The sequence below is a fragment of the Falsiroseomonas sp. genome (assembly GCF_051860665.1).
Classification (GTDB): Bacteria; Pseudomonadota; Alphaproteobacteria; order Acetobacterales; family Acetobacteraceae; genus Falsiroseomonas.
In genome coordinates this window covers 1-41,471 of the sequence record NZ_JBHYDM010000040.1, presented here as the reverse complement: position 1 = coordinate 41,471, position 41,471 = coordinate 1, and the positions used below count along the sequence as shown (strand labels likewise).

At 71.2% G+C, this 41,471-nt stretch carries 41 protein-coding genes and 1 rRNA gene; 28 read left to right on the top strand and 14 right to left on the bottom strand.

Going from position 1 to position 41,471, the window contains the following annotated elements:
- Nucleotides 1–40 precede the first annotated feature (40 nt).
- The 4 genes from ACTIF1_RS24165 to ACTIF1_RS24150 all read right to left on the bottom strand — a co-directional run bounded on the left by ACTIF1_RS24165 (nt 41) and on the right by ACTIF1_RS24150 (nt 3,286).
- Nucleotides 41–535, bottom strand: coding sequence for an RES family NAD+ phosphorylase (locus ACTIF1_RS24165; RefSeq protein WP_439599014.1), 495 nt, complete (start codon nt 533–535; stop codon nt 41–43).
- Nucleotides 536–538: 3 nt separating this feature from the next.
- On the bottom strand, nt 539–1,069 hold the full coding sequence (locus ACTIF1_RS24160; protein ID WP_439599013.1) for an antitoxin Xre/MbcA/ParS toxin-binding domain-containing protein: 531 nt from the start codon (nt 1,067–1,069) through the stop codon (nt 539–541).
- A gap of 69 nt (nt 1,070–1,138) precedes the next feature.
- Nucleotides 1,139–2,404, bottom strand: coding sequence for a DNA polymerase IV (locus tag ACTIF1_RS24155; RefSeq protein WP_439599012.1), 1,266 nt, complete (start codon nt 2,402–2,404; stop codon nt 1,139–1,141).
- 6 nt (nt 2,405–2,410) lie between these two features.
- A complete protein-coding gene (locus ACTIF1_RS24150) occupies nt 2,411–3,286 on the bottom strand; it encodes an ROK family protein (RefSeq protein WP_439599011.1) in 876 nt (291 codons plus the stop codon).
- Nucleotides 3,287–3,367: 81 nt separating this feature from the next.
- Here ACTIF1_RS24150 and ACTIF1_RS24145 point away from each other — a divergent pair, with 81 nt between their 5' ends.
- The 6 genes from ACTIF1_RS24145 (at nt 3,368) to ACTIF1_RS24120 (ending at nt 8,481) form a co-directional block, all read left to right on the top strand.
- Complete coding sequence (locus ACTIF1_RS24145) at nt 3,368–3,625, top strand: sulfurtransferase TusA family protein (protein ID WP_439599010.1); 258 nt, start codon at nt 3,368–3,370, stop codon at nt 3,623–3,625.
- A complete protein-coding gene (locus ACTIF1_RS24140) occupies nt 3,625–4,554 on the top strand; it encodes a histone deacetylase family protein (RefSeq protein ID WP_439599009.1) in 930 nt (309 codons plus the stop codon). The genes ACTIF1_RS24145 and ACTIF1_RS24140 overlap by 1 nt, the downstream gene beginning before the upstream one ends.
- A gap of 61 nt (nt 4,555–4,615) precedes the next feature.
- Nucleotides 4,616–4,867 carry an exodeoxyribonuclease VII small subunit gene (locus ACTIF1_RS24135; protein WP_439599008.1) on the top strand — a complete coding sequence of 84 codons (252 nt, stop codon included), beginning with the start codon at nt 4,616–4,618 and terminating at the stop codon, nt 4,865–4,867.
- Nucleotides 4,867–5,778, top strand: coding sequence for a polyprenyl synthetase family protein (locus tag ACTIF1_RS24130; RefSeq protein ID WP_439599007.1), 912 nt, complete (start codon nt 4,867–4,869; stop codon nt 5,776–5,778). Before ACTIF1_RS24135 ends, ACTIF1_RS24130 begins: the two co-directional genes overlap by 1 nt.
- A 5-nt stretch (nt 5,779–5,783) precedes the next feature.
- A complete protein-coding gene (gene dxs / locus ACTIF1_RS24125; protein ID WP_439599006.1) occupies nt 5,784–7,706 on the top strand; it encodes a 1-deoxy-D-xylulose-5-phosphate synthase in 1,923 nt (640 codons plus the stop codon).
- Nucleotides 7,707–7,734: 28 nt separating this feature from the next.
- A complete protein-coding gene (locus tag ACTIF1_RS24120) occupies nt 7,735–8,481 on the top strand; it encodes a TlyA family RNA methyltransferase (RefSeq protein WP_439599005.1) in 747 nt (248 codons plus the stop codon).
- 18 nt (nt 8,482–8,499) lie between these two features.
- On the opposite strand, the gene ACTIF1_RS24115 is transcribed toward ACTIF1_RS24120, so the two are convergent.
- The 5 genes from ACTIF1_RS24115 to ACTIF1_RS24095 all read right to left on the bottom strand — a co-directional run bounded on the left by ACTIF1_RS24115 (nt 8,500) and on the right by ACTIF1_RS24095 (nt 12,933).
- Nucleotides 8,500–8,652 (bottom strand): peptide chain release factor 1, encoded by a 153-nt coding sequence (locus ACTIF1_RS24115; protein ID WP_439599004.1) that lies wholly within the window; start codon nt 8,650–8,652, stop codon nt 8,500–8,502.
- A gap of 164 nt (nt 8,653–8,816) precedes the next feature.
- Nucleotides 8,817–9,560 (bottom strand): ATP-binding cassette domain-containing protein, encoded by a 744-nt coding sequence (locus tag ACTIF1_RS24110; RefSeq protein WP_439599003.1) that lies wholly within the window; start codon nt 9,558–9,560, stop codon nt 8,817–8,819.
- Between the two features lies 1 nt (nt 9,561).
- Nucleotides 9,562–10,509, bottom strand: coding sequence for a sugar ABC transporter substrate-binding protein (locus ACTIF1_RS24105; protein ID WP_439599002.1), 948 nt, complete (start codon nt 10,507–10,509; stop codon nt 9,562–9,564).
- Nucleotides 10,510–10,511: 2 nt separating this feature from the next.
- Nucleotides 10,512–11,477: an ABC transporter permease gene (locus ACTIF1_RS24100; protein WP_439599001.1), complete on the bottom strand. Its 966-nt coding sequence runs from the start codon at nt 11,475–11,477 to the stop codon at nt 10,512–10,514.
- Nucleotides 11,478–11,523: 46 nt separating this feature from the next.
- Nucleotides 11,524–12,933 carry a xylulokinase gene (locus ACTIF1_RS24095; RefSeq protein ID WP_439599000.1) on the bottom strand — a complete coding sequence of 470 codons (1,410 nt, stop codon included), beginning with the start codon at nt 12,931–12,933 and terminating at the stop codon, nt 11,524–11,526.
- 100 nt (nt 12,934–13,033) lie between these two features.
- Here ACTIF1_RS24095 and ACTIF1_RS24090 point away from each other — a divergent pair, with 100 nt between their 5' ends.
- The 9 genes from ACTIF1_RS24090 (at nt 13,034) to ACTIF1_RS24050 (ending at nt 24,180) form a co-directional block, all read left to right on the top strand.
- A complete protein-coding gene (locus tag ACTIF1_RS24090; protein WP_439598999.1) occupies nt 13,034–14,473 on the top strand; it encodes an NAD(P)-binding domain-containing protein in 1,440 nt (479 codons plus the stop codon).
- Nucleotides 14,460–15,056, top strand: coding sequence for a 2-hydroxychromene-2-carboxylate isomerase (locus ACTIF1_RS24085; RefSeq protein ID WP_439598998.1), 597 nt, complete (start codon nt 14,460–14,462; stop codon nt 15,054–15,056). The genes ACTIF1_RS24090 and ACTIF1_RS24085 overlap by 14 nt, the downstream gene beginning before the upstream one ends.
- Nucleotides 15,053–16,081 carry a membrane dipeptidase gene (locus ACTIF1_RS24080; protein WP_439598997.1) on the top strand — a complete coding sequence of 343 codons (1,029 nt, stop codon included), beginning with the start codon at nt 15,053–15,055 and terminating at the stop codon, nt 16,079–16,081. The genes ACTIF1_RS24085 and ACTIF1_RS24080 overlap by 4 nt, the downstream gene beginning before the upstream one ends.
- The gene (locus ACTIF1_RS24075; RefSeq protein ID WP_439598996.1) at nt 16,074–16,856 is read left to right on the top strand and encodes an enoyl-CoA hydratase/isomerase family protein; all 783 of its coding nucleotides are present in this window, start codon (nt 16,074–16,076) and stop codon (nt 16,854–16,856) included. The genes ACTIF1_RS24080 and ACTIF1_RS24075 overlap by 8 nt, the downstream gene beginning before the upstream one ends.
- A 29-nt stretch (nt 16,857–16,885) precedes the next feature.
- Nucleotides 16,886–18,442, top strand: a complete 1,557-nt coding sequence (locus ACTIF1_RS24070) for an ABC transporter substrate-binding protein (protein ID WP_439598995.1) — start codon at nt 16,886–16,888, stop codon at nt 18,440–18,442.
- On the top strand, nt 18,442–20,268 hold the full coding sequence (locus tag ACTIF1_RS24065; RefSeq protein ID WP_439598994.1) for a CocE/NonD family hydrolase: 1,827 nt from the start codon (nt 18,442–18,444) through the stop codon (nt 20,266–20,268). Before ACTIF1_RS24070 ends, ACTIF1_RS24065 begins: the two co-directional genes overlap by 1 nt.
- Nucleotides 20,269–20,357: 89 nt before the next feature.
- Entirely contained in the window at nt 20,358–21,950 is a 1,593-nt protein-coding gene (locus ACTIF1_RS24060; protein WP_439598993.1) for an ABC transporter substrate-binding protein, read from the top strand.
- A 146-nt stretch (nt 21,951–22,096) separates the two neighbouring features.
- Nucleotides 22,097–23,629 carry a phage tail sheath family protein gene (locus ACTIF1_RS24055; RefSeq protein ID WP_439598992.1) on the top strand — a complete coding sequence of 511 codons (1,533 nt, stop codon included), beginning with the start codon at nt 22,097–22,099 and terminating at the stop codon, nt 23,627–23,629.
- A 101-nt stretch (nt 23,630–23,730) separates the two neighbouring features.
- Complete coding sequence (locus ACTIF1_RS24050; protein ID WP_439598991.1) at nt 23,731–24,180, top strand: Pvc16 family protein; 450 nt, start codon at nt 23,731–23,733, stop codon at nt 24,178–24,180.
- A 1-nt stretch (nt 24,181) separates the two neighbouring features.
- Here the strand turns inward: ACTIF1_RS24050 and ACTIF1_RS24045 are convergent, their stop codons facing one another.
- On the bottom strand, nt 24,182–24,859 hold the full coding sequence (locus ACTIF1_RS24045) for an orotate phosphoribosyltransferase (RefSeq protein ID WP_439598990.1): 678 nt from the start codon (nt 24,857–24,859) through the stop codon (nt 24,182–24,184).
- Nucleotides 24,856–26,133, bottom strand: a complete 1,278-nt coding sequence (locus ACTIF1_RS24040; protein ID WP_439598989.1) for a Zn-dependent hydrolase — start codon at nt 26,131–26,133, stop codon at nt 24,856–24,858. Before ACTIF1_RS24040 ends, ACTIF1_RS24045 begins: the two co-directional genes overlap by 4 nt.
- A 116-nt stretch (nt 26,134–26,249) precedes the next feature.
- Between ACTIF1_RS24040 and ACTIF1_RS24035 the strand changes: the two genes are divergently transcribed.
- From ACTIF1_RS24035 to ACTIF1_RS23985, 11 genes are all read left to right on the top strand, one after another.
- Nucleotides 26,250–27,275, top strand: a complete 1,026-nt coding sequence (locus ACTIF1_RS24035; RefSeq protein WP_439598988.1) for a hypothetical protein — start codon at nt 26,250–26,252, stop codon at nt 27,273–27,275.
- A gap of 7 nt (nt 27,276–27,282) precedes the next feature.
- Nucleotides 27,283–28,083, top strand: a complete 801-nt coding sequence (locus ACTIF1_RS24030; protein WP_439598987.1) for a dihydroorotate dehydrogenase electron transfer subunit — start codon at nt 27,283–27,285, stop codon at nt 28,081–28,083.
- A 2-nt stretch (nt 28,084–28,085) separates the two neighbouring features.
- Nucleotides 28,086–29,006 (top strand): dihydroorotate dehydrogenase, encoded by a 921-nt coding sequence (locus ACTIF1_RS24025; protein WP_439598986.1) that lies wholly within the window; start codon nt 28,086–28,088, stop codon nt 29,004–29,006.
- On the top strand, nt 29,006–29,323 hold the full coding sequence (locus ACTIF1_RS24020) for a non-heme iron oxygenase ferredoxin subunit (RefSeq protein ID WP_439598985.1): 318 nt from the start codon (nt 29,006–29,008) through the stop codon (nt 29,321–29,323). The genes ACTIF1_RS24025 and ACTIF1_RS24020 overlap by 1 nt, the downstream gene beginning before the upstream one ends.
- 1 nt (nt 29,324) lies before the next feature.
- Nucleotides 29,325–30,245: a LysR family transcriptional regulator gene (locus tag ACTIF1_RS24015; protein ID WP_439598984.1), complete on the top strand. Its 921-nt coding sequence runs from the start codon at nt 29,325–29,327 to the stop codon at nt 30,243–30,245.
- A 206-nt stretch (nt 30,246–30,451) separates the two neighbouring features.
- Nucleotides 30,452–31,168, top strand: a complete 717-nt coding sequence (locus ACTIF1_RS24010) for a PIG-L deacetylase family protein (RefSeq protein ID WP_439598983.1) — start codon at nt 30,452–30,454, stop codon at nt 31,166–31,168.
- 2 nt (nt 31,169–31,170) lie between these two features.
- On the top strand, nt 31,171–32,379 hold the full coding sequence (locus ACTIF1_RS24005) for a CaiB/BaiF CoA transferase family protein (protein ID WP_439598982.1): 1,209 nt from the start codon (nt 31,171–31,173) through the stop codon (nt 32,377–32,379).
- Nucleotides 32,376–33,356, top strand: a complete 981-nt coding sequence (locus ACTIF1_RS24000; RefSeq protein ID WP_439598981.1) for a Bug family tripartite tricarboxylate transporter substrate binding protein — start codon at nt 32,376–32,378, stop codon at nt 33,354–33,356. The genes ACTIF1_RS24005 and ACTIF1_RS24000 overlap by 4 nt, the downstream gene beginning before the upstream one ends.
- Nucleotides 33,357–33,366: 10 nt before the next feature.
- The gene (locus ACTIF1_RS23995) at nt 33,367–34,341 is read left to right on the top strand and encodes a Bug family tripartite tricarboxylate transporter substrate binding protein (RefSeq protein ID WP_439598980.1); all 975 of its coding nucleotides are present in this window, start codon (nt 33,367–33,369) and stop codon (nt 34,339–34,341) included.
- A complete protein-coding gene (locus ACTIF1_RS23990) occupies nt 34,338–35,216 on the top strand; it encodes an amidohydrolase family protein (RefSeq protein ID WP_439598979.1) in 879 nt (292 codons plus the stop codon). Before ACTIF1_RS23995 ends, ACTIF1_RS23990 begins: the two co-directional genes overlap by 4 nt.
- Before the next feature lie 57 nt (nt 35,217–35,273).
- Nucleotides 35,274–35,876, top strand: a complete 603-nt coding sequence (locus tag ACTIF1_RS23985) for a septal ring lytic transglycosylase RlpA family protein (protein WP_439598978.1) — start codon at nt 35,274–35,276, stop codon at nt 35,874–35,876.
- A gap of 2 nt (nt 35,877–35,878) precedes the next feature.
- Here the strand turns inward: ACTIF1_RS23985 and ACTIF1_RS23980 are convergent, their stop codons facing one another.
- Together ACTIF1_RS23980 and ACTIF1_RS23975 are read right to left on the bottom strand one after the other, a co-directional pair.
- Nucleotides 35,879–36,844 carry a collagen-binding domain-containing protein gene (locus tag ACTIF1_RS23980; protein ID WP_439598977.1) on the bottom strand — a complete coding sequence of 322 codons (966 nt, stop codon included), beginning with the start codon at nt 36,842–36,844 and terminating at the stop codon, nt 35,879–35,881.
- A gap of 307 nt (nt 36,845–37,151) precedes the next feature.
- A complete protein-coding gene (locus ACTIF1_RS23975) occupies nt 37,152–37,670 on the bottom strand; it encodes a TspO/MBR family protein (protein ID WP_439598976.1) in 519 nt (172 codons plus the stop codon).
- 163 nt (nt 37,671–37,833) lie between these two features.
- Between ACTIF1_RS23975 and ACTIF1_RS23970 the strand changes: the two genes are divergently transcribed.
- Complete coding sequence (locus ACTIF1_RS23970; protein WP_439598975.1) at nt 37,834–39,519, top strand: Na/Pi cotransporter family protein; 1,686 nt, start codon at nt 37,834–37,836, stop codon at nt 39,517–39,519.
- 3 nt (nt 39,520–39,522) lie between these two features.
- Here the strand turns inward: ACTIF1_RS23970 and ACTIF1_RS23965 are convergent, their stop codons facing one another.
- A complete protein-coding gene (locus ACTIF1_RS23965) occupies nt 39,523–40,695 on the bottom strand; it encodes a M23 family metallopeptidase (RefSeq protein ID WP_439598974.1) in 1,173 nt (390 codons plus the stop codon).
- A gap of 595 nt (nt 40,696–41,290) precedes the next feature.
- Between ACTIF1_RS23965 and ACTIF1_RS23960 the strand changes: the two genes are divergently transcribed.
- Nucleotides 41,291–41,471, top strand: a 16S ribosomal RNA gene (locus tag ACTIF1_RS23960); the annotation flags it as partial.

Here is a 41,471-nt window from a genome sequence, read left to right as displayed (position 1 = left end):
CCGCTTCCCCGCAGCCGAGTGCGCCAACTACCTCGCCAACTCAGGATATCCACGCCTGATGTGAAAATGCTCTAGCTATGATGCGAAAAATGCGCGGATCCATAACCAACCCCTGCTCCTCTTCCACTCGGATGCGTGCCGCATCCGGATGCACCGGGTTCACCACCACATTCTCATCCCGCCCACCCGTGACCACGGAGGGCACAATCAGCAGCGCCGACCGTCCCTCTCGCAGCCAAGCCCCGCCGAAAGCCTGCGCCACCGAGGTATCGAACGGATTATCCCACCCAGGATGCCGCCCCGGCTCGAACCGCTCCCGCGAAACCTCCTCTGGCACCTCGGCCTCCACATACCGCGCCGCGCTCGGCGGTGATTTCCGGTTGGCGTGGACCAGCACCTCCAACAGACACAGCGCAAAGCTCGTCCCGGTGTAGATCGCGGCCAGGCCGGGCGGATTCCAGCGTTGCCCGAACAGCCGCGCCCCCTCGCCGGACCAGATCGGGTGCGGCCCGGTCACGATGCGCCACAGGCGCATAGGCTAAAGCGCCAGCCCGTATTCCAGCGCGTTCAGCACCGCCTCCGTTCGCCGCGTGCCGAGGTCCGTGCGCGCGGCATCCACCGGGCTGCGCCCCTCCAGCGCCGGATGGGGCGTGGTCATGAAATCCCGCGCCTCGGCCTCCGTCCCCAGGGCGCGGCGCGCATGTACGAACAGCCGGGCCACGCGCTCCGTCCGCTCGCTTTCCTGCGGCGAAAGCTGCGTGGCGCGGCGGTCGAGGGTCGTCTTCGGCACCACGCCGAATTCCAGGCTGGTGGCGCGGGCCTTGTCGCCGCCGGCCAGGGTCTCCGCCACATGCCGCAGCGCCTGCCGCGGCAGCCCGCGCGCCACCGCCTTCTCGATCAGCGCGGCGGAGGGTGAGGGCGCGCGATCCCGCTCCGCCCCCGCCTGCACCACCCGCAGGGTCTCCTCGCCCAGGCGGATGACGAAGTCGCCCCGCCCCGCCGGCGCCTCCCGCCGGAAGGCGATCCCCAGGATCTCGGCCACCGCCTTGGCGTCGTAATTGGCGAGCATGTGCCTGGGCCTCCGTCCAACTGGACCAAAATGGGCGCCCAACTGGTCGAAGGCAAGGAAATCCGCCGCTCAGCCTGGCCGCGGCTTTCCGGAAAGCCCCCGCCCGCTCACCAGCGCCCCCTCCCCGAACCGCGCCCTCACTTTTTGCACCGCCGCCCACCTCTCCGCCCGCCGCACCGAATCCGGATCCGCCAGATCCGGCAAATCCGCCTGGTCCCCCGGCGCCAGCGGCTGCGACCCCACGCCGATCAAGCGAAACGCCGTCCCCGTCGCCTCCTTCGCCAACATCGGCTGCGCCGCCCGGAACAGCATCTCGGGCAGTTTCGTGGGCCGCCCCAGCCGCACCGTCCGCGTGCGGCTTTCGAAATTCGCCGTCTTCAGCTTCAGCACCACCCCCGCCGCCGCCAGCCCCTTTTCGGACAGCCGCCGCCCCAGCTTCTCGCACAGCCGCCACAGCGGCACTTCCAGCTCCGCCAGGCTCCGCAGGTCGGTGTCGAAGGTCGTCTCCGCCGAGATGCTCTTGGTCTCCCGCGCCGGGTCGACCCGGCGCGAATCCTCGCCGCGGGCGCGGGCCACCAGGCCGGGGCCCTCCTCGCCGAAGCGGCGCGCCGCCTCCCGCGCCTCCAGCCCCGCCAGCTGGCCGAGCCGGGTGAAGCCGGCCGCGCCCAGCTTCTTGGCGAAGGCCGGGCCGATGCCGGGCAGCAGGGTCACGGGCTGCTGGGCCAGCCAGTCGGCGGCCTCGGCGCCAAACACGCCAAAGCCGCGCGGCTTGTCCCGCTCCGCCGCCAGCTTGGCCAGCAGCCGGTTGGGCGCCAGGCCGATGGAGACGGTGATGCCGAGCTGCCGTTCCACCGCCCCGGCGAAGCGCGCCAGCACCACGGCCGGCGGGGCGCGGTGCAGCGCCTCGGTGCCCGAGAGGTCCAGCACCGCCTCGTCGATCGACAGCGGCTGCACCAGGGGCGTCAGCGCCTCCATCATCTCCCGCATCGCGCGGGCGACGGCGACGTATTTGGCCATGTCCGGCTTGATGACGACGGCGTCGGGGCAGGCGGCGAGGGCCTTGAACATCGGCATGGCGCTGCGCACGCCGCGGGTGCGGGCCAGGTAGCAGGCGGCCGAGACCACGCCGCGCCGCCCGCCGCCGACGATCACGGGGCGGGCGAGCAGCTCGGGGCGGTCGCGCTTCTCGATGCTGGCGTAGAAGGCGTCGCAATCGATATGGGCGATGGTCAGCGCGAACAGCGCCTCATGCCGGACGATGCGCCGGCCGCCGCAGGCATGGCAGCTCGGCCCCGGCGGGTCGCGCGCCAGGCAGTCACGGCAGAGCGCGGGCATCCGCGGTCACCACAGCCGCGCGGCGCCGAGCACGCCGGAACTGTCGCCGTGCCGGGCCTGGAGGATGGGCGTGGTGCAGGTGTCGGAGAAGACGTGGCGCGGGATCAGCCGGGGCAGCGCCTCATACAGATGCGCCATATTGGACAGGCCGCCGCCGAGCACGATCACCTCCGGGTCCAGCAGGTTGATGACGCCGGCCAGCGCCCGGGCCAGCCGCTCCACATGCCGGTCCAGCGCCGCCTGGGCGCGCACCTCGCCGGCGGCGGCGCGGGCGGGCAGGGTCGAGGCATCGCGCGCCTCGGGACCGTCCGCGTCCCGTGCCAGGGCCGGGCCGCACAGAAAGGTCTCGATGCAGCCGTGCTGGCCGCACCAGCAGGCGGGGCCGGGGAATTCGGAGGGGGTCATCCAGGGCAGGGGGGTATGGCCCCATTCGCCGGCGACGCGGTTGCGCCCCTCCACCAGGCGCCCGTTCACCACCAGCCCGCCGCCCACGCCGGTGCCCAAAATGACGGCGAAGCCGGAGCCGGGATGGTCGTGGAATTCGCTCATCGCCAGGCAATTGGCGTCGTTGGACAGGCGCACCGGGCGGCCGAGCCGGGCCGAGAGGTCATGGCCCAGGGGGCGGCCGTTCAGGAAGGTGGAATTGGCGCCGCGGATCAGGCCGGTGGCCGGGCTTTCGCTGCCCGGGATGCCGCAGCCGACGCGCGCGGCCTCGCCGATTTCGGCCTCGGCGGCTTCCACCATGGCGCCGATCTGCTCGACGGTGGCTTCGTAGGTGGCGGGGGTGGGCAGGCGGCGGCGGAGCCGCAGGGTGCCGCCGGGGTCCAGCGCCGCCACCTCCGTCTTGGTGCCGCCGAGATCGATGCCGATGCGCCAGGTCATGCCCGCAAGGTGGCGCCCGGCGGGGCGCCCCGCAAGCGGCGGCGCTTGCCCTTTCGGCGCCGGGGTGGTGGACTCGGGCGCATGAGCGAGACGCTGCTGGATGTCCAAGGCCTGACCTGCCCGCTGCCGGTGCTGAAGGCGAACAAGGCCCTGCGCGGCCTGCCGGCCGGCGCGCGGCTGGTGGTGCTGGCGACGGACCCGGCCAGCGTGAAGGACTTTCGGGCCTATGCGGCGGAGACCGGGCACGCGCTGGTCGGATTCTCGGAGGAGAAGGGCCTGTTCCGCTTCACGCTGCGCAAGCGCGAAGACCGGCCTGAGGCGCCTGAGGGGCTGGGATAATGAGCGTGCTGCTCTTCACCCACCTGGCCTGCCTGCGCCACGACCCGGGCGAGGGCCATCCGGAATGCCCGGACCGGCTGCGCGCCGTGCTGCGGGCGCTGGATGCCGGCGAATTCCTCGAACTGATCCGCGCCGAGGCGCCTCTGGCCACCGAGGAACAGCTGCGGCGCGTGCATCCGGCGGCCTATGTGGAGGCCATCCTCGGCATCCGCCCGGAGGGTGAGGAGCGTGTCGCGCTGGATGGCGATACGCTGATGAGCGCCGGCAGCGCCGAGGCCGCGCTGCGCGCCGCCGGCGCCGCCGTGGCGGGGGTGGATGCCGTCTGCCGCGGGGAGGTGCGCCGCGTCTTCTGCGCCACCCGCCCCCCCGGCCACCATGCCGAGCCCAACCGCCCCATGGGTTTCTGCCTGTTTGCCAATGCGGCGGTGGCGGCGCGGCATGCCCAGGCGGTGCACGGCCTGACGCGCATCGCGGTGGTGGATTTCGACGTGCACCATGGCAACGGCACCCAGGCCTGCTTCGAGGCCGAGGCCAGCCTCTTCTACGCCAGCAGCCACCAATGGCCGCTCTATCCCGGCACCGGCGATTCGCAGGAAACCGGCGTCGGCAATATCTTCAACGCCAAGCTGCCCCCCGGCGCCGATGGCGCCGCCTTCCGCGCGGCCTGGGAGCGGGAGCTGCTGCCGGCGCTCGATAGCTTCGCGCCGGAATTGATCCTGGTGTCAGCCGGCTTTGACGCCCATGCGCAGGACCCGCTGGCCCAGCTCCGGGTGCGTGAGGCGGATTTCGCCTGGCTGACGGCGGAACTTTGCGCCCTGGCGGATCGTCATTGCGGCGGCAGGCTGGTGAGCCTGCTAGAAGGCGGCTACGACCTGGAGGCGCTTGCACTCTCCACGGCCGCCCATGTCCGCACCCTGATGCGGGCCTGACGCACCCTTGGCGGAGGCGGCGGCCGCCTCATCTTTTTCCTTCCCATGGATGACAAGACTGATGTCAACTCAGCCTGACACGGCAAGGCCCGTCGCCTCCCTCTCCTTCGAGGATGCGCTGACGGAGCTGGAGGGGATCGTGAAGGACCTGGAATCGGGCAAGGGTCGGCTGGAGGAAGCCGTGGCGGCCTATGAACGCGGCGCCGCCCTGCGCCGGCACTGCGAGGCCAAGCTGGCCGAGGCCGAGGCCAAGGTTCAGGCCATCGTCGAATCCAGCCCCGGCACCGCCGGCAGCCTGCGCGATATGGCCTGATGCCGGACAGCGCGCCCCTCTCGCCCCTGCAGGCCGCCCTGGCCCAGGCCGCCGCCGAGATCGATACCGCCCTCGACCAGATCCTGCCGCCGGCGGAAGGGCCGGAGGCACCTCTGCTGGCCGCCATGCGCTATGCCGTGATCGGTGGCGGCAAGCGGCTGCGCGGCTTCCTGGTGCTGGAAGGGGCGCGGCAATTCGGCGTCTCCCGCCAGGCGGCGCTGCGCGTCGCCGCCTCCATCGAGATGCTGCACGCCTATTCCCTGGTGCATGACGACCTGCCGGCCATGGACGACGACGACCTGCGCCGCGGCAAGCCCACGCTGCACAAGGCCTTCGACGAGGCCACCGCGATCATCGCCGGCGATGCCCTGCAGACCATGGCCTTCGGCGTGCTGGCGGAGGAGGAAACCCATGCCGACCCCGCCGTGCGGGTGGAGCTGGTGCGCTGCCTGGCCCGCTCCGCCGGGGCGCGGGGCATGTGCGGCGGGCAGATGCTGGACATGCTGGCCGAGGCCGCGGCCGAGCCGCTGGACGAGGTGCAGGTCGGCCGGCTGCAGCTGCTGAAGACCGGCCGGCTGATCGAATTCTCGGCCGAGGCCGGCGCCATCCTCGGCAAGGCCCCGTCCGCCCAGCGCAATGCCCTGGCGGCCTATGGGCGGGATATCGGCGCCGCCTTCCAGATCGCGGATGATCTATTGGACGCGACCGCCAGCGCGGCGGAAACCGGCAAGCGCACCGGCAAGGACGCGGCCGCCGGCAAGGCCACGCTGCTCGGCCTGCTGGGGCTGGAGCGGGCCCGCATGCAGGCGGAACGGCTGGTGGCCCAGGCGCAGGACCATCTGAACAGTTTCGGCGAAGGCGCCGAACTGCTGCGCGACCTGGCCACCTACACCATCGAGAGGAAGAGCTGACAACCATGGCGCCCCCCGTGACTCCCCTGCTCGATCGGGTCCGTGTTCCGGCCGATCTCCGCAACTTCTCGGGGGAGCAGCTGAAGCAGCTGGCGCAGGAGCTGCGGGCGGAGACGATCGATGCCGTCAGTCAGACCGGCGGGCATCTCGGCGCCTCGCTCGGCGTGGTGGAGCTGACTGTCGCGGTGCATGCGGTCTTCGAGACGCCGCGTGACCGGCTGATCTGGGACGTCGGCCACCAGGCCTATCCGCACAAGATCCTGACCGGCCGGCGCGAGCGCATCCGCACCCTACGGCAGGAAGGCGGGCTTTCGGGATTCACCCGGCGGGCGGAGAGTGACTACGACCCCTTCGGCGCGGCGCATTCCTCCACCTCCATCTCCGCCGGCCTCGGCATGGCCATGGCCCGCGACCTGAAGGGCGACGACCGGCATGTCATCGCCGTGATCGGCGATGGCTCCATGTCCGCCGGCATGGCCTATGAGGCGATGAACAATGCCGGCGCGACCCGCGCCCGGCTGATCGTCATCCTGAACGACAACGACATGTCGATCGCGCCCCCGGTGGGCGCCATGTCCGCCTATCTGTCGCGGCTGATCTCCTCCCGCCCCTTCCTGTCGCTGCGCGACGTGATGGGGCGCCTCGCCAAGCGCTTCCCGCGCCCGATCGAGCGCACGGCGCGGCGGGCGGAGGAATTCGCCCGTGGCCTGCTGACCGGCGGCACGCTGTTCGAGGAGCTGGGCTTCTACTACGTCGGCCCGATCGACGGCCACGACCTGGACCACCTGCTGCCCGTGCTGCGCAACCTGCGCGATGCGGAGGAGGACCAGCCGATCCTGCTGCATGTCGTGACGCAGAAGGGCAAGGGCTATGCCCCCGCCGAGGCCAGCGCCGACAAGTATCACGGCGTCCAGAAGTTCAACGTCATCACCGGCGAGCAGGCCAAGGCCCCCCCCGGCCCCCCCAGCTACACCAAGGTTTTTTCGAATGCCCTGATCGCGGAGGCGGAGGTGGATGAGCGCATCGTCTCCATCAATGCTGCGATGCCGGCCGGCACCGGGCTCGACGCCTTCGCGAAGAAATTCCCGAAGCGCTGCTTCGACGTGGGCATCGCGGAACAGCACGCCGTCACCTGCGCGGCCGGCATGGCGACGGAGGGGCTGAAGCCCTTCGTGGCGATCTATTCCACCTTCCTGCAGCGCGCCTATGACCAGGTGGTGCATGACGTGGCGCTGCAATCCCTGCCGGTGCGCTTCGCCATGGACCGCGCCGGATTGGTGGGGGCAGACGGTGCGACCCATGCCGGCAGCTTCGACATCGCCTATCTCGGCTGCCTGCCGAACATGGTGCTGATGGCCGCCGCCGACGAAGTCGAGCTGATGCACATGGTGGCCACCGCCGCGCAGATCGACGACCGTCCCAGCGCCTTCCGCTATCCGCGCGGCGAGGGCCTCGGCCTGGCGCTGCCTTCGCGCGGCACGCCGCTCGAGATCGGGCGGGGCCGGGTGCTGCGGGAAGGCACGGCCGTGGCCATCCTGTCCTATGGCACCCGCCTGGCCGAATGCCTGAAGGCGGCGGAGGAGCTGGCGGCGCAGGGCCTGTCCTGCACCGTCGCCGATGCCCGCTTCGCCAAGCCGCTGGACACCGCGCTGGTGGAGCGCCTGGCGAAGAACCATGAGGTGATGATCACCATCGAGGAAGGCTCGGTCGGCGGCTTCGGCAGCCTCGTCGCGCATCACCTGGCCTGGAAGGGACTGCTGGACGGGCAGACGAAGTTCCGCCCGATGGTGCTGCCCGATACCTTCATCGACCATGCCGCGCCGAAGGTGCAGTACGATCAGGCCGGGCTCAATGCGCGGCATATCGTGGCGACGGCGCGGGCGGCGCTCGGCATGGCGGAGGCCAAGGCCCAGCCGGCGCGCGCCTGATGCACGACCAGCCACGGCCTGCCGCCTGATGGGGGCCACTCCGAAGCAGCGGGCGGACCAGGCGCTGGTGGATCGCGGCCTGGTGGAAAGCCGCAGCCGCGCCCAGGCGCTGATCCTGGCCGGCAAGGTCTTTTCAGGCGAGGCTCGGGTCACCAAGGCCGGCGACCCGATCAAGGAGGGCCAGCCGCTGGAAGTGCGCGGCCAGGATCATCCCTGGGTCTCCCGCGGCGGGGTGAAGCTGGCGCATGCGCTGGCGCATTTCGGGCTGGATTGCGCGGGCCTGACCGCGCTGGATGTCGGCGCTTCCACCGGCGGTTTCTCGGACGTGCTGCTGCATCATGGCGCGGCCCGGGTCTATGCCGTGGATGTCGGCCATGGACAGCTGGCCTGGAAGCTGCGGAACGACCCGCGCGTGGTGGTGATGGAGCGGACCAATGCCCGCTACCTGGACGCCACCATGATCCCGGAGCCGCCGGACGCGGTGGTCTGCGACGCCAGCTTCATCGGCCTGCGCACGGTGCTGCCCTCCGCCCTGGGCCTGGTCAGACCCGGCGGCTGGGCCGTGGCACTCATAAAACCGCAATTCGAGGTGGGGCCCGCGGTGGCCAAGGGCGGCGTGGTGCGCGATGCGCGGGTGCATGACAGCGTCTGCGCCGGCATCCGCCACTGGTGGGGCGAATTGCCCGGCTGGCGCGTACTGGGGGTGGAGGCGAGCCCGCTGCTGGGCCCGGAGGGCAACCGCGAATTCCTGATCGCGGCGCGTCGCGAGGGTTGAGCGCGCTGCGCCCTGGCGTCAGGCCGCGCGGGGCGCCTGGGTGGTCGGCATGGTCTGCCGGCGGATCTCCGCCAGCAGGGACCAGACCTTGTGCGGATCCATCCGGGTCTCCGGGTCGTTCAGCAGGCGGTCCAGCTCGGCGATCTTGAGATCGATTTCACGATCGGTCATTGGGGCATTCCTGCACAGGGCCACGGCCTATCGCACCGCAGCATCTTGGCAGGAACGTGCAGCAGCAGCCCGCGGTTGCGTAGCAAAACCGTATCACATTCCCGCGATATCCGTCCCGAAGCGTAACAAGTCGCTCTGGGTGAGACAAGCCGGCCGGGAATCCCTCAGGCCGCGCCCCGGATGATGATCTGGGCCAGCTCCTCCGCGCGCAGCGACCCGTCCGGCAGGGCGACGGGCCTGTCCGCCACCTTGCGGCCGCCCTTCAGCACGACAACCCGCTGCGCCACCGCTACCACATCGCCCATGGCGTGGCTGACCAGGATCACGGTGCGGCCTTCCGCATGCAGCCGGCGGATCAGGTCCAGCACCTGGGCCGTCTCCTTCACGCCGAGCGCCGCGGTGGGCTCGTCCATGATGATGATGCGGGCGTCCCAGCGCAGGGCCCGGCAGATGGCGACTGCCTGGCGCTGGCCGCCGGAGAGGCGCTCCACCGGCGTGTCCATGTCCTCGATGGTCACCGCCAGGCGGGCTAGGTAGCCCCGGCTGGCCTCCGCCATGCGCCGCTTGTCGAGCAGGCGGAAGGGCGGGCGGGTAAGCTCGGACCCCAAAAAGACGTTCTGCCAGATGGACAGGCGCGGCGCGACGGCGAGGTCCTGGTAGATGGTGGCCACCCCGCGGCGCAGCGCATCCTGCGGCCCCCGGAACTGCGTCGCGTCGCCATCCAGCGCCATGGTCCCCTCGGTAGGGAGTTGTGCGCCCGCCAAAATCTTCACCAGGCTGGACTTGCCGGCGCCGTTGTCGCCGCAGAGCGCCAGCACCTCCCCCTCTGTCACATCGAGGTCGATGCCGGCCAGGGCCTGCACCGCGCCGTAGCGCATGCCGATGCCGCGGAGGGAGAGCAGCGCCATCTCAGAGGAACTGGCGGACGTTGTTGCCATCCACCAGCACCGAATCGAGGAAGAGGTAGGGGCCGGAGGCCATCACGCCCTTCGGTTCGTTCTTGAGGACGATGCGGTCCACCGCCTCCACCGCCTTGTTGCCCATCTCCTCGAAGGGGATGGTGACGGTGGCCATCAGCGTGCTCGCCGGGTCCGCGATGCGGCGATAGGTCTCGGCGCCGCCATCGATCGAGACGAACTTGATGTCGCCCTTCTTCACGCCGCGGGCCTGCAGCAGGTCGTCGATGACGAAGGCCTGGCCGTCGAAGCTGGCCCAGATGCCCTGGGTATTCGCGGCGTGGCGCAGCAGCAGGCCGGAAAAACCCTGGCGGACGTCATCGCGCCAGGAGGCGGTGCGCGCCATGGTATGGGTGCCGAGCACGCGCACGCCGGTATTCTCGGACAGCACGGCATCCAGCACCTTGCCGCGGATGCGGGTGCCGACATTGCCCTCGAAACGCTGGGTCAGGATGGCGCCCTGGTAGCCGAGCTCGCCCAGCAGCCAGAGCGCGGCATCGGCGCCGACCTTGTATTCGTTCACCTGGATATCGAAGACCGTGTGCGGGGAGGCGCCGGCCATGATGGTGATGACCGGGATGCCCGCCGCCTTGGCGCGCTGGAACTGCGCCTCCGCCTCCACCGGCTTGCCCATGGCGACGATGATGGCCTTGGGGCGGCGCTGGATCAGCGTGTCGAGCTGCTCGGCATGGCGCGGCAGGGCGCCCTCGCTGTTCAGCACCGTGGCGGTCCAGCCCTTGGCGCGGGCGGCCGCGGCGGCGGCATTGGCGGCGCGGGCGTGGGTCTCGCTGCTCATCTGGAAGCCGACGATGGCGATGTCCGTGCCGGCCTGGGCGAGCGCGGGTGCCGCCAGCAGCGTGGCGCCGGCGAGCAGGACGCCGCGGCGTGTGGTGTCGATCATGGTCATGTCCCTGCCCGAAAGTTCAGCTTCTTCACGAAGGGCGCGCGGCCCATGCCGGCGGCCGAGAGGGCCACGGAGCCCAGGATGATCGCGCCCAGAACGATGTCCTGCCAGTAGTATTCGGCCCCCAGCAGCACGAGCCCATTGCCCAGTACCTTGAGCGTCAGCGCCGCAAAGAGCGTGCCCGGGATATTCGGCCGCCCCGGCTCGAACATGCACATGCCGAGCAGCACCGCGGCGATGGCGTAGAGGAAATGATCGTTCGCCATGCCCGGCGCGGCGGAGGAGAGCGAGGAGGCGAGCAGCACCGCCGTCAGCCCCGCGCAGGCGCCGGCCAAGGTCAGCGCGAGGCGCTTCATCGAAAGCGTCCGGATGCCGGCGAGCCGTGCCGCCTCATCGGCCTCGCCGGTTGCCACCAGATGCGCGCCGAGGCGGGTCCATTTCACCAGCACCCAGGCGGCGAGCCCGACGCCGCCGAGCCACCAGACCAGGTTGGGCAGGCCGAGCCAGCTGCCGCGCGCCAGGCCGGTGAAGCTGGCGGGCCAGCGGCCGACGAAGGCGACGCCCTGGGTCAGCATGAAGCCCAGACCCTTGGCGATGGCCGCGGTGCCGAGCGTCGCGATCAGCGATGGCACCCGCAGCACCGTGACCGCGATGCCATTGGCCGCGCCGCAGGCGGTGCCCACGGCCAGTCCGGCGCAGATGGCGATCCAGGGCGCGTGCCCGCCATGCACCAGCGCGCCGGTGACCACTGCCGCCAGCGAGGCGACCTCGGCCACGGACAGGTCGATCTCGGCGGTGACCAGCGCCAGGGTGAAGCCAATGGCCAGAATGCCGAGGAAGGCGGTTTCCTTGAAGACCACGGCCATATTGCCGGCCGTCAGGAACACCGGCGAGGCCAGGGCGAAGCCGCAGAACAGCGCGATACCGGCCAGCGCCGCCCCATAGCGTGTCAGAAAGCCCGTCATCCCGCCCCCACGATCCGGCGTCATCCTCGGCGGCGGGCCGCGCGCGTCAAGCCAGGGCGCGCGAGATGGGCGCGACGGCGGCCTCGGCGGCCTGGAAGATCGCGTGCAGCCGCGTCGCCTCCGCATGCCGCGCCGCGTCGGGCAGGATGCGCGCGGCGGGGCGGGCGAGCTGGTCCTGCATCGCCGCAAGCCCCGTCCCCTCCAGCGCGGCAAAGGCGACGATGGCGCAGCCGAGCAGGCCGGGCTCCGGCGTGGCGGGCAGCAGCACGGGCCGGCCGAGGACATCCGCGCGCAGCTGCGCCCAGCCCGGCGTGGCGCCGCCGCCGCCGAGATGCAGCGCGACCGCCTGGCGTCCCGCGGTGGCCTCCGCGCGGTCCAGCACCGTGCGGTTGTTGAAGGCGATGCCCTGCATGACCGCGCGGGCCATGTCGGCGGCCGTATGGTCGCGGCGCAGTCCCAGGAATGCGCCGCGGAGGTCCGGGTCCCAATGCGGCACGCGTTCGCCGGCGAGCGTCGGCAGGAAGAGCAGCGGGATGGGGCTTTGGGGCGGCGGGTCGCCACGTCCCACATCGATGCCGAGGCCCGCCAGCCACACCAGCGCATCGGCGCCGTGCTGGCTGGGGCCGCCGATCTGGAACAGCCCGTCCCAGTCCACCGTCAGCAGGCCGGGGGCCGTGGCGGGGCTGTGGTGCAGCAGGCCCAGCACCTCCGTGGTGCCGGAGATGCAATAGGCATGGCCACCCCTTAGCGCGCCGAGGCCGGCGACGGCGGCCCAGGTGTCGTTCGCCATGGATAGCACCGGCACCGGGCCGAGACCCTCGATCGCACCGGGCTGCACCGGGCCCAGGATCTCGGTCGGCCGCAGAAGCTCGGGCAGCAGCGGTTTCGGCAGAAGATCCGCGCTGGCCGCCAGCCGCGCCGATGAGACGCGGTCGGAGGCCATGCGCCCGGTCAGCCGCAAATTGAGAAAATCCTTGGGCTCCAGCACGGCGACGCTGCGGGCCAGGGCGGCGGGGTCCTGCTCTGCCAGCCAGGCGAGGCGGGCCAGAGGGTGGAAGGCGTTCACCTGCGGGCGCTCGGGATGCGCCTCCGGCAGGCGGTCCAGAAGCGTGGGCACCGCGGCCGCGGCGCGCGCATCGGTGAAGAGCAGGGCCGGGCGGGTGGGGCGGCCCTCGGCATCGACCAGCACCAGGGACCGGGTGAAGGCGCTGACCGCCACCGCCGCGATTCTTCCGAACGCCGCCGGATGTTCCCGCCGCAGTGCCGCGGCAGCGGTTCGAAAAGCGTCCCACCAGGCCTCGGCATCCGCCTCCACGCCCAGGCTGTGGCGCGTGCTGTGCAGGGCACGGATCGCGCCGTCGCGGCCCAGAAGCGCGACGCGCAGGCTGGAGCCGCCGAGATCGACGGCGAGGATGCAGGTTACGGCGAGGATGCAGGTTTTCGCGGGATCGGGCATGGCGGCGGACCATCCGCCGCGCCGCCACGCCCGGCAAGCCACCCCCGGTCTTGTTGCCCCGGTCTTGTTGCACTGCAACCCGCGGCCCTACTCTCGGCCGATGCCCGACCCGACTCCCATCGGGCTGGCCGCGCTGGAAGCGCAGCTGGCCCGCGACCTCGCCTTGCTGAACCTGCCACCCAAACCCTGGGTGCCCGAACCACCGCCCGGGGTGCTGGATGTGGTGGTGCTGGGCGCCGGCCTGTCCGGCCTCTGCGCCGCCGCCGCGCTGCGCTTTTTGGGCATCGACCGCCTGCTGGTGCTGGACCGCGCGCCGGCGGGGCAGGAGGGGCCCTGGGTGACCACGGCGCGCATGCGCACCCTGCGCACGGCGAAGGAGGTGGCGGGGCCGGCCCTCGGCGTGCCTTCGCTCACCTTCCGGGCCTGGTTCGAGGCGCAGTTCGGCGCGGCCGCCTGGCAGGAAATGGTGCGCATCCCGCGCGGCCAGTGGATGGACTACATGGTCTGGTACCGCCGCGTGCTGGACCTGCCGGTGCGCAACGGCGTCGATGTGGTGGACATCGAGCCCGACCATGACGGCCTGGTGCGGCTGACGCTGGCGGAGGGTGCGCCGGTGCTGGCACGGCGCCTGGTGCTGGCCACCGGCATCGACGGTCTGGGCGGCCCCGGCGTGCCCGCCGTGCTGCGCGACCTGCCCCGAAACCTCTGGGCGCATTCCTCCGACGAGATCGACATGGCGGCGCTGGCCGGCAAGCGCGTCGGCGTGGTCGGCGCCGGCGCCTCCGCCATGGACAATGCGGCGAGCGCGCTGGAGGCCGGCGCGGCCAGCGTCGACCTGCTGATCCGCCGCGCCGAGATGCCGCGCGTGGACAAGTTCACGGGCATCGGCAGCAAGGGCATGTCGCACGGCTTCCTGGGGCTGCCGATGGAGGACAAGTGGCGCTTCTTCCGGCTGGCGAATGCGGCGCAACTGCCGGCGCCGCGGCCGAGCGTGCTGCGGGTGTCGCGGCACGCGAATGCACGCTTCCACTTCGCCAGTCCGATCCTGTCCGCGCGCGAGCAGGACGGCGCGCTGCGCGTCGCCACGCCGCGCTTCGCGCTGACGCTCGATTTCCTGATCCTCGCGACGGGTTTCGACATCGACCCCGCGCGGCGGCCGGAGCTGCGCCGCATCGCGCCGCACATCCGCCGCTGGTCGGACAGCTACACGCCGCCGGCGGAGGAGGCCGATGCCATGCTCGGCACCTCGCCAGATCTCGCCCCGGGCTTCGAATTTCAGCAGCGCATACCGGGCGCCTGCCCGGGGCTGGAGCGCATCGCCTGCTTCGCCTTTCCGGCGGTGCTGACGCATGGCAAGCTGACCAGCGGCATCCCCTCCGTCAGCGATGGTGCGCGACGGCTGGCGGAGGCCATGGCGCGCAGCCTCTTCGTCGAGGACCGCGCGAAGATCTACGCCAAATTCGAAGCCTACGACACGCCTGAACTGCTCGGCGACGAGTGGACGCCTTTTGACGGAAAGTTCGACGATGCAGCCGCCTGAGATCCTCGCCTTCTTCGGCATCTCCAGCCCTTGGGCCTATTTCGGGGCGCCGCGGCTCTATGAGATCGCGCGCCGGCATGGCGCAAAGCTGGTGCTGCGGCCGATCCGGGTGATCGAGGCCAATGGCGGCATCCCGCTGCGCACGCGCGCCCAGGCGCGGCAGGACTATCACGCGCTGGAGCTCGACCGCTGGCGCAAGTTTTTGGGCATGCCGCTGCAGCTCGTGCCGAAATTCTACCCCTGCCGCACCATCGAGACGGCGGCCCAGGCGGTGATCGCGGTGCAGGAAGCAGGGCTGGATGCGCAGGGCTTTTGCTTCGCCGTGCAGCGCGCCCTCTGGGCCGAGGATCGCGACATCGCAGACCTGGACACGCTGCGCGCGATCGCGTGCGCCACGGTGGGGGAGGCCGGCGTGGCCCTGATGCGCGACCCCGCCCTGCCGCAGCATGTCGCCGCCTGGAACGCGAATCTCGCCGAGGCCGAGTCCCGAAAAATTTTCGGGACGCCGACCTATGTCTTCCGCGACGAGCTCTTCTGGGGCCAGGACCGGCTCGACTTCCTCGATCGGGCGCTGTCCGCATGACCGGGCTGGCGCACGAAAATCCGGAGATCATGGCGCGCGCCAATGCGCTGCATGCGCGCGCCGTGGTCTTCGACGGGCTGTCGACCTGCAACTGGTCGCGCACCATCTTCTCCGAAATGGCGGCGGGCGGCGTCACCGCGGTGAATGCGGCCTCCGTGCTGTGGGAGGATCTGCGCGGCGGCCTCGACAACATTCTGGCCTGGCGTCGGATGCTGGAGGAGAATGCGGATCTGTTGCGGCCCGTGAAGACCGTGGCGGACATCCACGCGGCGAAGGCGGAGGGCCGCACCGGCATCAGCATCGGCTGGCAGAACACCTCGCCCATCGAGGACCGGCTGCAGGATATCGGGCTGTTCAAGGATCTCGGCGTCGGGATCATGCAGCTGACCTACAACACCCAGAACTATTCGGGCGCCGGCTATCTCGAACTGAACGATTCCGGCCTGACCGGCTTCGGGCGGGAGGTGGTGCATGAGATGAATCGTGCCGGCGTGCTCTGCGACCTGTCGCATGTCGGCGAGAAGACGGCCTTCGACACCATCGCAACCTCCCGTCAGCCGGTCTGCATCAGCCATGTGCTGCCGCGCGCGCTGCACGACGTGGCGCGCAACAAGACCGATGCGCTGCTGGCCGCCTGCGCCGCCCGCGGCGGATTGATCGGGGTCAGCCTGTTCTCGCCCGGCCTGGCGCGCGGCAATGACTCCACCGTCGAGGATTATATCGACGCCATGGCGCATGTGATCGCGCTGGTGGGCGAGGATCACGTCGGCCTCGGCTGCGACTTCAGCCTGGACCATCCGCGGCCCGGCCCCTACCAGGTCTATGCCAGCCGTGACAAAGGCCATGCGCGGGAGCTGACCGAATACGCGAATGCCAAGATCAGCAAGCCGCTCGGCATCCGCCGCATCCACGAAATGCCGCATATCACCGCGGCGATGGTCCGGCGCGGCTGGTCGGAGGAGACCATCCTGAAGCTTCTGGGCGGCAACTGGCTGCGGCTGCTGGAGCGGGTCTGGGGTGGCTGAGTCGAACGCCGAATCGCATGTGCTGGCCGCGACCGAGGACGGCATCCGCATCCTCACGCTCAACCGCCCGCAGCGGCTGAACGCCTGGGACGCGCCGATGCGCGCGCGGCTGCTGCGCCTGATGGCGGAGGCGGCGGCGGATGCGGCGGTGCAGGCCCTGGTGCTGACCGGCACCGGTGACCGCGCCTTCTGCGCCGGCCAGGACCTGCACGAGGGCAAGACCCTGGATGCCGCGCGCGCCGCGGCCTGGATCGAGGACTGGCGCGCGCTATACGGCGCCGTGCGGGCTTTCGAGAAGCCCGTGGTCTGCGCGCTGAACGGCCTGGCCGCGGGCTCCGGCTTCCAGGTCGCGCTGCTCTGCGACATCCGCATCGGCCATGCGGGGTCCAGCATGGGCCAGCCGGAGATCAATGCCGGCATCGTCAGCGCCACCGGCTTCTGGATCATCCGGGAGATGCTGGGCCTGTCGCGTGCCACCGAGATGGTGCTGACCGGCCGCATGGTGCCCGCGGAGGAATGCCACCGCCTCGGCCTGCTGCACCAGCTGGTGCCGGCGGAGGAGGTGCGCGCCACAGCGCTGCGTTCGGCGCGGGACCTGGCAGCCAAGCCAGGGCTCGCCTTCCGTCTGAACAAGGCGCGGATGCGGGAGGTGACGCAGCCCGGCTTCGAGGAGGCCTTCGCCGCCGCCCGCCGCCTGCACGCGGAAGCCTTCGGCGATGGCGGCACGCAGCAGGCGATGCAGCGCTTCCTGGACCGTTCGCAGGACCAGTCCTAGGCTGGGCCTACCGTCCGGAGGTTCCGCCGATGCGCCGCCTGCCCCTGCTGCTCGCCAGCCTTGCCCTCGCCTGGCCCGCCGTGGCGCAGGAGGCGCGGATCGCGATCCAGACCGAGACCTCCTCGCTCGATCCGCATTTCGCGCTGGTCGGCGCCAACCAGGCCGTGGCGCGGCATATCTTCGAGCCGCTGGTCGGCTCCGATCGCGACCTGAAGCCGGTGCCGGGGCTGACGGAATTCTCCAACCCCGAGCCGGATGTCTGGGAATTCCGCATCCGCCCCGATGCGCGCTTTCATGACGGAACGCCGGTGACCGCGGAGGATATCCGCTTCTCGCTGGAGCGCATGCCGCGCGTGCCGAACAGCCCGGCACCCCTCATCCGCCTGGCCGGCAGCGTGACCGCCATCGAGATCGTGGATGCGCACACCATCCGGCTGCGCTCGCGGGGTCCTGATCCCTCCATCCCGCTGAATGCGATGACGGCCTGGATCGTCTCCGCCCGCGTGGCGGCGGATGCGACGACGGCGGATTTCAACAGCGGCCGCGCCACCATCGGCTCCGGCCCCTGGCGCTTCGTGGAATGGCAGCGGGGCCAGGCGCTGCGGCTGGCGCGCAACGACGGCTATTGGGGCGAGAAGCCCGCCTTCGCCACGGCGACCATCCGCCCGGTGGCGAACGACACCGCGCGCATGGCGGCGCTGCTCGCCGGCGATGCGGACCTGATCGAGGCGGTGCCGCCCGGCGAGATCGCGCGCCTGCGGTCGCGGCCGGAGCTGCGCGTCACGGCATCGCCTTCCTCCCGCATGATCTATATCGGGCTCGATCAGGCGAACGACCCCTCGCCCTTCGTCACGGCGCGGGATGGCAGCGCGCTCGCGGCCAATCCGCTGAAGGATGTGCGGGTGCGCCAGGCGCTGTCGCTCGGCATCAACCGCGCCGCCATCGTGGAACGCGTGCTGGCCGGCGCGGCGCGTCCCACGGGCCAGCTGGCGGTGCAGGGGCAGGTGGGCTTCGATCCGGACCTGCCGGTGCCGGAGTTCGACGTGGCGGCGGCGCGCCGCCTGCTGGCGGAGGCGGGTTTTCCGAATGGCTTCCGCATCACGCTGCATGCGCCGAACAACCGTTATGTGGAGGATGACAAGACGGCGCAGGCGGTGGCGCAGTTCTGGGCGCGCATCGGGCTGGATGCGCGGGTGGAGGTGATGCCCTCCAACGTCTTCTTCACCCGCGCCGGTCGGCGCGAATTCTCGGCCTTCCTGATCGGCTTCGGCCATACCACCGGCGATGCCTGGCTCGGCATGTCCCAGGTGCTGCAAAGCTACGATGCGCAGCGCGGCATCGGCGGGCTGAACCGCGGGCGCTATTCCAGCCCAGGCTTCGATGCGGCGATGGAGGCGGCGCGCGGCGTGATGGAGGGCGGGCGGCGCGATGCGCTGCTGCGCCAGGCGCAGCAGATCGCGGCGCGGGAGGTGGGCATCATCCCGCTGCATTTCCCGGACAATGTCTGGGCGCATCGCGCGACTTTCACCTATGCCGGCGGCGTGGAGGAAAGCACGCTGGCCCATCACCTGGCGCCGGTGCGCTGATGCGCCGCCTGGAAGCCATGGTGCCGCTGCGCGACGGCGTGCGGCTAGCCACTGACGCCTATCTGCCGCAGGGCGAGGGCCCCTGGCCCGTGATCCTGGAACGCACGCCCTATGGCAAGCGCGAGGTCTCCCGCTCCGAGCGCACGGCGGCCGATCCGAAGCCGCAGCCGCGCGAGGCGATCGCGGCCTACTTCGTCCAGCACGGCTATGCGGTGGTCTACCAGGACTGCCGCGGGCGCTACGGCAGCGAGGGCGAGTTCGTCAAATACTTGTCTGATGGCGAGGACGGATACGACTGCTGCGCCTGGATCATGGCCCAGGACTGGTGCAATGGCCGCATCGGCACCATGGGCCTCAGCTATGCCGCGCATACCCAGGCCTCGCTGGGCTGCCTGGATCCGCCGGGGCTCGCCGTGCAGATCCTGGATTCGGGCGGCTTTTCCGATGCCTGGCAGGGCGGCATCCGCCGCGGTGGCGCCTTTGAGCTGAAGCAGGCGAGCTGGGCCTTCAACCAGGCGCTGCTGGCGCCGGAGACCAGGGCCGATCCCGTGCGCGCCGCGGCGCTGGCGGCGGAGGATCTGGTGGCGTGGTTTCATCGCTTCCCCTGGAAGCGCGGCCATTCGCCCGTGCGCCACGCGCCGGATTACGAGGACTACCTCTTCGAGCAATTGGAGCACGGCGCGCGCGACGAATTCTGGCAGCGCCTCGGCATCTTTGCGAAGGGCTGGCATGACCGCTACGCGGCGGTGCCCACCGTGCACATGTCCTCCTGGTACGACCCCTATCCGCGCACCGCGGTCGAGAACTACTGCGGGCTGCGCGATGCGGGGCGCGGCCGGCCGAGTCTGATCCTCGGGCCCTGGACGCATGGCAATCGCAGCCAGACCGCCTTTGGCGAAGTTGAGTTCGGCCCGGAGGCCACCATCGATTCCTGGGCCGGCGACTGGCGCGCCTTCCGCCTGCGCATCTTCGACCGCTGGCTGAAGGATGTGCGGAACGGGGTGGAGGCGGAGCCGCCGGTGCGCGTTTTCGTCATGGGCGGCGGCAGCGGCCGGCGCAGCGAAAAGGGCCTGCTGGACCATGGCGGACGCTGGCGCAACGGGGCCGACTGGCCGCTGCCCGGCACGCGCATCGTGCCCTTCCACCTGCATGGCGACGGCCTTCTGGCGGAGCAGGCACCCGCGGTGAATGCCGCGCCGCTGTCCTGGGATTCGGATCCGCGCCATCCGGTGCCCACCATCGGCGGCGCCATCACCTCGATGGAGCCCGTCATCACCGGCGGGCCGATGGACCAGCGGGAGCGGGAGGGGCTGTTCGGCTGCCGCCCGCCCTATCTGCCGCTCGCCTCCCGCGCCGATGTTCTGGTCTTCCAGACCCCGCCCCTGGAACAGGATGTGGAGGTGATCGGGCCGGTCACCGCGGAGCTCTGGATCGCGACCGATGCGCCGGATACCGACATCACGGCCAAGCTGATCGATGTGCATCCGGCCAGCGCGGACTATCCGCAGGGCTTCGCCATGAACCTCTGCGAGGGCATCCTGCGCTGCCGCTACCGCGGCGACCCCGCCCGGCCGTCCTGGATGCCGCATCGGGAGCCGACGGCCATCACGGTGGAGCTGTTTCCCACCGCGAACCGCTTCCTGGCCGGGCACCGCATCCGCCTGGATATCGCGGCCAGCGAATTCCCGCATTACGACGTGAACCCGCAGACCGGGGAGCCGGAGGGGGCGGCGCGGCGGATGCGGCTGGCGGTGAACACGCTCTTCGTGGATGAAGAACACCCCTCCCGCCTGCTGCTGCCGCTGGCGCCGCCCGAAGACGGGTGATGCCGCACCGCGCCGGCCGCGATGCGCTGGACAGAATGCCGGCGCCCTGGGCATCCTCCGGCCCTGCCAAGACAGGGAACCAAGGCACAATGATCTTCACCCGCAATCGCGCCGCGCTGCTCGGCGCGCTGGCGCTGGGCGCGCTGCTGGCCGGAGGGGTGGTGGGGGCGCCGACGGCGCCGGCCCAGGCCAGCACCTTCACCTGGGCCACCGCCAACGACATTTTGGGGCTCGACCCGCACGCCAATAACCACGGCGTGACCAATACCATGAAGTCCAATGTCTATGAGCCGCTGGTGCGGCGCGAGCCGGATGGGTCGCTCTCCGCCTCGCTGGCCGAGCGCTGGGAGATGACCTCCCCCACCACCTGGCGCTTCCACCTGCGCCGCGGCGTGAAGTTCCATGGCGGGGAGCCCTTCACCGCGGCGGATGTCGTGCATTCCGTGGAGCGGGTGCGGCAGAACGACATGGCCTATGTCGTGCAGTCCGTCACCGCGGCGCGCGCGATCGACGATCATACGGTGGAATTCGAGACGCGCGGGCCGAACCCGATCCTGCTGCAGGACCTGACGCTGTTCTTCATCACCTCCAAGGCCTGGATCGAGGCGAACAACGCCATGGCCGTGGCGCGCGCCGGCCAGCCCGGCGCCACCAGCACCTTCGTGCAGTTGAACGCCAATGGCACCGGCCCCTTCCGGGTGACGGAGCGCCTGGCCGATGAGCGCACCGTGCTGGTGCCGAATCCGGATTGGTGGGACCGCGCGCAGCACGGAATCACCCGCGCCGTCTTCCGCCCCGTGGCCAGCGCGCCCACCCGCGTCGCCGCGATCCTGTCGCGTGAGCTGGATGCGATGTACCACGTGCCGCTGCAGGATGTGCAGCGCGTGTCCCAGGCGCAGGGCATCCGCCTGATCCAGGGCCCGACGGCGCGCAGCATCTACTTCGCCTTCGACGTGAACCGCGCCGAGAACCTGGATGCGCCGGGCACGCCGAACCCGCTGCGCGACGTGCGCGTGCGCCGCGCCATGTACCAGGCGATCGACATGGGCACGATCACCCGCGTGATCCTGCGCAATTCCACCGTCGCCGCCGGCCTGCCCGTGGGCACCGCGATCAGCGGCTTCGTCGAGCAGTACAACCAGCGCCTGCCCTTCGATGCCGCCGCGGCGCGGCGCCTGCTGGCGGAGGCCGGCTATCCGAACGGCTTTCCCCTGACTGTGAGCTGCCCGAACAACCGCTATGTGAATGACGAGGCGATCTGCCAGGCGGCCGTCGGCATGCTGCAGCGCGTCGGCATCCAGGCGCGGCTGGACGCGATCCCGTTCGGCCGCTTCCTGCAGCGCGGCGCGAACAAGGAATACATGTTCTACATGCTGGGCTGGACGCCCGGGAACTTCGACATCACGAACCCTGGGCGCGAGCTGCTGGGCGAGGGGTCCTTCAACTGGGGCGGTTTTGCGGATGAGCGGATGGCGACCCTGCTGAGCCAGATCCAGGTGGAGACCGACCAGGCGAAGCGGCAGGAGCTGGCGGGGCAGTACTGGGCGCGCTTCCAGGAACTGCTGCCGATGATCCCGCTGCACCAGGAACCGCAGATCTTCGCGGTGCGCGACACCGTGGCGGAACTGCCGCTGCGGGCGAATGAGGATCTGGAACTGCGCCACGTCCGCATGCGGCGCTGATCCGGCCCGGACGTCCGTGCAAGGCCCGCACCCGCAAGGGGCGGGCCTTTTTCCTGCCTGTTTCACCTGTTTCGCGCCGCGCCGCTTTGTCTTGCGGCGCCCTCGGCCCGGCGCCCACCCTCTGGCCACCCGAGGGGGACATCGCCATGCCCATCCGTCCGACCTTTCCCGGCGTCTATGTGCAGGAGGTGGCCGCCCCCGGCATCGCCCCCGCCATCGCCGGCGTCGCGACCTCGGTCGCCGCCTTTGTGGACGCCTTCGGGCGCGGCCCGCTGGATGTGCCGCTGAGGCTGGCGGGCATGCCGGATCTGCAGCGCGAATTCGGCGGGCTGCACCCGGGCAGCCCGGGCAGCTACGCGCTGCGCCAGTTCTTTGCCAATGGCGGCACGCAGGCCCTCGGCCTTCGCGTGGCCGAGGGCGCCGTGGCGGCCAGCGCCCTTCTGCCGGGGCGGCTGCGCGCCACCGCCGGGCGGCAGGTCGAGGGCCGCAGCCTTCCGGACCCCGGCTCCTGGGGCAATGCGCTGGAGCTGCAGGTGGATCCCGAGGGCCCGGAGCAGTTCAGCCTGACCATCCGCGAGGGCGCGGGCCAGGGGCCGGCGCGGCAGCAGGAGGTGTTTCGCGAGCTGACGCTGGCGCCGGGCGCGCCGCGTGATGCGGTGGCGGTGGTCAATGCCGGGTCCCGCCTGGTGCAGCTGGCGCGCGAAAGCCCTGCCGCGGATGCGCTGTTGGCGGCGGGCCCGGCCGTCTACCGCCTGTCCGGCGGGCAGGATGGCACCCTGCCGGTGCCCGCGGCCGCGCTGCTCGGCGATGCCGCGGCCCGGACCGGGTTGCAGGCGCTGGCGGATGGGCCGCCCTTCGGCCTGCTCTGCCTGCCGCGCGCGGCGGATCTGCCGGGGGATGCGATGCGCGCCGTCCTTGCCGCCGCCACGCGCCTCTGCGAAGGGCGGCGCGCCATGCTGCTGGTGGACCTGCCGGGGGCGGTCGCGGATGCCGCCGGTGCCGTGGCCTGGATGCAGGCGCATGAGGCGCTGCGCCATCCCAATGCGGCAGCCTATTTCCCGCGCATCCAGGTGGCGGATCCGCTGGCGGGCGGCCTGCCGCGCAGCCTCGCGCCCTCCGGCACCATCGCCGGCCTCCATGCGCGCTTCGAGGCGCAGCACGGGGTCTGGAAGGCGCCGGCGGGGGGCGAGGCGCGGCTGGAGCAGGCGAACGGCCTCGACCTGCTGCTGACGGATCGCGAGACATCGGTGCTGAATCCGCTCGGCCTCAATGTCCTGCGGGCCTTTCCGACCCTTGGCCTGGTCTGCTGGGGCAGCCGCACCCTGGCCGGTGGCGATGCCGCGGCCTCGGAATTCAAATACGTTCCGGTGCGGCGCCTGGCCCTGTTCCTGGAGCGGAGCCTGCTGGAGGGCCTGGCCTGGACGGTCTTCGAGCAGAATGACGCGCGGCTCTGGGACCGCATCCGGCAGGCCGCCGAGAGCTTCCTGCAAAGCCTGTTCCGCCAGGGCGCCTTCCAGGGCGCCACGCCGCGCGAGGCCTTCTTCAACCGATGCGACGCGACCACGACGACGCCGCAGGACATCGCCCAGGGTCGGGTGAACCTGGTGCTGGGTTTCGCCCCGCTGCGGCCTGCGGAATTCATCCTGCTGCGCCTCGCGCTGCGCGCGGGCGCGCCCTGACCCGCCGGGCGGTTGCGCGCCTGCCGGCGGCCCGCCACGATGACGGACCCAGGGGGAGAAGACGCCATGAAGGGCCAGACCATTCCGCAAGGCTCCGTTGCATGAGCGGCGCCATCGCCGAGGCCTCCGCCGCGCTGGTGGCGCTGCTGCGGGACAGGCTGCCGGACCAGCCGGTCATGCTCTCCCCTGCCGAGGGGGCGGAGGGTGTCTCGCTCCGGCTGCTGCATCTGCGACCGGATGCGCGCCACGCCAATCGCCCGCTGGGCTTCGACCCCCAGGGCAGCCGCGCCCAGCGCCCGGAGCTGGGGCTGGAGCTGATCTACCTGCTGACAGCCGAGCATGGGGAGGAGATGGCGGCGCAGACCGCGCTGGGGGCCGCGCTCGCCGTGCTGCATGCGGCCCCGGTGCTGGAGACGCCGTCCGGCGCCCGGCTCGGCCTCGCGCTGCTCTCCGCGCCACTGGCGGAGATGGCCGTGGCCTGGACGGCGCTGCGCGCGACGCTGCGCTGCGGCGCGCTGGTTGCCGTCTCCGGCGTCGAACTGAAACCCTGAGTCAGCCCGGCGCCGCCAGCCCCCCATGCGCGGCGGACCAGGCGAAGGGGTCGGCCAGGTAGCGGCGCAGCTCCGCCAGCGCCGCGGGCGGCAGGGTGCCGCGCGCCTCGGCCTCCGGCAGCACGTCCTCCCAGGTGGCCAGGGCGAAGAGCCGGGCGCCGATATCGGCGATATCGGTGACCACCCGGTCGAAGATGCCCCATTTGAACAGCACGAAGATGGTCGTCACCTCCGCTCCCGCGCGGGTCAGGGCGCGGGAATAGCCGGCCTTGCTGCGGCCATCGGTGGTGACGTCGGAGACCAGCAGCGTGCGCGCACCGGGCTTCAGCGCGCCCTCGATATGCGCGTCGGCGCCAAAACCCTGCGGTCGCTTTCGCACCGTGACGAAGGGCAGATGAAAGCGTTCGGCCAGCATGGCGCCGATGGCGATGCCGCCCTGTTCGGTGGCCGCCACCGCGTCGAACCCGTCGAAGCCGATCTCGGCCAGGATCCGCTCCTCCGCCCCCGCCAGCAGGGCGCGGCGGGCCAGCGGGAAGGACAGCGCGCGCGGCATGTCGAGATAGGCGGGGCTGGCCCAGCCGGAGGAGAGCATGAAGGGCCGGTCCGGCCGCAGCAGGATGCTGCCCGTGTCCAGCAGGATGCGCGCCGTGCGGCGGCCGATGGCCTGTTCCCCCGTCATCGCCCCACCGCCTCCGCGCCCTGCAGCAGCAGCGCCTGCAGCACCGCGGCGCCTTCGAGAAAATCGTCCATCTCCATGGCCTCATGCGGGTTGTGGCTGCCGTGCTCGTTGCGGATGAAGACCATGGCGCTGGGCACGCCCGCATTGGCGAAGATCGCTGCGTCATGGCCGGCGCCGCTGGCCAGCACCTCATGCGCCAGGCCACCCGCGGTGCAGAGGCGCTGCGCCAGCGCCAGCAGCCGCGCATCCATCACCGCCGGCGGCGTGCGCACGGCGGGGCCGAGCTCGATCTTCACGCGGCGTTCGCGCGCGACCTCGGCGGCCTCGGATTCGGCGAGTTCGAGGAAATCCTGCAGCGTGGCCTCGGATTCGCTGCGGTATTCCAGGGTGAAGCGCACCTCCCCCGGCACGCGCGTCATGGCGTGTTCGCGGGGGTCGGTGGTGAAGATTCCGAAAGTCATCACCAGGTCCTCGCCGCGTTCCAGCAGGGTGCGCCAGCTGGCATCCAGCCGCATGGCGAGGTCCGCCGCCCCCAGCACCGCATCCCGCCGCAGCCAGCGCGGCACCGCGCCGGAATGCGCGGCCTCGCCCAGGCAGCGCGCCGCCGGGTGCCGGAAATTGCCGCGGATGCCGGAGACAAGGCCCACCGGCACGCCGCGCGCCACCATCACCGGCCCCTGCTCGATATGCAGCTCCACGAAATGCGAAATGGTCGCGGGGTCCAGCAGCCGGGTGCCCGCCGCGATGGTCGCGACCTCCGCGCCTTCGCCCGCCATCGCCTCGCGCAGCTTGCGCGAGGAATCCTGCAGGCAGGGCAGGTCGAGCCATTTCGGATCGAAGCCGCCGAACAGGGCGGAGGAGCCGAGATAGGGGCGGCCATACCAGGCGCTTTCCTCGCCGCGCATCACCAGCAGCAGCAGCGTGCGCGGCCGCGGCCCGGCGCGCTGCGCCGCCAGCAGCGCCAGCAGCCCGGCGATGACGCCCGCCGCGCCGTCGAAATTGCCGCCCTGCGGCACGCTGTCCAGATGCGAGCCGCAGGCGGCAGCGGGCAGCCTGGGGTCGGTGCCCGGCAGGCTGATGCGCAGATTGGCCGCCGCGTCCCATGCGGTGGTGAGGCCGGCCTGGCGGGCCAGGGCCGCCACCCGCCGCATCGCCGCCGTCTCGCCGGCGCCATAGGTCTCGCGCGTGATGCCGACCCCGTCGTGATGCGCGGCGCGGAGGTCTTCGAACAGGCGCGCGGCGAGCTCTGCCAAATCGGGGGCGATGCGATCCATGCCATTGTCCATGGGGGGCAGGCTTGCCCAGGGGGGCGGAGGTGGCAAGGGCAGGGCGCTTGGCCTAAGTCTTGGGAAGCCGCACCTTCGCGGCAGCACACTGGGCCGGGCGCCGCATGGACAACGACGATTTCCTGATCCTCCGCAGCGGTGAGGCCGAGGGGGTGGTGACCCCGGAGGAGGCGCTGGAGGCGGTCACGGAGGCCTGGCGCGAATACGGCCAGGCCCGCCAGGTGCTCTCCGACCCGCCCAGCCTGCGGCTCGCGACCCCCGGCGCGCAGTTCCGGGTGAAGGGCGCGATGCTGCCGGACTCGGGCCTCGCCGGTTTTCGGCTGTTGTCGGAAGGCGAGGCGGCGCGGGACTGGTTTTTTCTCACCGACATCCAGGGGCGGCCGCTGGCGCTGATCGAGGCCTCCTGGCTGCGGTCCCTGCGCACGGCGAGCACGGCGGCCCTGGCTGCGAAGCTGCTGGCGGCGCCGGGCGTGACCAGCGCGGCGGTGATCGGCGCCGGCCGGATCGCGGCCCATCTGCCGGCGGCGCTGGCGCTGGCCCTGCCGGGACTCGCCACGCTGCATGTGGCCGCCCGGCAGGCGGAGGCGGTGGAGGCTTTTTGTGCGGCTCGCCAGGGCAGCCTGGCCCTGAAGCTGGAAGCGGCGGCCTCGCCGGCCGAAGCCGCGGCGAAGGCGGGCCTCGTCATCACCGTCAGCAGCGCCACGGCGCCGGTGATCGGCGCCGCGGACCTGGCGCCAGGGGCGACGCTGGTGGCGCTGGGCCAGGCGGATGTGGCGGCGGATGTGCTGGGCTGGGCCGAAGCCTTCTTCGTGGACAGCGCGGATTTCAGCCGCCCCGGCGGCAATCTCGGCGCCTGGATGGCGGCCGGCGCCACCACCGAGCTGGCGCTGGCGCGGCAGGTGGCGCCGGATCTGGGCCTGGTGGCGGCGGGGCTGGCGCCGGGGCGGGGCGCGCCGGGCCAGAATGTGCTGGCGGTGCTGCAGGGCATGGCGATCGGCGACCTCGCCTTGGCCGCCATCGCCTGGCGGAAGGCGCGGCTGCGCAGGCTCGGCCTGCGCTTCGGGCTGGGGGAGGCGGCAGGCCCGCGCTTCCGCGGCCCGACGCCGCGCCGCAACCGCAGCCTGCGGTAGCCCAGGCATGTTCCCGGTGGTGGAGGCAACGGCGCGGGTGGTGGAGAGCACGCCGGTCGGCCGCCGCTACCACCGGCTGCTGCTGGATGCGCCCGCGCTCTCCGCCGCCAGCCGTCCGGGGCAGTTCTTTCATCTGTTGTGCCGGGACGGGGCGGGCAACGGGCCCTATCTGCGGCGGCCGATGAGCATCTGGCGCTGCGGGCCGGGGCGCGAACTCGGCTTCCTGCTGCATGTGAAGGGGCGCGGCACCGCGGCGCTGGCGGCGCTGCGGGCGGGGGATGGGCTTTCGCTGCTCGGGCCGCTCGGCCAGGGTTTCGTCCTGGAACCGGACTGGCGGCGCATCCTGATCCTGGCCCGCGGCGTGGGGCTGGCGACCCTGGCGCCGCTGACCGAAGCCGCCGCGGCCCGGGGCATCGCGGTGCAGGCGGTGCTCTCCGCCCAGGCGCCGGAGGATCTGATGGCCGAAGCCTTCGCCGGCGATTCGGACGCCGCCATCACCGCCGTCTTCGACAGCGACGGCAGCAGCGCCGTGCCGGCCGTGGAGGCGCTGCTGCGCGCGCAGGTCGAAAAGGAATGGCCGGATGCGGTCTTCACCTGCGGCTCCAACCGGCTGTTCCTGCTGCTGCAAAGCCTGGCCGCCGAATACGGCATCCCCGGCCAGATCGCGCTGGAACAGCAGATGGGCTGCGGCCTCGGCATGTGCTTCTGCTGCGTGCGGCAGATCCGCGCGCCGGATGGCAGCGTGCAGAACCTGCGCGTCTGCGCCGAGGGGCCGGTCTTCGACCTGCAGGCGGCGCTGGCATGGTAGACATGGCGGTCCGCATCGGCGGGATGACGCTGGCCAATCCGGTGATGCCGGCCTCCGGCACATTCGGGCCGGAGCTGGCCCAGGTCTTCGACCTGAACCGGCTGGGCGCGCTGGTGACGAAATCCATCACGCCGCACTACCGCGAGGGCAATCCGCTGCCACGCCTCTGCGAGACGGAGGCGGGGGTGCTGAATTCCATCGGCATCCCCGGCAAGGGTCTGGCGCATTTCTGCGCGCATGCCATGGCCGAATGGCGCCGCTTCGCGCCGCCGCTGGTGGTCTCGCTCTCCGCCGACACGGTCGCGGCCTTCGCCGAGGCGGCCGCCAGGCTGGCCGCGACGCCGGGGGTGGCGGCCATTGAAGCAAACATCTCCTGTCCGAATCTGGAGGAGGATGGCCGCGCCTTCGCCATGCATCCGGATTCGGCCGCCGCCGCCATAGCGGCCATGCGCGCGGCCTGCGCGCTGCCGATCTGGGCCAAGCTCTCGCCCAATACCGCCGATATCGCCGCCGTGGCGCGGGCGGTGGAGGCGGCGGGGGCGGATGCGGTGGTGGTGGCCAATACCATCCTGGGGCTCGCCATCGATATCGAGCGGATGGCGCCGAAGCTGGGCGCGGGGATGGGCGGGTTTTCCGGCCCGGCCTTCAAGCCCATCGCGCTGCGGCTGGTCTGGCAATGCGCCCAGGCGGTGCGGATTCCGGTGATCGGCGTGGGCGGCATCGCCAGCACCGAGGATGCGGTGGAATTCCTGATGGCCGGCGCCAGCGCGGTGCAGGTGGGCACCGCCAGCTTCGTCAGCCCCAATGCCATGCTGGCGGTGCTCGACGGGCTGGAAGCTTTTTGCGCGCGGCGCGGCTTCTCGCGGGTTTCGGACCTCACCGGCCTCGCCTTGCCAGGGCGGCTGCGGCCGGCGGCGGAGTGATGCTGCGCCTCTGCCCCACAAGCCATGTGCCGGAGGGCGAGGGCCGCAAGGTGGAGACCGCGGAGGGCGACTTTGCGGTCTTCAACCTCGGTGGCGTGTTCTTCGTGACGCAAAACGCCTGCAGCCACGGGCCGGGGCATCTGGGCGAGGGGCGCGTCTGTGACGGCGAGGTGGAGTGCGACGTGCATGGCGGGCGCTTCGACATCCGCAGCGGCGCCGCGACCCGCGAACCCTGCTGGGAGCCGCTGCTGGTCTGGGATGTGATCCTCGACCAGGGTGAGGTCTGCATCCGGCTCGACCAGGGGCGCACCGCCTGACATGGCCGTCGATTTCCTCGGGCTGGAAGCCTTTCTGTCCATTGCGGAGCGCGGGTCCTTCCGCAAGGCGGCGGCGCATCTGAACCTGTCGCAGACCGGCCTCTCGCACCGCATCCGCAAGTTCGAGGATGCGCTGGGCTGCCGCCTGCTGGCGCGCACCACCCGGCAGGTGACGCTGACGCCGGCGGGGCTGGAACTGGCCGGCCGCGCCCGCGGGCCGGTGGAGGCGCTGGTCGCGGTCCTGTCCGAATTGCGCGCCGGGGCGGGGCGGGGGGAGCAGACCGTCACCATCGGCTGCCTGCCCACCATCGCCGTGCACCACATCCCGCGCCTGCTGGTGGAATTCGCCCGCAGCCATCCGACCGTGACCGTGCGCGTCTTCGACAATTCGGCCAGCGAGATCGCCGATGGCGTGGCGCGGGGGGAGGCGGAATTCGGCATCACCATCGTCTCCGCCAACCGGTGGGACCTGGATATCGTCCCCCTGCTGACCGAGGCCTTTGTCGTTGCCTGCCCGGCGACCCATGACTTCGCCAGCCGCCCCCATCTGTCCTGGGCGGAGCTCGAGGGACGGCCGCTGGTGCGCGTCGCGCCGCATACCGGCAATCGCGCCTTGCTGGACGAGGCGCTGGGGCCGCGGCGGGATGCGATGGAATGGCGCTACGAGGTGCAGCACCTGGCCACCGCCATCAGCATGGTGGAGGCCGGCCTGGCGCTGGCGGTGGTGCCGCTGCTGGCGGTGGATGCGGCAGGCTCCCCCGGCGTGGTGGCGGTGCCGCTGCGCGACCCGGGGGTGGTGCGGCGGCTCGGCGTCGTGTCCCGCCGCGGCGTGCCGCTTTCCCCGGCGGCGGAGGCGCTGCTGGCCCTGCTGCGCCGGCATTTTCGGGCACGGCCGAAGGGGCGCGTCACGGCGGCCGGCTGAGACCTGCGCCCGCCGTAGGCGGGCGAGCGGCCGGTCGCGGCACTGCCGTGACCCGCCGCGGCTCGTGCCGCGCAGCCAAGGCCGCGGAGCGGCCGCCCGGCAACTGAGGGCATGCATAAAACTACATAATCGCGCCGTTCTTTCCATTTGTCGCATCGGCCTCGCGCGTCCATCTTCCGGCGAAACCCGCCACCCCGAGGAAGCGCATGCCAAAGTCCGGTCTCGTCATCACCGCCCATCCGGGCGATTTCGTCTGGCGCGCCGGTGGCGCCATCGCGCTGCATGCCAAGCGCGGCTACCGCATGAAGATCCTCTGCATGTCCTATGGCGAGCGCGGCGAGAGCCAGTTCGCCTGGAAGGAGAAGGGCGCCACCCTCGAATCTGTGAAGGCCGGCCGCAAGGCGGAGGCCGAGGCGGCCGCCGCGGTGCTCGGCGCCGAGATCGAATTCATGGATGCCGGCGACTATCCGCTGGGCAATACGCCCGAGATGCTCGACCGCGCCATCGACATCTTTCGCGAGCTGAATCCCAGCTTCGTCCTCAGCCATGCGCTGAAGGACCCCTACAACTTCGACCACCCCGAGGCCGCGCATTTCGCCCAGCAGGCGCGCGTCATCGCCCAGGCGATGGGACACAAGCCGCAGGCCGACTACACCTATTCCGCGCCGGCCATGTTCCTGTTCGAGCCGCACCAGCCCGAGCAATGCGACTTCAAGCCGGATGTGCTGCTGAACATCTCCGAGGTCTGGGAGACCAAGTTCAAGGCCTTCCAGTGCCTGCCCGCCCAGAAACATCTCTGGGCCTATTATGAGCGCGTCGCGCTGAACCGCGGCATGCAGGGCGGCCGCAATTCCGGCAAGCCGATGGTCTATGGCGAGGCCTATATGCGCCTCTTCCCGCAGGCCCTCGAAGAGCTGGTCTGACCATGGCCGGACCGCTCGCCGGGCTGCGTGTGCTCGACCTCTCCTCCGTCGTCGTCGGCCCGGTCTGCACCGGCGTCCTGGCGGAGCAGGGGGCGGAGGTCATCAAGCTGGAGAGCCCGGAGGGCGACCTGCTGCGCAAGCTCGGCGGCAAGGGCCGCACGCCGGGCATGGCGGGCAAGTTCCTTAATTTCAACCGCGGCAAGCGGTCGATCTGCCTGGACCTGAAGCACCCCCGCGCCAAGGCCGTGCTGGCCCGCATCGCCGCGCGCTGCGACATCCTGGTGACCAATATCCGGCCCGAGGCGCAAAAACGCCTCGGCGTGGATGCGGCCACCATGGCGGAAAAACTGCCGCGGCTGATCCACTGCTCGATCGTCGGCTTCCGGACGGATGGCCCCTATGCCGGCAAGCCGGCCTACGACACGGTCATCCAGGGCGTCTCCGGCATCGCCGGCTGCTTCGAGGCCAGCACGGGTGAGCCGCGCTACGTGCCGATGCTGGTGGCGGACCATGTCTGCGGCCTGATCGCGGCCCAGCAGATCGGCTTTGCCCTCTATCGGCGGGAGAAGACCGGGCGCGGCGAGAGCCTCGAAATCCCGATGTTCGAGAATATGGCGGCCTTCGTGCTGCAGGAACATCTGGGCCCGATGTCCTTCCGCCCCGCCCTCGGCCCGCCCGGCGACCAGCGGGTGCTGAGCCCGGAGGCGCGGCCGCTGAAGACGGCGGACGGTTTCGTCTGCGTCTCCGCCAATACCGATGCCCAGGCGCATGGCTTCTTCCGCGCCATCGGCCGGCCGGAACTGATCGAGGATCCGCGCTTCGCCAAGGTCGCGGCCCGCACTGCGCATACCAAGGAATACTTTGCCCTGCGCGCCACGGCGCTGGTGGGCAGGACCACGGCGGAATGGCTGGAACTCTTCACCCAGCACGACGTGCCGGCCATGCCCTACAACACCATCGAATCCCTGCTGACGGACCCCCACCTCCGCGCCACCGGCATGGTGCGAGAGGAGGAGCACCCGACGGAGGGCGCCACCTTCGCCATCGGCGCGCCCAATATCCTCTCGGGCGGCATGGCGCCGACCCTGCCGGCTGCGCAGCGCCTCGGCGCCGCGGGGCGTGACGTGCTGACCGAGGCCGGCCTGACGGCCCAAGAAATCGACGACCTGGCGCAGGACAATGCGCTGATCCAGCCCGAGGAAACCCCATGAACAAGCTGCCTCGCCGCGCCCTGCTGGCCGGCGCCACCCTGCTCGCCACACCCGGCATTTTGCGCGCGCAGTCCAATTGGCCGGAGCGGCCGGTGCGGCTGGTGGTGCCCTTCACCCCCGGCGGCAGCACGGACATCCTGGCCCGCGCCATGGGCGCCGAGCTGCAGGAAGCCTTCGGCCAGCCCTTCGTGGTGGAAAACCGCGCCGGTGCCGGCGGCACGCTGGGCAGCGAGATCGTCGCCCGCGCGGCGCCGGATGGCTATACCATCATGATGGGCCATATCGGCACGCTGGCCGTGAACCCGGCGCTGTACCGCAACCTGTCCTTCGACACGGTCACCTCCTTCGCCCCCATCGTGCTGGTGGCGAATGTCGCCAATATCCTGGCGGTGAACACGCGCAAGCTGCCGATCACCAATGTGCAGGAGCTGATCGCGCGCGCCAAGGCGAATCCGGGCGCCATCACCTATGGCTCCGGCGGCAACGGCTCCGCCGCGCATACCGCGGTGGTGGCCTTCTGCCTGGCGACGGGGATCGAGCTGACGCATGTGCCCTATCGCGGCACCGGCCCGATGATGAACGACCTCATCGCCGGCCAGATCGACATGACGATGACCGGCGGCCCGCCGATCCTGCCGCCGGTGCGCAGCGGGCTGCTGCGGGCCATCGGCGTCTCCTCCCTCCAGCGCCTGTCGAGCGCCGCCGATATCCCGACGCTGGATGAGCAGGGCGTCACCGGCTTCGACGCGGTGCAATGGTACGGGCTGGTCGCCCCCGCCGGCACGCCGCGCCCGATCATCGACCGCATCAACGCCGCCAGCGCTCGCGCCCTGCAGGGCGAGAAGTTGAAGCCGCGCCTGGCGGCGGAAGGGGCGGACGCCGCGCCCGGCACGCCGGAGCAGTTCCGCGACATGATCATCGCCGAGCGCACGCGCTGGGGGGATGTCATCCGCCGCGCCAATGTGACGAATGACTGAGGCGCGCACCATGAACAGCCTTTCGCGTCGCGCCGTCCTCGGCGCCGCCCTCGCTCTGCCGGCCCTCGGCACCGCCCGCGCCCAGGCCTGGGCGCCCAGCCGCCCGATCCGCATCGTCGTGCCCTTCGGCCCCGGCGGCGTCGCGGACCTCACCGCGCGCGCGGTGGCGCAGCGCATCTCGGAACGCCTCGGCCAGCCGGCGGTGATCGACAATCGGCCGGGGGCCGGCGGCATCGTGGCCGGGCAGCAGGTAATGGCGGCACCGGCCGATGGGCATACGCTGCTCGTCGCCTCCAACGGCACCGCCATCAGCAAGGCGCTGTTTCGGCAATTGCCCTTCGACCCGATCGCGGATTTCGCGCCCGTCGTCACCATGGGCGCCTTTCCCATCGCGGTGCTGGTCGCGCCGAATTCGCCGGATCGCGACATCGCCGGCCTGCTGGCGCGGCTGCGGGCGAACCCGGGAAAACTGAACATCGGCAGCATCACCGCGGGCAGCACGCAGAACCTCTCGGCCGAGCTGTTCAAGATCCGCTCCGCCACGCAGTTCGAGACCATCGCCTTCCCGGCCACGCCCGCTTTGACCACGGCGCTGATCCGCGGCGATGTCGATGCGGCCTTCGAGATCACCGGCCCGATCATGGGCCAGATCCAGGCCGGCGCGCTGCGCGTCCTGGCGGTGACCTCGGGCACGCGGGCCCAAAACCTGCCGAATGTGCCGACGCTGACGGAGGCCGGCGTGCCGGATTACGACGCCGCCTCCTGGAATGCGCTGATGGCGCGCACGGGCACGCCGCCCGAGGCCATCGCCGCGATCAATGCCGCGGTGAACGAGGCGCTGGGCAGCGCCGACCTGCGCGCCACCCTGACCGAGGTGGGCGTCGAGCCGCGCGGCGGCACGGCCCAGGCCATGGGCGAACTGCTGCGCGCCGATACCGCGCGCTGGACCGAAGTGATCGAGAAGGCAGGGATTCCGCGCCAGTGAAGAAAGACATCCCCACCTGCAAGGGCCCGGACCCCGATACCCGCACCCCGCGCCTGGTGCTGCCGCCCGGCGCCTGCGATTCGCATTGCCATGTCTTCGGCCCCGGCGCCGTGTTTCCCTATGCCGAGGACCGCGCCTATACGCCGCCCGACGCGCCCTATGAGGGGCTGGTGGCGCTGCACCGGAAACTCGGCGTGTCGCGGGCCGTCATCGTGCATGCCTCCTGCCACGGCAGCGACATGACGGTGACGCTGGACGGCATCGCCCGCTCCAATGGCAGCATGCGCGGCGTCGCGGTGGTGGAGCCCGGCGTGACGGATGCGGAGCTCGCCCGGCTGCATGCGGGCGGCATCCGCGGCGTGCGCTTCAATTTCGTCCGCCACCTCGGCGGCATGCCGGACATGGCCTTCTTCCAGCGCGTGCTGGCCCAGGCCGAGGCACTCGGCTGGCATGTGGTGCTGCACCTGGATGCGCAGGACATCGTGCCCCTGGCCGAGACCATCTCCTCCATCCGCATTCCCTTCGTCATCGACCACATGGCGCGGGTGAAGGCGAAGGAGGGCGTGGCGCAGCCCGCCTTCCGGCAGCTGCTGGAGCTGATGAAGAACCCGCTCGCCTGGGTGAAGATCTGTGGCTCGGAGCGGATCTCCTCCGCCGGCGCCCCCTTCCTGGATGCCGTGCCCTTCGCCCAGGCATTGTTGGCCGCGGCGCCGGATCGCTGCCTCTGGGGCACCGACTGGCCGCATCCGAATATCGCGGGCGACATGCCGAATGACGGCGACCTGGTGGACCTGCTGGGCGCCATGACCGACGACCCCGCGCTGATCCGCCAGGTGACGGTGGACAACCCGACCCGGCTCTACTGGGCCGACTGAGCGAACCATCAGGCCCCTCGCGCGTCCTGTCCTGTGACAGACAGCGAGGGGGTTTCGATGTCCGGTCAGCGGAAATGGCTTTTTGCGGTTCTGGGCCTGGCCTGCATGGGTGGTGCGCCGGCCTTCGGCGATGAGCCCGCGGGGCGCGTGCTGCAGGGCGAGGCCTCCTATTACCACCCGCGCTTCCACGGCCAGCGCATGGCCAATGGCGAGCGTTTCGACGCGCAATCCGATGCCGCGGCCAGCCGGACGCTGCCCTTCGGCACCATCGCACGGGTCACCAATCTGGAGACGGGGCAGACCGCGCAGGTGCGGATCGCCGATCGCGGGCCGCATTCGCGGCGGCGCATCCTGGATGTGAGCCCGCGCACGGCGCGGCAACTCGGCATGCGGAACAGCGGCACGGCGCGGGTGCGGGTGGTGCCGATCGCGGTGCCGCAGGGTGGGGGCGCGGCGCCGCGGGGCAGCCTGACGACGCGCTCCGGCCTGATCGTCCGACAGGCCGCGGCGGCGCCGGTGCCGCGGGCAGCGCGGACCACGGCGCTGACCGGCGCACGCCCGTCGGTGAGGGGGGCGAGGGCGACACCCCGCAGCGCAGCTCGGACAACGGCCGCCCGCGCCGTGCCGCGGTCGGCGCCCCGCAGCCAGGGGCGCCGCTGAGTTCAGGCAGCGCGCTGCCGGCGGCGGACCAGGCCCAGGCCGGCCAGGCCCAGGCCGAACAAGGCCAGGCTGGCCGGTTCCGGCACCGGCACGGGATCGCTGCTGCGGAAATCCAGGCGCGTCGGCTGGCTGTGCATCTCGCCGCGGCCGTCATAGCTGGCGGCGAAGAGGCTGCCCTCGATCGGCGTGTGATTGCGCACCGCAGCCTGCGGCGCCAGCACCGTGCCGCCCCATTGCCGCTGGAAGTCGAGGCTCGTCGCATCGACAAAGTTCCAGATAACGTCGCGGGCCACGGAGGTCGCGTTCAGGAAGTTGGCCTGGCCGGTATAGGAGGTGCCGGTGACGTTGAAGATCGCCCCCTCCCGCCCGTTCAGGTTGACGCTGAAGGAGGCGAAGGCGGAGAGCTCCGCGACCGTCACGTTGAACACGGCCAGGCCTTCGCCGGCGCTGGCCGTGATCGGCACGTTGTTCGGGAAGCCAGGCGTCGCCGCGCCGGGCAGCGTGCTGTTCGCCGTCATCAGCGCCAGCTCCGCCGACAGGGCGCTCAGCGGCGCGACAAACGTCTCGGCGAAGCTGGGCAGGGGGTTTGGAGCGGCCGCATCCGGCCCGCCGCCGATGGAGCGGCCGCCTCCGCCATTGGTATTGATCGGGCCCGCCGCTGTCCCGGCGATGGTGACGCCGCCGCCATTGTTGACGTTCAGCGGGTTGCTGACGGTGGCGCTGCCATAGACGGTCAGTGCCCGGAACTCCGAGGCCTCGGCCGCCCCGGGATTGTTGAAGAAGGTGGCGCCGCCGACGGCATTGCCACCGACGACCGTGCGGCCCTCGACATCCGAATTGCTCGAGAAATTGCCGGTGGTCACGACGTTGAACTGCCGCAGGATCTCGGTGGCGGTGAGGGGGCCGGCCTGGACGGCCGGCGCGGCGGCGAGAAAGGCGAAGGCCGCGAGGGCGCTGCGGAGCTGCATCAAAAATGTGTCCTGCTGCATGGAAAAGCCAATGCGGCAGGTTAATGCAACCTCGGTGCCAGTCCGGAACGTGCAACAGTTTCAGTCACTTGCCCTGGGCGCCCCGAGGCGGCGCCCGCAGGCTGTAAGGCGCGCCGACAGGTTGGGGCCTGTGGACAGCCGGGCTGCGGGCGCGTCCGGCGGTGCTTTTCCGTGCTGGGTGCTGTCCACCATGCTCGCCGATGGATAGCCATCGGCTCCGCTGTCTTCCTTCCCAGCCCGAAAAATCCCTCGCCGGCCGCATCCCGGCCCCAGCTGTCCACAGGCCCTACATCTGCGCCCGCTGGGTGAGGGTGCCGGCCTCCTCCCGCCGCATCCGCGGATGCGGGCCGGGGTTCAGGCGCCACATGGTGTAGCTGAGGAAGACGGCGAAGCTGACCCAGGCCAGGTAGGGCACCATCAGCCAGGCCGCGGTCGCGGAAATCGGCGCAAACAGGAGGATGCAGGCGAGGATCGACAGCCAGAGCGCCGCGGCCTCGACCACCGCCCAGCCCAGCCTCCGCAGCCCGAAGAAGACCGCCGACCAGCCGGCATTCAGCACCAGCTGCACGGCCCAGACCAGGATCGGCAGGCGGATGCCGTCCTCGCGCCAGACCAGCCAGCCGGCAGCCGCGATCATCAGGTAGAGGAGCGACCAGGCGATCGGGAACAGCCAGTTCGGCGGGTTCCAGGACGGCTTGCGCAGCCCCGCATACCAGGCGCCGGGCTTGAAGATGGCGCCCGTGGAGGCCGCCGCGAAGCAGGCCGCCAGGCAGCCGAGGGCGCCGAGGATAAGGGTCCAGTTCATGGAACCTTGATGGACTTGGGCGCCAAGTCTGTCCACAGGCTTCGCAGCCCCCGGCGGGCGCTCGACCAGCTGTGTTGGTGAACCGCCTGGGTCCGGGCGCCGTTTGCAAGCGGGCGGGAGAGGTCTAGGCTCCATTATTGCAGTTTTATGACAAGGATCGGTCGTGTCGCAGGTCGCACTGCTCGTGGAACTGGCGGGCCATGCCGCGCTGCTGCTCTGGGGGCTGCATATGGTACAGTCCGGCGTGCAGCGCGGCTTTGGGATGCGGCTGCGCCATGTGCTGGGGGTGGGGCTGGGCAGCCGGGCGCGAGCCGTGCTGGCCGGGCTGGCGATCACCGCCGCGCTGCAATCCTCCACCGCCACGGCCTTGATGCTGGGCAGCTTTGCCGCCGGCGCCGGGGTGGCGCTGGCGCCCGCCTTGGCTGGCATGCTGGGCGCCAATCTCGGCACGGCGCTGATCGTGCTGGTGCTGTCCTTCCCCACCGGGGCGCTGGCGCCGGGGCTGGTGCTGGCCGGGGTGGTGACCTTCCGCCGCGGCGCGGCCGGGCGGGCGCGGGATCTCGGCCGGGTGGTGATCGGGCTCGGGCTGATGCTGACCTCGCTGCACCTGCTCGGCCAGGCCATGGCGCTGGTCGAGGCCTCCCCCGCCTTGCACCAGGTGCTCGAGGCGGTCGCCTCCATGCCGCTACCGAACCTGCTGGTGGCGGCAGTGCTGGCCTGGGCGGCGCATTCCTCGGTCGCCGCCATGCTGTTCATCGCGGCGCTGGCCGCCTCCGGCGCCGTGGGCGGGGAGGCCTGCATCGCCATGGTGCTGGGCGCCAATCTCGGCAGCGCCATGAACCCCCTGCTGGCCGCGACCGGGGAGGTGGGGCCGGACCGGGCGCGGCTGCGCGTGGCGCTGGGCAACCTGGCGAACCGGGTGGTGGGGGCGGCGATCGTGCTCGCGGTGCTGCCGCAGGCCGCCACGCTGCTCGGCCCGGTCGGCGCGCTGGCGGCGGCGCAGGCGCATCTCGCCTTCAATATAGGAACGGCCCTGCTGGCCTGGCCGCTGCTCGGCCCGCTCTCCCGCCTGCTGGAACGCTGGGTGCCGGACCGCGCTCAGGCCGAGGATGCCGGCGCCGCCCGCTACCTCGATGCCGGGGCGCTGGAGACGCCGCCCGTGGCACTCGCCAATGCCGCGCGGGAGGTCTTGCGCATTGCCGATGCGGTGGAGGCCATGCTGGTCGCCTCGATAGCCGCCTTCCAGGAGGGCAACCGGGAGGGCCCCAAGGCCGCCAAGCGTCTGGATGACGTGGTGGACCGGCTGCACCGCCAGGTGCAGTTCTACCTGGCGCGCATCCCGCAGGAGGCGCTGGGCGAGGAGGAAGCCCGCCGCCTGGCCGAAATCCGCGCTTTTGCGGTCTCCCTCGAACATGCCGGCGACGTGCTGGACCGGGACCTCGGCGGGCTGGCGACCAAGCGCCTGCGCCGGGGCCTGGTGCTGCCCGCCGATATCGCGGCGGAGATCACCGGACTGCATCTGCGCCTGCAGGCCCAGCTTCGCCTGGCCGTCGCGGTCTTCATGCGGGAGGATGCGGAAGCCGCCCGCCGCCTGGTGCGGGAGAAGGAGGCGCTGCGCGATGCCGAGCGCCTGGCCCTGGCCCGCATGGCGGAGGCCGCGGATCGCAGCGCCGCCGAGGGTGGCGCCGCGGCCGGGCTGCTGCTGGATGCGGTGCGCGACCTGCGCCGGATCGGCGCGCATTTCGCCATGGTGGCGCACCCCCTGCTGGAGCGGCGCGGCGAATTGCTGCCCAGCCGGCTCTCCCCCGAGGCGCGGCTGGAGGAGGAGAGCCTGGCCGGCAGCCAGTAGCGGTCAGTCGGCGGCCAGCGCCACCTCGGTGCGCGCGCTGGTGAGCGTCGCCATATGGTTGCCCAGCTCGCGCCGGCTCTGGTGGAAGGCCACCAGGTCCCGCCCGCGCAGCGGCTCCCCGCCCGGCAGCGCGACCCGCGCCGGGTTCTGCGCCACGCCGGCGATGCGGACCTCATAATGCAGGTGCGGGCCGGTCGACATGCCGGAGGAGCCGACGGCGCCGATCACCGCGCCCTGCCGCACACGCTCCCCGGCCTTCAGCCCGCGGGTGAAGCGCGACATATGGGCATAGACGGTCTCCACACCGCCGGGATGGCGCAGCCGCACGGTGCGCCCATAGCCGCGCTCCATCCGGATGGAGGCGACGACGCCATCCGCCGCGGCGAAGATGGGCGTGCCGGAGGGGGCGCCGAAATCCAGCCCGGCATGGCGGCGGCTATAGCCCAGCACCGGATGGCGCCGCATGCCGAAGCCGGAGGTCAGGCGCGCGCCGTCCAGCGGGGTGCGCAGGAAGCCGCCGCGCAGCGGCCGGCCATCGGCGCGGTACCAGTCGACATCGCCATCCGGTCCGGCATGGCGCCAGACCTCCAGCACCCGGCCGGACAGGGTGAGCGCCGCATAATGCAGCTGGCCATGGCCCAGCAGGTCCCCATCCGGGCCGCGCAGCCGCTCGAAGGCCACCGCGATGCGATCGCCCGGCTGGATGTCGCGCTGGAAGTCGACCTCATGCGAGAGGGCGCGGATCAGCGCATGGGTGAGGGGAGCCGGCAGGCCGGCACGGGTCAGGCTCGGGAAGACCCCGCCGCTGATCGGCGCCTCGATGCGGGCCAGGTGGCGCAGGCGGGGGGTGACAACTTCCTGCACCGACCAACCCTCACCCTGGCGCTGCAGGGCGACGGTATGGCCGGGCTGGGGGGCGATCTCGAGGCCCAGCAGGGCATTCTCGCCATCCAGGCGCAGCCCGACCTCCTGCCCCACCGCCAGGCGGCGCGGTTCGAAGACTGGGGTGAGGGCGGCGATGGCGGCATGGGCCTCCGCGGCCTCCACCCCAGCCTCGTCCAGCAACGCGCCCAGGGTATCGCCTGGCCGGACCGTGACGATTCGCTGCGCCTCCGCCGGTGGTTCCGATGCCTGGGTCTGGGCGAAAGCCTGCGCCGCAGGGGCGGCGAAACCCACACAAAGGCAAAGGGCGAGGCGCAAATTCGATATCATGCTGTTGTCATGTCCCGAGTGGTCCCGGGCGGGAACTTCTTGGCAGGTGGTGGTGAAGTCAACCGAGAAGGCGCATCCGCAATGTAACGTGCGCAGCAATGTCAAGGGGTTGGGAGTTATGGCAGCCATGTGACGTAATGCATGACCCCGTGTTGACTCCCCCCACCCTGGCCCGTAAAAGCCCCCCACCGACGACGAGCCACACGGTTCCGGGTCGGGGCGCCGGAAAGGCGGGGTTGCAAACCGCGGAGAGATCCGCTAGATGCTCTCCCCCGCCGCTAAGGCGACGGTCTCCTCCCTCGCAGCGATGCGGTGGTGCCGGTGGTCAGGGTTCTGGCCTCGGATGAGACATTGTTCTTTCAAGCTGTGTATCTGTTGAGGGAAGAGTATTGGTTGCTCTTTGGCTCTTGTGCTGGGTGCGGCTCACGGTTGTGGGTTGTGTTTGGTTGCGGGGGGAAGGGTGGCCGGATGGATTTATGTTGGTGTTTTTGATTGGGTTGGGATGGGTTTGTGAGTGTTCGTTCGATGCCAGAGATGGTGATTGGATGGATGCGATGATGAACCTGAGAGTTTGATCCTGGCTCAGAGTGAACGCTGGCGGCATGCTTAACACATGCAAGTCGCACGGTCAGCTTCGGTTGGCAGTGGCGGACGGGTGAGGAACGCGTAGGGATGTGTCCAGGGGTGGGGGATAACGTTGGGAAACTGACGCTAATACCGCATGTCTGCTGAGGCAGAAA

Coding starts and splice junctions, on each gene's coding strand:
- ACTIF1_RS24165 (WP_439599014.1), bottom strand. CDS start 535: ATGCGCCTGTGGCGCATCGTGACCGGGCCGCACCCGATCTGGTCCGGC.
- ACTIF1_RS24160 (WP_439599013.1), bottom strand. CDS start 1,069: ATGCTCGCCAATTACGACGCCAAGGCGGTGGCCGAGATCCTGGGGATC.
- ACTIF1_RS24155 (WP_439599012.1), bottom strand. CDS start 2,404: ATGCCCGCGCTCTGCCGTGACTGCCTGGCGCGCGACCCGCCGGGGCCG.
- ACTIF1_RS24150 (WP_439599011.1), bottom strand. CDS start 3,286: ATGACCTGGCGCATCGGCATCGATCTCGGCGGCACCAAGACGGAGGTG.
- ACTIF1_RS24145 (WP_439599010.1), top strand. CDS start 3,368: ATGAGCGAGACGCTGCTGGATGTCCAAGGCCTGACCTGCCCGCTGCCG.
- ACTIF1_RS24140 (WP_439599009.1), top strand. CDS start 3,625: ATGAGCGTGCTGCTCTTCACCCACCTGGCCTGCCTGCGCCACGACCCG.
- ACTIF1_RS24135 (WP_439599008.1), top strand. CDS start 4,616: ATGTCAACTCAGCCTGACACGGCAAGGCCCGTCGCCTCCCTCTCCTTC.
- ACTIF1_RS24130 (WP_439599007.1), top strand. CDS start 4,867: ATGCCGGACAGCGCGCCCCTCTCGCCCCTGCAGGCCGCCCTGGCCCAG.
- dxs (WP_439599006.1), top strand. CDS start 5,784: ATGGCGCCCCCCGTGACTCCCCTGCTCGATCGGGTCCGTGTTCCGGCC.
- ACTIF1_RS24120 (WP_439599005.1), top strand. CDS start 7,735: ATGGGGGCCACTCCGAAGCAGCGGGCGGACCAGGCGCTGGTGGATCGC.
- ACTIF1_RS24115 (WP_439599004.1), bottom strand. CDS start 8,652: ATGACCGATCGTGAAATCGATCTCAAGATCGCCGAGCTGGACCGCCTG.
- ACTIF1_RS24110 (WP_439599003.1), bottom strand. CDS start 9,560: ATGGCGCTGCTCTCCCTCCGCGGCATCGGCATGCGCTACGGCGCGGTG.
- ACTIF1_RS24105 (WP_439599002.1), bottom strand. CDS start 10,509: ATGATCGACACCACACGCCGCGGCGTCCTGCTCGCCGGCGCCACGCTG.
- ACTIF1_RS24100 (WP_439599001.1), bottom strand. CDS start 11,477: ATGACGGGCTTTCTGACACGCTATGGGGCGGCGCTGGCCGGTATCGCG.
- ACTIF1_RS24095 (WP_439599000.1), bottom strand. CDS start 12,933: ATGCCCGATCCCGCGAAAACCTGCATCCTCGCCGTAACCTGCATCCTC.
- ACTIF1_RS24090 (WP_439598999.1), top strand. CDS start 13,034: ATGCCCGACCCGACTCCCATCGGGCTGGCCGCGCTGGAAGCGCAGCTG.
- ACTIF1_RS24085 (WP_439598998.1), top strand. CDS start 14,460: ATGCAGCCGCCTGAGATCCTCGCCTTCTTCGGCATCTCCAGCCCTTGG.
- ACTIF1_RS24080 (WP_439598997.1), top strand. CDS start 15,053: ATGACCGGGCTGGCGCACGAAAATCCGGAGATCATGGCGCGCGCCAAT.
- ACTIF1_RS24070 (WP_439598995.1), top strand. CDS start 16,886: ATGCGCCGCCTGCCCCTGCTGCTCGCCAGCCTTGCCCTCGCCTGGCCC.
- ACTIF1_RS24065 (WP_439598994.1), top strand. CDS start 18,442: ATGCGCCGCCTGGAAGCCATGGTGCCGCTGCGCGACGGCGTGCGGCTA.
- ACTIF1_RS24060 (WP_439598993.1), top strand. CDS start 20,358: ATGATCTTCACCCGCAATCGCGCCGCGCTGCTCGGCGCGCTGGCGCTG.
- ACTIF1_RS24055 (WP_439598992.1), top strand. CDS start 22,097: ATGCCCATCCGTCCGACCTTTCCCGGCGTCTATGTGCAGGAGGTGGCC.
- ACTIF1_RS24050 (WP_439598991.1), top strand. CDS start 23,731: ATGAGCGGCGCCATCGCCGAGGCCTCCGCCGCGCTGGTGGCGCTGCTG.
- ACTIF1_RS24045 (WP_439598990.1), bottom strand. CDS start 24,859: ATGACGGGGGAACAGGCCATCGGCCGCCGCACGGCGCGCATCCTGCTG.
- ACTIF1_RS24040 (WP_439598989.1), bottom strand. CDS start 26,133: ATGGATCGCATCGCCCCCGATTTGGCAGAGCTCGCCGCGCGCCTGTTC.
- ACTIF1_RS24035 (WP_439598988.1), top strand. CDS start 26,250: ATGGACAACGACGATTTCCTGATCCTCCGCAGCGGTGAGGCCGAGGGG.
- ACTIF1_RS24030 (WP_439598987.1), top strand. CDS start 27,283: ATGTTCCCGGTGGTGGAGGCAACGGCGCGGGTGGTGGAGAGCACGCCG.
- ACTIF1_RS24025 (WP_439598986.1), top strand. CDS start 28,086: ATGGCGGTCCGCATCGGCGGGATGACGCTGGCCAATCCGGTGATGCCG.
- ACTIF1_RS24020 (WP_439598985.1), top strand. CDS start 29,006: ATGCTGCGCCTCTGCCCCACAAGCCATGTGCCGGAGGGCGAGGGCCGC.
- ACTIF1_RS24015 (WP_439598984.1), top strand. CDS start 29,325: ATGGCCGTCGATTTCCTCGGGCTGGAAGCCTTTCTGTCCATTGCGGAG.
- ACTIF1_RS24010 (WP_439598983.1), top strand. CDS start 30,452: ATGCCAAAGTCCGGTCTCGTCATCACCGCCCATCCGGGCGATTTCGTC.
- ACTIF1_RS24005 (WP_439598982.1), top strand. CDS start 31,171: ATGGCCGGACCGCTCGCCGGGCTGCGTGTGCTCGACCTCTCCTCCGTC.
- ACTIF1_RS24000 (WP_439598981.1), top strand. CDS start 32,376: ATGAACAAGCTGCCTCGCCGCGCCCTGCTGGCCGGCGCCACCCTGCTC.
- ACTIF1_RS23995 (WP_439598980.1), top strand. CDS start 33,367: ATGAACAGCCTTTCGCGTCGCGCCGTCCTCGGCGCCGCCCTCGCTCTG.
- ACTIF1_RS23985 (WP_439598978.1), top strand. CDS start 35,274: ATGTCCGGTCAGCGGAAATGGCTTTTTGCGGTTCTGGGCCTGGCCTGC.
- ACTIF1_RS23980 (WP_439598977.1), bottom strand. CDS start 36,844: ATGCAGCTCCGCAGCGCCCTCGCGGCCTTCGCCTTTCTCGCCGCCGCG.
- ACTIF1_RS23975 (WP_439598976.1), bottom strand. CDS start 37,670: ATGAACTGGACCCTTATCCTCGGCGCCCTCGGCTGCCTGGCGGCCTGC.